Origin of the sequence: Pseudomonas sp. ADAK13, assembly GCF_012935715.1 — a bacterium.
GTDB lineage: Bacteria > Pseudomonadota > Gammaproteobacteria > Pseudomonadales > Pseudomonadaceae > Aquipseudomonas.
Genome location: NZ_CP052860.1, coordinates 7007998 through 7064389 on the forward strand (window position 1 = coordinate 7007998; position 56392 = coordinate 7064389).

Genomic DNA, 56392 nt, shown 5'->3' on the forward strand with positions numbered 1-56392 from the left:
GCCCAGCGTTTTCCAGCAGGGTCATGGCTTCGGCGAAACGCTGTTCGTCGACCACCACTTTCAACTGGCCGTTGTCCTGCACCTTGCGCGTCGCGGGAATACCGTCGCGCAGCAACACGGCGACCATGGCGTTGGCGTCGCGCTCGCTGAGGTTGGTGTAGAGGTCCATGTCGCAGGCCTGCAAGAGGCTGGCGAGCAGGCCGATCAGCAGCAGGCGCAGGGCACGATTCGGGCTTGGCATGGCGTTATTGACCCTTGAGCAGCGTGTTGGCGGAACCGGAAATCTGCGTCGCACCGCGCACCACCATCTGGGTTTCGATGGAGTAGTCGAACATCTTGCCCAGTGAATGGACGATCTGGTCGACCTGCTGCTCGGCAACTTTCTTGCCCGGTTCTGCAGTGGAAGAGGCACCCGAGGTGCGGATGTCCGCAGCGGCCACTTGGGGTGGCGCCGACGGGTTATTGGTGAGCAAATCGGCGCGCTCGGAAAAGGTCCGGGAGCGGTCGATAAAACTGTTCAGGCGCTCCATCAGGCCCGAGCCGATCTGATGGGGGCTCGCGCCTTCGGGCATGCCCTTGGCCGTATTGGCCATGTGCTCGAACAGATTCTGCGAGGCCCCGGCGGGCCCCGCGCCGGCGGACGGCGGCAAGGCCGTGGCGCTGGCTGCGAGACTGATGGTCATGGGTGCGCCCTACTCTTCGTCGTCATCGGACATGGCGTCATTCAGCATTTCCTGCGCCTTGGGCATGATGATGAATTGACCGCCGATGGTGACCGCCTGGGTGATCAGGGCATCGGTGAACTCGGCGTCGGTCATCTCCGGTTTGTCGGCGCTCTTGGCGTTATCCACCGCGGCGTTGAACTTGGCTTCAGGGCTGGCGCCACCGGGGGCGAGGTTGCTGTCTACGGCGGTTACGGACATGGTCATGCTCCTTTGCTGGGGTTGGGGTGAATCAAGGGGTTTCGGTGCTCACCTGGGCGCCGCGAAATACCCGCACGCCGTGCTCACGTGCCACAACGGGCGCGGCGGCCTTGGGTTGCAGGTGATCCACATGCTGCTGGACCAGCGCCAGGTAAGGCGGCGGCCCGGAGACGAAGACTTCATCGCCCTCGGGGCCGTTGCGCATCGACAACTGCTGGCCGAAGACGTCGAGGTTGTTCAAATAAGCCTGCAACTGGTCCAGGTTCAGGGCGCTGGCCTTGAACAGCTTGGTGGTGATTTCGTCGCTGGCATTGAGGTACAGCAGGTTGCCGTCGAAGTACCAGGTCAGGCCGTTGGTGCTGCACAGCGTCTGCAGGAACTCCCCGGCGGTGGCGGCGCGCACGGTGCTTCGGGCCTTGCCGCGAACCTTGTCGGAGAGCACCAGCGGGATGTCGAGGTTGTGGCCGAACTCTTCGAGGGCGGCGCGCACGTCCTGGTCCACCAGCACGTAGGCGTAGGGTTTGGCGAACCATTCGGGCTCTTCGTCGGCGTGAGCGATCGAGGCGCCAAACAGCACCGACAGACATAGGAGCGCCATGGAAAATATGCTTACATGGCGTCCGCCTTCGCCCAACGAGTTGTGACGATGACCAAACACTTTTTGCTTGCCGGCAGCCTGCTGCTGGCCGCCTGTTCCAGCACCGCGCCGAGCGATTCCGACCGCTCGGTAAAGCTGGCCAACGACCTGAACAAACGTGGCGACTACGCCAGCGCGGCGGCGCTGTATGAACGTGCGGCCCAGCAACCGGGTGCCGACATCGACCTGTGGCTCAAACTCGGCCAGGCGCGGCTCGACGGCAACGATGCGGCCGGTGCCGAGCGCGCCTTCCAGCAGGCCCTCGGCCTTCAGGCCCACAACGCCGACGCCTTGTTGGGGTTGGGCACCGCGCAACTGCGACTGGGCAAAACCCAGCGCGCCGTGACGGCCCTGGGACAAGCCGCCGAGGCCAGCCACTCGCCGGTCGCCTACACCCGGCTGGGCATTGCCCACGTGCTGAACGGCCAGGCGGTGACGGCACAAACCGCATTCGCCAAAAGCCTGAGCCTGCAACCCGACGACCTCGACAGCCGCTGCAACCTGGCCCTGGCCTACGCACTGGGCGGCCAGGCGCAACAGGCGTTGGACACCATCGCCCCCGTCACCCAATCGCCCCGCGCGTTGCCACGGCATCAGCGCAATGAGTTGTTGGTGCTGGTGTTGGCGGGTTACGAACAACGAGTGGCCCGCTTGCCGCTGGACGACATTCCGGCCGCTGAGCGAGTACGGCTGGTTGCCGAAGCCAACCGCATCAAAGCCATCAGCGACCCGGTTGCACAGGCGCGGGAGTTGGGGCTGGTGGATACGCACTGACGCGTAATCTCGCTGTTGCTGTTGCCCTGCTTTTGATCTATCAGGCCCCGTCAACCACGATGGCCGCAAGCAGGCACGGTGTAGCGGGTAAACCGGCAAGGATGCCGGTTTAGCCGCGACGGGCCAGGGACGGGCCGTCGCGGCGGCCCGCGGAATCGGGTCTGATTGCGGGCATGCCGAGCCTGGGCGAGGCACCGAGTGGTGGGGCAAAGACCTTTTGGTTACTTTTGGGGCGTTTGCCAAAAGTGACCCGCTGTAAGAGCGGAACCCTAAGTGGCCGTTACCGCAGGAATGGATATGTACTCGGTCTGCTTCAAGAAACTCACCGACCGTTAGGCCGCCTTCGCGAGCAAGCCCGCTCCCACATTTGAATTGCGGTGTGACAGATAGATCTGCTGGGGCTGGAATACCGCTATCGCTGGCAAGCCAGCTCCTACATTTGGATGGTGGTGTGACAGATAGATCTGCTGGGGCTGGAATACCGCTATCGCTGGCAAGCCAGCTCCTACATTTGGATGGTGGTGTGACAGATAGATCTGCTGGGGCTGGAATACCGCTATCGCTGGCAAGCCAGCTCCTACATTTGGATGGTGGTGTGACAGATAGATCTGCTGGGGCTGGAATACCGCTATCGCTGGCAAGCCAGCTCCTACAGGGGGAATGTGCACGGGGAGTCATTGCTCACCTCCCGGTGCGCCAGCCTTGGCCTCTTGCTGAGCCTGCCGCCGCTGCAACTGCTCCCGGTCAAACCCCTCGATATACACCTGCGCCGCCCGCCCGACCGGCGCCGCCATCGCAGGCCCGGTGGCCCGCCCCTGATTCAAATCCTGGCGCTGCTCCACCATCTGCATCAGATTCAGATTGTTGGCACAGCCCAACGGCAAGGTCGCCTTGAAATCCTCATCCAGCCCGATCTCATCCTTGGCCGGCGGCTGCTGGCACTGGCTCGGCAACCCGTCCGCCTGATACTGCGGCGAGTAATACACCGGCGCCAGATGCGTCTTGCAGCCCATCACCAGCAGGGGCAAACACATCAACAAACGCGAAACTTTCATGCCATGCCCCCTCATCAATTCATGTAGAAACCAAACGCCCCACCGCTGCGCGGCCCCGTTGCCGCAGCGGTCGCGGGCTGTGCGTCGAGCGGCGTGGCCAGGGTGCGGCTGCGCACCGGCTCCACCAGGTACGGCGTGATCAAAATCACCAACTCGGTTTCGTTGCGCTGAAAACGCTTGGAGCGAAACAGGTTGCCCAGGATCGGCAAGTCGCCCAGCAACGGCAGCTTCTCGATGTCCTGGCTGCTCTCGCGCTGGAACAAGCCGGCAATCGCAAAGGTCTGCCCGCTGCCCACTTCCACCCGCGTATCGGCGCGGCGCACGCTGAACGACGGCACATGGAAATTGCCGAAATCCACCGTGCCGCCACTCACCACACTGCTGACCTCCGGGCGCACTTGCAGGGCGATCCGGCCGTTGGGCAGCAGCGTCGGGTTGAACAGCAGCGACACGCCGAAGGACTTGTATTCGATGCCCACCAGGTCCCGATTCACCGGCACCGGAATCGCCACTTCACCCCCCGCCAGAAAGCTCGCGGTTTGCCCGGTCATGGCGGTGATATTCGGCTCGGCCAGAATTTGCAGGATCCCGTTGGCCTGCAACGCGTCGAGCATGCCGTCGATATTGGTGTTGCCCGAGCCGCTGCCCGCTGCCGCCAGGCCACCAGCCGTGGCTGCTGCCAGCGGCCCGCCGGTAATCAGGCCGAAGGAGAAGGTGCCGTTGCTGAACATGGCGTTCCAGTTCACGCCGTAGTGCAGCAGTTCCGAGCGGGACACTTCAGCGAACCTGACGCGCAAATTGACCTGGGCCGCACCGGCATATTCCGTGGTGTTGACCGCACTCTGGAAACCCTGGCCCTGGGGGTTGAGCAACGCGTTCAAGTCCGTCGCTTCGCCCACGCTGCGCACCGTGCCCTTGGCGATCAGGCGGTTGCCGGCACCGCTGATCTGCGCGCCATTGCCGGGGTGCAATTCCTGCATCGGCGCGGTCACCGCCTGGGTCGCGCTGCTGACGGCCAGCGTCAGGCTGGCGAGCTGTTTGCCGTCGCCGCCGAGGGCGATCAGGCTGGTATTGCCCGGGGCCTTGCCGAAGATATAAATCACCCCCGGCGACACCACTTGCAGGTCGGCAATCCCCGGTTCGGCCACCAGCACCGACTCCACGGGCGCCACAAAATGCAGGATCCGGCCTTCACCGGAAGCCAGGCTGATAGAGCCCTGGGCACCGTTGGCGATGTCCTGGGCATTGCAAAAAAACGAGGTCAACGTCAGCAACAACAGACAAAAACGGATCATGAGGCAGACGCCAGGGAAGTGACGGAAGCCGCAGCAGGTGCACGGCGGTTGGAGATATCGGTGAGGCTGATCGTCACCAGCGCTTGCAGGTTGTATTCAGTGGCCAGCTCGCGAAACGACAACACCGCCAGCTCCAGTTCGCCGCGCAGCACCAGGCGACGCAGGCTGCGGCGCAATTCCGGGTGCACCAGCAATACCGCACTGTTGGCCTCGGTGGTTTTGTCGCAGGCCTGGCGCAGTTGGGCGAGCAAGGCGCGGTTGACCTCTTCTGGGATCACTTCGCGGCTGGGTTCCTGGCGACGCAGGGACGCACGCAACTGGTCTTCCAGACCGGGCGCCAATACCAACGCGCCAATTACCCGATTGCGGTCGGCGTACTGGTGGCTGATCTGCCGCGCCAACGCAGCGCGCAGGTGTTCGGCCAGGCGGCCGGCATCGGTTTCCCGGGCGCCCCACTCCACCATGGCTTCGAGCAAGGCCCGTTGATTGCGGATCGACACGCCTTCACCCACCAGCAAGCGCAGGGTTTCGGCCACCCGCTGCAACGGCACCAGGCGCAAGGCTTCCTTGACCAGTTCGCCGTACGTGGCTTCGGTGCGTTCGAGCAGCAGGCGGGTTTCCTGGATCCCCAAAAAGTCTGCAGCGTAGCGGCGCAGGCTGCGTTCCAGCACGCCGCGCAGCACTTCGTCCGGCAGCAGGAAGCCGATGCCGGCGTTGCGCAGCACGTCTTCGTGCTGGCGTTCGATCCAGTGCGCAGCGCGGCCGTTGAGCGGTGAATCGGCGTGCAGCGTGGTGATGTCCAACAGTTGCACGTGCACCGGATCGTCCTGCAACAGCAGGCAGTTGACCGGCATCTCGCCTTCACTCACCGGCACACCTTCCAGGGACACCCGGAAGCTGCCCGGCGTGGCCTTGGCGTCCATGTGCACGCCCGGCACCGGCACGTCGACGCCGAGGTCGCTGCGGATGTCGTGACACAGCGCTTCAATGCGCTGCGTCAGCAACTGGCGTGGCGCGCTGAGGGCCAGGGCGCTGCCGAGGGTCAGCAGCACGCGGGTGTCGGGCGCCACGCCGTAGTCCTGCTCGGCTTGCACTTCGACCACCGGCTCCAGTGTTTCGATCAGGGCTTCAGGCTCTACCTGATGTTCACGGGTATGTCGGCGGTACATCACGAACGCCGCGCCGCCGAATACCAGCGACAACCCGAGGAACACCCAGGTCGGAAAGCCCGGGATCACACTGACGCCGACCATGATCAATGCGGTCAAACCGAGGGCCCGGTAGCTGGCGCCCAGCTGCTTGAGAATCTCGCTGCCGAGGTCGCCCGCCTCGCCGTCGCTGTTGACCCGCGTGACCACGGTACCCGCCGCCACGGAGATCAACAGCGCCGGGATCTGCGCGATCAAACCGTCACCCACGGTCAGCAGCGAATAGGTGTGCACCGCCGCGCCGAAGGCCATGTCGCGCTCGATCATGCCGATCAGCATGCCGCCCAACAGGTTGACCGCGAGGATCACCAACCCGGCAATCGCATCGCCTTTGACGAACTTCATCGCCCCGTCCATCGCGCCGAACATCTGGCTTTCACGCTCCAGGCGCGAACGCCGGCGGCGGGCTTCGGCCTGGTCGATATCGCCGTTGCGCAGGTCGTTGTCGATGCTCATCTGTTTGCCGGGCATCGCATCCAGGGTGAAGCGCGCCGCCACTTCCGCGACCCGCTCGGCACCCTTGGTGATCACCACAAACTGCGCCACGGTGATGATCAGGAACACCACCATGCCCACCACCACCTGGCCGGCGATCACGAAGTCACCGAAGGCCTTGACGATATGCCCGGCGTCGCCGTGCAACAGAATCAAGCGGGTGGTGGTGATGGACAGCGACAGGCGAAACAGGGTGCTGAGCAGAATCAGCGGCGGCAGCGCCGAGAATTCCACCGAGTGGCCGATGTAGAAGGCGACGATCAGGATCAGGATGCTCAGGGCGATGTTCAGGCCGATCAGCATGTCCACCAGGTAGGTGGGCAGCGGGATGATCATCATCACGATCGCCATCAGCATGAACGCGACGATGATCACGTCGGTGCGCTGGGCGGCCATGCGCGCGATGCCGTTCAGGCGATTGAGCAGGTTCATGGCGCCACTCTCCGTGCAGCCAGGTAGCGTTTGAAGCACTGGCGCGCTTCGTCCTTGCGTTCGCCGTACCACAGCGCGCGGGCGCGCAGCAGCAACAGGCTGGCGGACTCGCCTTCCAGCGCCACCAGGCGGTCCAGGGCCGACAGTGCGCGGGTGGCGTCACCGCTGTCGGTGAACGCCAGCACCAGCGAGCGCAGCAGCAGGCCGTCGTTGGGCGCCACGCTCACGGCAATCAGCAGCATCACCAGGGCGCGCTGGGACTGGCCGTTGCGCCGGTACAGCTCGCCGATGCCCTTGAGCAATTGCACCGCGTCGTCGTTATCCCGGGGCATCAGGCCTGGACCTCCGAGCGCTGTTGTTCGAGGGTGCGGCGCATCTCGATTTCCTCGCTGATCAAGTCGTGGGCCAGTGCCTTGATTTCCGGCTCGGCGTCGAGGTTCGGCAACAGGTGCTGCATCACGTGTTCCAGCAGCTCCAGGGAACGGGCGCTGCCAAACAGCAGCGAGTCGACACCGGCAGCGCTGGTGAGCTCTTCCAGGTCGCTGCGCAGGGAGCGCCGGGACTGGACCTTGCGGGTTTTCAGCACCGCTTCAAAAGCAGTGGCCTGGCGCGAGTTGACCGGGCGAATCGCCTCGACCGGCGCGCTGCGCACCTCACTGGGAATCAACGGACGGGGTTCGACTTTCATCCCGGGGCCTTAGCTGAAAAAAGCAGCGTCATAGGGTGAAGGTGAAGCGTTCTTCGCCACGGGCGAGGATCACCTGATTGTTCTCGATGCGTTCCAGCACCCAGTTGTCTGCCAGGGCCGCGCCGGGGTACAGGCGCTTGCCGCTGTCGTTGATCACATAGGGATTGGCGCCGAACCACACCGCTTGAAAGCGCACCCGTGGCCGGGCTGCATCCGCGCGCACCGCGACCCGCGGGTTGAGCACGATCTGCTGGCCGTAACGCTGGTCGAACGCTTGTTGCAGGGCGACCCACTGGGGCTTTTGCGCCCGCTCGAAGGAGCCGGTGGCGTTGAGTTGGTCGTCGATGTCGTTGACCTTGACGGCGTCCAGGTGGGCGGCCTGCAATTGCCCTTCGAACCAGGCCTTGGCTTCGGCGCGAGAAGGCTTGGCCGCAGCTTTTTCGGCGACCGGCCTTGCGGTTTGCGCTTGAGGCGGATAGTTGCGAAAAGCCAGGGCGCCGGCGCACACAAACAGCAAGGCCGTGGCGATGATCCAGGGCGTGAAGGTACGCGTCATCGCAGGCGGTTTTTCAGCGCTGCCCGGCAGCGCCAGGCTCACACCCGCCGTGCCGATGCGCAGTTGCAGCGGCAGCCGCGCGCGATGGCCGCTGCCTTGGGGAATGCGGGTATCACCGGCAGTGCCAGTGATCAGTACCTCGCCGCCGAGGGCTTCAACGGCCACCTGGGCACCGTCAAAACGCAGGCGCAGGTGCAACTCGGCGATCCCGGGATCGCTGAGCTGAAGGTCGGCGGCCAGTGCGGCGCCAAGGGTGTAGACCGGCTGGTCGAGCATCAGGGAACTGCCCTGGTGCAAACCGTGGGTCACAAGCAGGGTCGGCGCGCCGTTCACGGCGGGCAGGCCCAGGGAAATCAAGGCTGTCATGGTTGGGTTTGCCCCCTTGAGAATCACAGGCCGCAACGGCACCTGTGCCGATCAACAACGGTGCAACGGGGTGAAGCAGGACGAGGCAGGTATGCGGGCAGCGCCGGCGCTGCCCGCATGGCGAATCAGTTCTGCGGACGCTGTTTGGTGGCGTCGAGCTCTGCTTTTTTCGCGGTGCTGATCTCGGTGATCTTGGCCGACTTCTCAATGGCCATGTTGAAAGTTGCTTCCATCTTCGCGATAGCGTCGTCGGCGCCGCCTGCACTTACTGGTGGAGTAGTAGCCATGTTCAATCTCCTTGCATCGATAGGGAAGTTAAGCGGTATGCAAACCGAACCGAACTCCCCGCGTCAGACAGTGAGTTAGCAATGCAGCCGTCGGTTTGCATGGGAACCATACTACTCACGAATAAAACGCCTTCGCTGTGAAAGCTTGTGAAACGTTGACGGCACGCGCTGTGAAAAATCCGGCTCAACGTGCCGTTGAGCAAATCTCATCGCCACGCCGGCGTGGAACTTTTATTGAAAAACCGATACACGCCAAAACCCAATGATTACGGGGCTTTCGCCATCTAAAATGAATATTCTTGAACACTTCGATGCCGCCAGATTCCACGCAAAACCGTTGATCGCCCATTATTATTCGGAAAATAAGCCGACAACTTCACACTTTTAACTAATAGCCATTTGCCCAACTTCGCAGATATTGCCATTTGTAACAAAACCGACTTGATCATCGCGTTTGATAGCTCGGCGCGGGCCTGCTCAATAACACTTCGCAACTTTCGCCCGCCCAAGTTAGTGCACTTGCACTAAATATCGACTTATATAAAACAACTTCCAGGTGATCTATGACTGCGATCCCGAATGGCCTTGATCCTGCCGATAACAAGGGCCCGGATGGCTCCCGGAGCACGTTTGAAAAAGCCCTGTTCACCGCTGTCGACAAGCCGGTATTCGACCCCTCGAAAATCCGTGGTCCGTCCATCCCGCTGCCTTATCAGAACGTCCAGGCACCGGTGAACAACAGCATCACCTACACCCCGCTGGGCAGCGACAAGCCGGTGACCCTCAAGCAGATCGACAACCCCAGGCTGTTTGAGCAATTGGTCAACCAGTACAACACCCAGCAAAGCGATGCGACCCTTGAAAAGAACCTGGCCGACAGCAAAAGCGCCGGCTACAAGGAAGCCGACGCCAGCACCGTGGCGCCGGGGCTGGACAACTACAAGGCGATTGGCAGCACCACCGAATTGGGTCCGGGGCTGATCCGCTACGAGACCAGCGCCGGCGACAAAATCGTGGTCAGCCAGAAGGAGACGCCTGCGCTGTTTGCCCAGGTCAGCGGCGACTCGGCCAAGCTGTTCGCGATCAACGCCAGCCAGGCCGATGGCTACCGCCTGGCCGGCCCCACCGAAACCATGGACCCGGCGGCGAACATCGGCCCGCCCGAAGAGGTCGGGCCAGGCTTGATTCGCTACACCACCGCCTCCGGCGACAAGGTGATCGTGTCCCAGGACATCACCCCGGCGCTGTACGACCAGGTGGCCAAACTGTATGCCGGCAGCACCGGTGCAGCCGGCGCCTCGGACACCTCCTGGATCGACACCTCGTCGTTCGGCGTGTCGGGCGCCAAGGACTGGGACACCATCACCGGCAACACCAGCGGCACGCCGACCAAGGAAGAACTGGACCTGAACCGCCCCAAGGCGGCTGCCCAATTGCTCTCGCAAAACTGGGACGCCTGGGGCCTGCACGGCGCGCCGATCGACTTCGCCAACCCGCCCACCACCCTGCCGCCGGAAGCCCAGGCCGTGCTCAAGTACGTGGCCAGCAGCCCGAGCCTGATGGCCGCGCTGGACACCGGCGGGCGCGGCAAGGCCGACAACGTCATTACCCATTCGGATGTCGACCACTTCATCGACAACGCCGGCAAGGACCTCGGCGCCGCGTCGAAATCCTATGGCAGTTTCCTCGGCAGCCACCCGGGCGACCTGGCCAAGGCCAACGCCAAGTCGGCGGCGATCCTGATGGCCAACGAGAGCCTGGCCGCCGGCGCCGGTTCGGCGATGCGCCCCGGTGACGCCAACCAGCGCAGCAATGACGGCATGCTGCGCAGCGACAACCTCGCAGCGTTGGGCAGCGATTCGGCCCTGAGCACCGAGCTGACCGGCGCGGCGGCGATGTGGTCGAAACCCGGGATGTTCCACGCCCTGGAAACAGGCGGCGACAACCCGGCCACCGGCAAGTCGGACGGCATCGGCACTCGCGACAACATCGGCGCCTGGCTGGAAAAACAGGCGCCGAAAACCGACAGCGACACCCTGACCTTCCTCGACGGCGCCGCCACCCGTGACGCCGTGGCCGGTGTCGACACCTCGGGCCTGACCGCCGACATCCTGGCCAACCCGCAGAACTACAGCGGCGAACAAAAAGCCGCGGTGCTGGTGCAATTGACCGATGCACAAACCCGCCTGCTGGTGAGCGATTACGTGCCCCACGCCGGCCTGATGGACAAGTACACCTCGCCCAACTACGGCCTCAACCCCAACGAAGACAAGATCAAGGCACAGCTGCAAAGCGGCATCGAAACCCTCTCGGCCGACCCGGATGTGCAAGGCTTCCTGCAAAACAATCGCGGCCCGGCCCTGGCCGACATCGTCGACAGCAACCCGACGATGAAAGTCGCGATGCAGAACTACTACACCAACGATATCGAGACCGGCAAAAACCTCACCGACAACCTGAATGCCAAGGACCAGAACGGCAAGCAGATCGACATGGGCATGGGCCTGCAAAACGCCGCCAACGATACGACCATCGCCAACCTGGCGCTGGGGGGCAACGGCCATGTGGACCTGACCGGCATCGCGGACAAGGCCGGGCAAAGCGACAACATCCAGCAGTACTACAAGAACGAATTGGTGACCGGCAAAGCCTTCACCGACGCGGTGGCCGGCGGCATGGACCCGACCGTGGCGGCCAGCAGCTTCGCCGCCAGCACCGCCTCGGCCCAGGCCTTCCTTGGCGACAAAGCCTCGGCGGATGACGCGGCCACCTTGCAGGTGAACTTCAACGAAGCCCTCGGCGATGCGCTGCTTGGTGGCGCGACCACCGACACCCTGAACATCACCCTGGGGGACGGCAAGGGCAACTTCGACGAAGCCAAGGTGACCGCCGCGATCAACGACGCCCAGCAGAAAGACCCCGAGATGTTCGTCACCTCCGACGGCGGCAAGATCGACCCGGCGCAGGTGGTGTCGATGCTGCGTTCGGTGTGGGACATCGGGCGCCAGGGCGACAAAATTGCCGACGCGCTGCCCAAGGCCATCGAAGGCATGAAGTTCGGCGACGTCAGCCCGGCGTTCAAGCAAGGCCTGTTGCACATCGGCAGTGCGGTGCTGATGAGCGGCGTGCTGATGGCGCGTTCGGCCAGCGGCAGCAACACGCCGGTGGCGGACGCCAACCGGGTGTCCGCCGGGCTGCAATTTGCCGGGCTGTTAATGGAAGGCGGCACCAAGTACGCCAAGGAAGCAGGCTACGGCATCACCTGGGTCAACCGTCCGGACGGCGGCACCATTGGGGATTTCCCCGGCAAGGTGCCGGTGGGCAAGGGTCCGCTCAGCCCGCAGCAAATCGCCAACCTCGGCGCGGCCGGCAAGATCATCGGCTCGGCGGGCGGGATCATCGGCGGCGTGATCGGGGTGATTGGCGGTGTCGACTCGTTGAAAAAAGGGGATTACCTGACCGGCAGTTTCTCCGTCGCCACCGGCGTGCTCGGCACGGGTGCGGCGGTGGCCGGCCTGGTGGAAGCCGGCGCCGGGTTATACGGCGCCACGGAAATCGGTGCGGTGGCCGGGACCATCAGCGGCATCCTCGGCGGCGCCACGGCTATTCTCGGCGGCATCGGCAGCGCCTTCCTGCCCTTCGCCCTGGCCGACGCCCATGGCAAGGCGCAGGACGCGTTCTACGGCCAGCTGGCGCCAGTGCTCAAGCAATACGGCTTGACCGGCGGCCCGACAGAACCCGGTGACTATCCGGAAGACCCGATCCCGGCGATCAACACCTGACCCTCCCTTGCAGCCCTGCGCGAAAGGGAGCCGCGCGGGGCTGTGTCTTGAACACGCACAAAGGTTAATCACATGACGTATTCACAACGCAGCCACCTTGAAGACAGCGCTTTTGAAATTCACTTTGGTCCTTATCGACTGCTGCCCAGACGTCATCTGCTGCTGAAAAACGGTGAACCGGTAAGCCTGGGCAACCGCGCCCTGACCTTGCTGATCGCCCTCGCCTCGCGGCCTGGAGAACTGCTGGAAAAAACCCAGTTGCTGGACATCGCCTGGCCACGGCTGGTGGTGGAGGAATGCAACCTGCGGGCGCAGATCAAGGCGATCCGCCGGGCGTTGGGGGACGATGACTCGGTCTATATCGCGACGGCGACGGGCCAGGGTTATCGGTTTGTCGCACCGACGTGGGTGGAGCGCGAGGCGCTGAAAAAACCGGTGGTGCTGGGGGTTTATAGCTGTCGCCGCTGTGTGGGCGGTGAGGTGAAGCCGGTGCACAGCGTGCGGCAGGAAAGGCTTAACAGCTGAGCCGTGATGATTATTCCGTTGGAAAAATATGTTTTTTCCAGCGGAATTATTTGGCCGGGCTGGTCGTTGTGTTTCCCGAGACTGCTCACTTTTATCAACTTTTCGGGAAACTTCTCATGAATCGCATTCATTGGCTCAGCCTGGCCAGCCTCCTCGTCATTGGCACCGCTCAGGCGGCGACCCTGCAAGTTCCGGTCAACCTTGTCAGTGCCGATGGCGCGCCGCAGCCTGTTGGTACGGTGACCATCAGTGAGTCGGCGTACGGGCTGATTTTCACCCCTGACTTGAAGTCCCTGCCGATGGGGGTGCATGGGTTTCATATCCATGAGAACGGCAGCTGTGAGGCGGGTGTGAAGGATGGCGTGAAGGTGGCGGCGCTGGCCGCCGGTGGGCATTTTGACCCGCAGAAAACGGGCAAGCATTTGGGGCCGTATGCCGAGGGGCATCTGGGGGATTTGCCGGCGCTGTATGTGAATATGGACGGGACTTCGACTAACCCGGTGTGGGCGCCGCGGTTGAAGACCATTGCGCAGATCAAGGGCCGGGCGTTGATGATTCATGCCGGGGGGGATAACCACTCCGACATGCCCAAGCCTTTGGGTGGTGGGGGTGAGCGATTGGTGTGTGGGGTGATCTGAGTTGGCGGGGGGCATATCCGTTATTTTGGTTGTGGCTGATATGGGTTCCGCTCTTACAGCGGGTCACTTTTGAAAGGAGCCCAAAAGTAACCAAAAGGCTCTTGCCCCACCACTCGGCACCTCGCTCAGGCTCGGTGTGCCCTCTCTCCGGTACTACTCCGCGGGCCGCCGCGACGGGGCGTCCCTGCCCCGTCGCGGCTAAACCGGCGTCCTGCCGGTTTACCCGCTCCGTACTACCTGCGTTCGGCCAGCGTGGTTTAACGGGGCGCCTAAGATCAAGATCAAAAGCAGATCAACAGCACAGCGGCCTACAGGCCGGCTTGAGTGGTGTGAAGCAAAGGCAAGATCAAAATCTAAAGCGGGCACGATCCCCTGTAGGAGCTGGCTTGCCGGCGATGGCATCGCTTAGGTGTACCTGAAAAACCGAGGTGTCTGCATCGCAGGCAAGCCAGCTCCCACAGAAAAGCAGAGCCGCAGCAGTTTCAGATTTGGTTTTCGCTTTGGCTTTTGCTGTGGCTTCTACCACTCAAGCCGGCCTGTAGGCCGCTGTGCTCTTGCTCTTGCTTTTGATCTTGATCTGGCTCTGACTGCCCCAATAAGCCCGAGGCCGAACGTAGGTATTGAGGAGCGGGTAAACCGGCAGGACGCCGGTTTAGCCGCGCTGGGCCAAGGATGGCCCATCGCGGCGGCCCGCGGAGCAATGCCGGAGTGAGGGAACACCGAGCCTAGGCGAGGTGCCGACAGGCGGGGCAGAGCCCTTTGCTTACTTTGGGGCTCTTCCAAAGTGAGTCGCTGTAAGAGCGAAACCATAAGCCGCCGTTACCTAAATAACGGATATGTACTCACCCTGAAAAAACCAAACTCAAATCCAACCGCCCTTCAAGCACCGGCGGACACCAGTAGTACCCCCCAGTCAACGGCGTGCTGATGCGATACAACCCATCAACAATCCCATCCTCCAGCCCACTCATCCGCCGCAACTGCGCTTCAAACGCATCAAACGAATGCCCAAACGCCAGGAACATCAACCCCGCCTGCCCATTCTCGGCCCAAGGCATCGACCGACGCACCACAAACGCCTCAGGGGTAAAACTCTCCTGAGCCGTACGCTTGGTGTGCGCCGACTCCGGCGCATCCTCCAGCTCCTCGTTATCACCATGGCGGCGACCGATGATGTGATCCCGCTCCAGGGCCGGCAAGGCCGCAAACCCATCCAGGTCATGCTGCCACTGCTGGATCGCCGCAAAGCTCGCCCCACCCTCCGCCACCGCCGCCTCAACCGCCGCATCGTCATGGGGATTCTCAGTGCCATCTTCATAATCGGTCAGGTCAAACCCGGTCTTGTAGCGAAAACCCTCGGTCATCTGAACCAAGGCAAACCCCGGCGCCAGGGCCTTCTCAAACGCGCGGCTGCGCAACAGCAACTCACCGCGATCCACACCATGCAGCCAGACCCACAACGCCTGCTGGGTCGACGGATTCTCCGCCCCCGGCCCGCTCACGTGAGGGAACGCCCGCAACCCGTCAACCCGGGCGCCAAGGGCATTGACCAGCGGCTCACCGAAACCGACCACTGCATTCGCGTCTGCCAACTGCACCAGCGCATCCAGTGCGGCAGGTACAGCCTCCAGGGACTCAATGGCAAAAAACAGATGGCGTGCCTGCAACGGCACCGGTGCGGCAAGAATGCCCGGCTGGTACTGACTCATGTGAACTCCTTCAAGAAAGCCGCGCAGTTTAACCGGCCAGTGCCGGGTTGTGCTCAAGGTTTTCCAGGGTTCGCGGGTCGAGGTTCAGTTGCGCCTTGAGTTGCGCCCAGCCTTTGGGCGTGACCAGCACCGCGCGGGAGTTTTTCGAGCGGCGCAGCCAGTCGGCCTCGCACAGAGCATTCAGCAGGTGTACGCCCAACGGCCCGGCCAGGTGATGAGTGCGCTCGGTCCAGTCCAGGCACTGTTGCGCCGCCACTGGTGAGCCTGGGCAGCCTGGTCGCCGGCCGACTGGTCAGGGTTTGGGGCAGTGAACGCCTGATCGGTGTGGCGCTGTTCGGCGGCCTGTTGGCGGGCCATATCTGGACGTAATGCGTCTAGCCCTTGCCACACGGGCGGTTGATGGGTGAATCTCTAGTCACGTTTTGCAACCACTCCAGGGGTAGCGACATGACCACCGACAACCTGCTCGCCCAGCTGTTTCCCACTGCCGCCGAGATTCCCGAGCAATTCCGCCTCGCAGCGCCCATTGAACAACGTGATTACCTGGTAGGCGGCCAGTTGCATGTGTGGCACGGCCCCTTGGCCGAGGTACGCAGCCCGGTGCAATTGCGCGGCGCCGACGGTGACACGCCGGTGATCATCGGCAGCACCCCGCTGCTGGACGCCGACACGGCCCTGACGGCCCTCGACGCCGCCGTGGCCGCTTACGACCGTGGCCAGGGCGCCTGGCCGACCATGCGCGTAGTGGATCGCATCCAGCACGTCGAGGCCTTTTTGCGGCGCATGCGTGAACAGCGCGACGCGGTGGTGAAGCTGTTGATGTGGGAGATCGGCAAGAACCTCAAGGACTCGCAGAAAGAATTCGACCGCACCTGCGACTACATCACCGACACCATCAACGCCCTCAAGGAACTCGATCGCCGCTCCAGCCGCTTCGAGCTGGAACAGGACACCCTCGGGCAAATCCGCCGCGTACCGCTGGGCGTGGCGCTGTGCATGGGCCCTTACAACTACCCGCTGAACGAGACCTTCACCACGCTGATCCCGGCGCTGATCATGGGCAACACCGTGGTATTCAAGCCGGCCAAGCTCGGCGTATTGCTGATTCGCCCGTTGCTGGAGGCATTTCGCGACAGCTTCCCCGCCGGCGTGATCAACGTGATCTACGGCAGCGGCCGCGAGACCGTCAGCGCGCTGATGGCCAGCGGCAAGATCGATATCTTTGCGTTTATCGGCACCAACAAGGCCGCCAGCGATTTGAAGAAGCTGCACCCAAAACCGCACCGTCTACGTGCGGCGCTGGGCCTGGACGCGAAGAACCCCGGGATCGTGCTGCCACAGGTCGACCTGGACAATGCGGTCAGCGAAGCGGTGACCGGCTCCCTGTCGTTCAACGGCCAGCGTTGTACCGCACTGAAGATCCTGTTTGTGCACGAGGATGTGGTCGACAGTTTTATCGAGAAATTCAACCACAAGCTGGCCACCCTCAAGCCCGGCATGCCGTGGGAAGACGGTGTGTCTCTGACGCCGCTGCCCGAGCAAGGCAAGGTCGACTACCTCGCCGGCCTGGTGACCGACGCGCTGGCTCACGGCGCCAAGGTGGTGAACGAGAATGGCGGCGCCAGCCGTGGCTCGTTCTTCTACCCGGCGGTGCTGTACCCGGTGAACCCGCAGATGCGCGTGTACCACGAGGAGCAATTCGGTCCGGTGGTACCGATCGTGCCTTACCGCGACCTGGAGACGGTGATCGATTACGTGCTGGAATCGGACTTCGGCCAACAACTGAGCATCTTCGGCACCAGCCCGGGTGAAGTCGGACGGCTGGTGGACGCGTTCGCCAACCAGGTGGGCCGGATCAATATCAACGCCCAGTGCCAGCGCGGGCCGGACAGCTTCCCGTTCAACGGGCGCAAGAACTCGGCCGAGGGCACGCTGTCGGTACATGACGCGTTGCGGGTGTTTTCGATCCGTACCCTGGTGGCGACCAAGTTCCAGGCGAGCAACAAGGAACTGGTGAGCGACATTTTGCAGGAGCGTACGTCGAGCTTTTTGACCACTGACTATATTTTCTAAACCCTGAAATAGGTCGCCGAACGCCTGTGGGAGCTGGCTTGCCTGCGATGACGGACTCACCTCCAACAGTGATGTTGGCTATGACACCGCTATCGCAGGCAAGCCAGCTCCCACCCTGAGTCGACGGCGCCTGTTCGACCGAGGCCACCTTGAGACCGTTTTCATTGCACTTGCCCCTGTTCGCCCGCCGCTTGCTGCGTCCGCTATTGGACCCGTACCGGCGCTACCGTCATGCCAAGTTGATCCACGCGGTACGCGTTTCCATTGGGTTGCTCGCCACCATTCTGCTCACCACCGGCATCAACCTGCCCCACGGTGAGTGGGCCTCGGTGACGATGCTGATCGTGATCGGCGGTTTGCAGCACCACGGCAATATCGGCAAGAAAGCCGTCGAACGCGCCTACGGTACGTTGATCGGGGCCAGCGTCGGCTTGCTGCTGGTAGTGCAGGAGACGTACCTAGGCCAGCCGCTGTTGACCTATTTGCTGATGTCGGTGGTGTGCGGGTTCTTTTCCTATCACGCCATCGGCAAGGGCGGGTACATCGCACTGCTGTCGGCGATCACCGTGTTTATCGTCGCCGGCCATGGTGACAACCCGCTGTCGGATGGGTTGTGGCGCACGGTGGACATCCTGATCGGCATCGTCCTGGCCCTGGCGTTTTCCTTCGCCCTGCCGCTGTATGCGGTGTATTCCTGGCGCTACAACCTGGCCAGTGCCTTGCGCGATTGCGCGGCGATTTACAGCCGGATCATCAGCGGCCAGTCGGTGACCGATGATGAACACCTCAAGCTGCTCAATCGGCTTAACGCCGCCATGCTGCAACTGCGTTCGCTGATGCCGTCGGTGTCCAAGGAAGTGCGGATTTCCATGACCGAGCTGGACATCATCCAGCGGCACCTGCGCATGTGCATCAGCACCCTGGAGATCCTCGGCAACACCCGGCCCGACCCACGGGACAAGGAGGCTCTGGCACGGATGCAGGTGGCGTTGAAGAGCGAGCATCGACAGATACGGGTGCAGTTGATCGGCATGGCGCGAGCCTTGAAGTCAGGGGTGACCGAACGGTTGGAGCGGCCGAGCAATACGACGCCCCACGAGCAGACCTTTGAAGTGCCGGTGGTCAACGCGCTGGACGGTTACCGTTTGTTGACCCTGCAACTGGCCGCCAACATTGATGACATGCGCCAGCGCCTGGCCAAGACTGCCAGCCACTGGAAAATCTGATCAGCCCCGGTGCAGCGCCTGTACCAACAGCTGCTGCAAGGCCTTTAGCCGGGGCTCGGGGCTGTCCTCGGCGAAGCGCAATACATTGGCCACTTCGGGCAGCGGCATCTGCTGCTCGAAGGGGCGATATACCTCCACCCGTTTGTCGAGGTGGTCGCTGCTGAGCAGGCCAACGCCCAGCCCGGCAGCGATGGCCGAGACCACACCCTCCACCGAACCGCACTCCACCGTCACCTGCCAGGGAATGCCCAAGGCACTCAGGCGTTCCTGGGCCAGTTGCCGGTAAAAACAGCCCGGCCCGAATGTGATCAGCCGCACGCAATCATCCGGTGCGTGTTGCCAGCCGGGCTGGGTGCACCAGTGCACGTTCTCGCTCCACAACAACTGGTCACGCGCTTCGACGCGGTGGGTGAAATCCTGGTGCAGCGCCAGGTCCAGCTCACGGTCCACCAGGGCCTGGCGCAGTACGTGACTCTGTTCCACCACGATCCGCACATCCAGCTGGCGATGCTGTCGGGAGAACTGGCCCAGCAGGTTCGACAGCTCGGCCATCGGCACCTGCTCGGTGGCGCCCAGGCGGATGGTGCCGTGCAGTTGCACCGGGTTGAAATGCGCCAGTGCGGCGTCGTGGGCCTCAAGGATGCGCCGTGCGTGGATCAGCAATTGCGCGCCATCGTCGCTGGCCACCAGGCGCTGGCCGTCGCGCTGGATCAACGGTCGCTCCAGCTGTTTCTCCAGGCGCTTGATCTTCCAGCTGACCGCCGACTGGCTGAGGTTAAGGCGCTCGGCCGCCCGGGTGACACTCCCGGTTTCCACTACGGTTTGCAGGGCCCGCAGCACATCGATGGGCAGTCGCTGGTTCATGATCGAGACCTATGACAAAAACTGGATTAGCAGAGAGTAAGTTGTCATTGGTGTCATGGCCAGGGGCGCTTTAGGGTGAAGCCTTCATCACCGCGAGGATTTGCCATGACTGCCCTGCTGAACGAAGTCGCCTTGATCAACGGTTGGCGCATTGCCACAGGCCGGCATGGCGATGGGCTGCCGGTGCTGTTGCTGCACGGCACACCCGCCCACTCCATCATCTGGCGTAATGTGGTGCCGCGCCTGACGGCCGCCGGAATGCAGGTGCACCTGTTTGACCTGTTGGGTTTTGGCGCTTCGGAGCGCCCGCACCACGCGGACACTTCCGTCGCGGCGCAAAGCCAGCTGATCGGTGAATTACTCGACCACTGGGAGCTTGAGGGCGTGCACCTGGTCGGCCATGACATTGGTGGCGTCATCGCGTTGCTGTTTGCCCTGGAGCATCCACAACGGGTGCGTTCGTTGACGATCGCCGACGCGCCCAGCTATGACTCGTGGCCATCGCCCACCTGGCGCGGGATTCACCAGCGGTTCAGCGACCATGCGCGCATGGCACCTGACGAACACCGGGCACTGATGATCCGCCAACTGGCCATGGCCGTGTACGACAAACGCGTGATGCAAGGTGAGTTGCTGGAGGCGTACTTGGCGCCGATCAGCGGCGTGGTCGGCCAGCCGGCGTTCTACCAGCATCAGGTGGCGCATTATGATTCACGGTACACCGCCGATTTTGCCGAGCGCCTGCCGGGCATGGCGTTGCCAGTGCAAATTCTGTGGGGCGCCGAAGATGAATGGCAGCCGCTGGAGTATGCGCACCGCCTGCAAAGCGACATTCCTGGGGCGGTGCTGCAGGTGCTGGATAACGCGGGACATTTTCTGATGGAGGACACGCCGGCACGGGTGAGCGAGTACCTTGTGGAGTTTATCGGCCGGGCTGAGCGTCTACGCTGATGGCCATTTGACGGGATCATACAAGTCAATAACTTCACACTTTCTCTTACATATTTTTCACGTTTTATTCACATCCGGCCCCGTAGTGTGAAGCCTCATCCGTTACAAATGCTGCACTTAAAAACCCGCCGCCCCAGCGGGTTTTTTTTGCCTGGGATTTGAGTTTTTACAAGGTTGTTTGATCGGCCGGGTCGAGGCTAACCGGCTCGTTACGAGTCGGCCTTGCAGGGTTCAGCGAGCCACCTTGTTGACAGGCGACGCCGCTTGCTCACGGATGGCACGCTGAGTATCCAGCACCCGCGCCAGGGCCGTTTCGGCTTCCGGGCTTTGCTGTGGCACGCGAATCGCCGCGGACACCAGGGTAATCAGCTTGGCCATCACCTCGGCATCTGTCGCCGGCCGTCCCAGGCTCATGGAGTTCATCAGCAAGCGCAGCTCGGTGCCGGCCATCACCCCGGAAATCGCCTTGAGGGCAAATTGCAGGCGCACCCCCAATTCGTTGCGCGGCAGGTCTGGCAGGGCCAGGGCGAACGCTTCGAAGAAACGCTGGAACACCGGCTGGTAATGCACCTTGAGGTATTCCTGGATAAACGGTGAGGTGTCGCTGTAGACCCGCCCCAGGAAACGGATGAATGAACGCCCTTCCCCACTCGCCGGGTCGCTGCGCTCCAGGCCCATGGCCGGGGCGAACAGCACGCCGAGCAAGGTGTCGCAGTCCAGCGGGCCGTCGGATTCGGCTTCGCACCGCGCGAGCAGTTCCAGGCGCTGCTCGTTGAGCGGCTCCAAGCGCTGCATCAGCAGGGTTTTCATCAGGGAATCCTTGTCCCCGAAGTGATAATTCACCGCAGCGAGATTGACCTGTGCCCTCTCGGTTATCTGCCGCAACAAAACGGCGTCATAGCCGTATTTGATGAAAAGAGCCTCTGTCGCATCCAGCAATCGGGTCTTGGTAACGTTTGGAGCGCTGAGTTTCTTCGCGACCATAGGGATTGGGGTTCCACTGCGGAAATATTGTTTTAAAAATTAATTTGATTTTTTATACCGGGGCCGCTGCCCGAAAGCAAGTAGTGACACTGCGCCATACTATTCAAAGCCAGCAGCGACGGGCTCGTTGAGGGTAGCTGATGGATTTTTCCGGCGCCTGAAACGCCCCTTTAAAGAATCGTTTCAAAGGGTAAAACCGCTCTATATCCATGGCTGGCGGAACGGCTGGATCGCGGTTAGTATTCAAACAATATTTTAAAAACAAGAAATAAAACCAGTCCGTGACGTGTGCCAGGCAGCTCCTGAACTTGTTACAAGGATTTTCAGGGAAAGCACGGTACTGTCGAGACTGCAGGCGTAGTCATGATGACAGATACCCCCGCGCACCCAGGCTTTATCTCCCTGCAAGGCATCGGCAAAAGCTATCAGCTGGCCGGTCAACACCTGTCGATTCTCAATGATGTATGCCTGGCCATCGAAACCGGTGACAGCTGCGGCATTCTCGGCGCGTCCGGTTCCGGCAAAAGTACCCTGCTCAATATTCTCGGCCTGCTCGACCTGCCCGACTGCGGCCACTACCGGTTTGCCGGCCATGACGTCTTCAGCGCCAGCCCCGATCAGCTGGCGGCGATCCGCAATCAACAAATCGGTTTCGTTTTTCAAAGCTTCAACCTGCTGCCGCGCCTCAGTGCCCTGGACAACGTCGCCCTGCCTCTGAGCTACCGTGGTGTGTCGCGGCATGCCTCGGTGGAACAGGCCCTGCGCATGCTCGACCAGGTGGGCCTGGCCGAGCGCGCCCACCATCGCCCGGCCGACCTGTCGGGCGGCCAGCGCCAACGGGTCGCCATCGCCCGCGCCCTGGTGGGCAACCCCTCGGTGATCCTCGCCGACGAGCCCACCGGCAACCTCGACAGCAGCACCGCCCAGGAGATCATGGACCTGCTGCTGGCGCTCAATCGCGAGCAGCAGGTGACGCTGATTATCGTCACCCACGACCCGCACATTGCCGAGCGCCTGAACCGCAAGATCCTGGTGCGCAATGGTGTGGTGCAAGAGGCCGGGCGCCTATGAGCCTGCGGGTCGAACAAAGCCTGAGCCAATTGCTGCACGAGGCGTTTGTCAGCCTGCGCACCCTGGGCAAGCGCTCGATCCTGGCCCTTTTAGGCATCGTCATCGGCAGCTCTTCGGTGGTGGCGCTGATCAATATCGGGCACAACGCCGCCGAAGACGCGGCGATGATATTCAAGGACATGGGCACCGACACCCTGGTGGCGCAGTTCCCGCCCAAGGGCACCAGCATTGCCCCCATGCCTGCCAGCCTGGACCTGGAAGCGGTGCGCCGCAGCGTGCCCGGCATCGCCCATATTGGCGCGATTTCGATGTTCAGCGGTCCGGTGGTGTTCCATGGCCGCACCTTCAATGCGAGCTTCGTCGGCAGTACGCCAGACCTCAAGGACGCCATGCGCCTGTCGGTGCGCGACGGGCGTTTCCTGTCGAACTTCGACGGGGGCGAAACCTACGCGGTCGTCGGCGAACAGGTGGTCCAGGCCTTGAGTGCCCCCGGCGACCCGCTGCAACTGGGCGACCGGGTGCGCATCAACGACTACCTCTATCTGGTGGTGGGCATTCTTCACAACCAGCCCCGGGCAATGCTGATCCCCGTACAGGCCAACGAATCGCTGTTCGTGCCCGCCCCGGGCATGCGCCGGATCTACTTCAGCCCGCAAATCGGCAATGTGATTATCCGCGCCACTCCCGGCCAGGACATGGACCGTGTCGCCCGGGACGCCGCCGCGGCGCTGCAAAACCAGATCACCGACCACGATGTCGACATTCAGGTGCCCCAGCAAATGATCGATGGCATGACCCGGCAGAGCCGCACCTTCGCTTACCTGCTGCTGGCCCTGGGTGCGATTTCCCTGGTGGGCGGCGGCGTCGGCGTGATGAACGTGATGCTGATGAACGTCTCGGAGCGACGCCGGGAAATCGGGATTCGCATGGCCCTCGGTGCGCGCCAGCGGGACATTCGCAACCTGTTCCTGCTGGAGGCCGTCACCCTGACCGCTGTCGGTGCCTTATGCGGCGCGGTGCTGGGCATGACCGCCGCCTATCTGTATGCCTGGCTGTCCGGCTGGCAGTTTTCCCTGGCGGTCGCCGCACTGCCCCTCGGGGTGGGCAGCACGTTGCTGGTAGGGCTGTTTTTCGGGATCTATCCGGCAGTGTCGGCCTCACGGCTGCAGCCGGTGGAGGCCCTGCGCGATGAATAAACGGCTGCTGTTATCGCTGGCCCTGGTGAGCCTGCACAGCATGGCCGCCGATGTGGTGATTCGCCCCTCGGCGCCCAGCACCACTCGCAGTGGTTATGAACGCAGCGTGTCGCTGAATGCCCAGTCCACCACCCTGACCCTGGGTGACGCGGTGTACCTGGGCCTGCGCAACAACCCGGCGATTCGCAGCGCGTACCTGCAACGGGTGGCGCAGAAATTCGACCTGCGGGTGGCCGAAGACACCTTCAACCCCAAGCTGACCCTGAACAGCTATTACCGCGCGACCAAAGGCACCGACGACAGCGCCCGCAACGCCAACCTGGCGCCCAACGCCACCTTGCTCGGCGAGTACGGCACGCGGCTGAGCATGAACTGGACCCAGCAACTGAACAACGCCGACCGCGCCGGACGCTTCCGCAGCGACGGCCTCGACCTGTCGGTGATCCAGCCCCTGATGCGCGGTGCCGGCTGGGACGCCACCACCGCCCCGCTGCGCCTGTCACGCCTGTCGGAACAGGCCAACCGCCTGAACCTCAAGGCCAATGTGGCGCAGACCATCAGCAACATCATCACCACCTACCGCGAATTGCTGCGGGCCCAGGAACAGTTGAGCATCGTGCAGGATGCGCTCAAGCGCTCCGACACCTTGCTGGAAGTGAACAAGGCGCTGATCAGTGCCGGGCGCATGGCCGAATTCGAGATTGTGCAGACTGAAGCCGATATCGCCACCCAGCAACTGGGGGTGGAAGAAGCCCAGAACCAACTGGACACCAGCCGCCTGGCCCTGCTGCGCCTGCTGGCCCTCGACCTGTCGACGCCGATCCGCGCGACCGAGGCCCTTGAAGCCAAGCGCATGGACATCGACAAGCACCAGGCTTTCGTCCTGGCGCAGAACCAGCAACCGGGATACCTCGCCACCCTGCTCGGCAGCCAGCAGGCCGACCTCAACCTGGTGATCGCCAAGGACTCCGGGCGCTGGCAGGTGGACCTGGTGGCCGGCGCGAACCAGATCCGGGCCGCCACCAACGACGATAACGGCTACAACAGCAACCGGCGCTGGGACAGCTACGCCGGCGTGCAGGTGCAGATTCCCATCGGCGATATCAGCACCCGCCAGGCCGAGGTGCATGCGCGGGTCGACGTGGAAAACCAGGAAATCATCATTGCCGACGCCCGCCAGCAACTGGAGCGCGACGTCAACGATGTGGTACGCGACCTGGGCACCCGTTGGCGTCAGTATGAAATCTCGCAGCGGGCGGTGGAGCTGTCCAGGCGCAAAATCGAAATCGAACGGGAAAAACTCAGCGCCGGGCGCTCCACCAACTTCCAGGTATTGAGTTTCGAAAACGACCTGCGCAACGCCGAGAACTCACGGCTCAATGCGTTGATTGCCTATTTGAACGCCCAGACTCAGTTCGACCTGACCCTGGGCATGACGCTGGAAAGTTGGGAAATCGCCCTCAATGACTACTAATAAAAAGCGCCTGCTGGGTGCCGTGTTGATTGTGCTGGTGGCCGGTGTCGGCATCACGCTGCTCAGCCGCCAAAGCCCGGCCGCGAACCCGCCCGGCAATGCCGAGCAATGGCTGGCGGTGAAAGTCGACCCACTGGTGCACCAGATCGGCCTGGTGGGCAAGATCGAACCCGATACCACCATCACCCTCACGGCGCCCTTCGACGGCAATGTGCAGGCCAACCTGGTGGAACAGGGCCAGCGGGTCGAGGCCGGCCAGGTGCTGCTGCGCATGGACCCGGCCACCCTCGAAGTGCAACTGCGCGACGCCCTCTCCGCGCAGCTCAAGGCCCGGCGCACCGTTCAGGAAATGCAGGACTGGGACAGCGGCCAACAAGTCGGCCGTGCCCGCCGCAGCCTGCGCACCGCCGAAATGACCGCCAGCAACACCCAGCGCAAACTCACCGAAAGTGAAAACCTGTTCAAGCGCGGCATCATTCCGCGCAACGAACTCGACGACCTGAAACAGCAGACCGCCCAGCAACAACTCGACCTGGTGGCCGCCCGCGGCGAACTGCAACAGGCGATCGAACAAGGCAAAGGCGAATACCGGCAGATCGCCGATATGGAGCTGACCAATGCCACGGTGAAATATGACGCCCTGCACACCCTGCTCGATGGCAAGGAGGTCAAGGCACCGTTCTCCGGCATCGTGGTGCCGGCGCCGGGCAGTAACTCGTCAGGCCCGGGCGGTGGCAACAACAATGCGCCGGTCCAGGCCGGGAGCAAGGTCAGCCAGGGCCAGGTGCTGTTTGGGCTGGCGAATATCGAGAAGCTGAAAATCGTCACCAAGGTGTCGGAGCTGGACATCAACCAGTTGCACCAAGGGCAGGCGGTGGAGGTGCTGGGTGACGGGTTTGACGGCGAGCGGCTGACGGGTTCGGTCAGTGTGGTCAGTGGCTTGGCGATTGCCAGCGACAGCCAGGGCAGCGCGCAGTTTCCGGTCACCCTGTCGATCCCCAAGCTGACCCCGCAACAGCTGCAACGGGTGCGGCTGGGGATGAGTGCGCGGTTGACCATTGTGACCTACAACAATGACCAGGCGATTGTGGTACCGGCCCAGGCGATCAGTCGCGGGGACGGGGTAATGACGGTGGAATATCGGGCAGCGATGGATAAACCGGTGGAGCGGGTCACGGTAACGACCGGGCAGTCGACGGCGCAGGGGGTTGAAGTGTTCGGGTTGAAACCGGGGTTTGTGAAGGTCGGGCCATGAACCCCGACCGGTAGGAGCTGGCTTGCCTGCGATAGCAATCTGTCAGTTGATAAGGATGGACCTGACCCACCCCTACCACAGGCAAGCCAGCTCCCACATTAGATTTAGAGGTGCGCCAACCTGGCGGCCAACGCCTTGGCCTGAATCGCCACGTCCGTGACCGCGGTACTTTCCCACCACATCCCGCGCAGCGGCGGGCCCATCGCAAACAGCCGCTGGCTGACCTGCCCGTGGGCATCCAGCACCGCCCCCGAGACATCCGCCGCAATCCCCAGCGCCAACGGCCCGGGTTGAATCAACCCACGCTTGAGCAACTGCCGGGGCAACGGCCGGGCCACGCGCCGCCAGTCGTATTCAATCCCGCTGGAGTTGATCAGCGCCGCCCCTGAGACCTGCACCACGTTCTGTTCACCACGACGACGCAGGCGAATCGTGACATCACCGTCTGAAGGCACCAGCCCCTTGTACGATGCCGCCTGAATCCGCAACCGCCCTTCCCCGTGCAACCGCGCCACCAACTCGGCACTCAAGGGCGGCGAGCGGTGGTGATGGCTTTCCCACCAGGGCCGAACATGACGTACGAACTGGCGCTTCTCGCCCTCGCTGGCCTGGCTCCACAAACGCCCGATGTGGGCACGCACGGTGTCCAGCGGGGCTTGCCAGTCAATCCCCTGGTCCAGCGCAAGCCGGCATTGGCGCCGCACTTCCCGCAGCAATTGCCGGGGGCTGCGCAGGCTGTGGTCTTCGCCCAGGAAGTCAACCCAGGCCGGCGGCTGCCGGCGCACATGGGGCAACAGGCCGTGACGCGAAAAAATCTCGATGGGCCCACGGTGACCGGCCTGTTCCAGGGACACCACGGCGTCCACCATGGTCAGCCCGGAACCGATGATCAACACGGTGGATTGCGGGTCCAGTTGGGTCATGGCCTGCACGTCCCACGGGTCGACTGCGGCCGCGTTCAAGCCGCTGGATTCGGTCTGGGGCGTGCGTGCCGCCGGGAACATGCCGGTGGCCAATACCGCAACGGCACCGCGCAGTTGCTGGCCGTCACTCAAGGTCAGCAACGTGGCGTGTTCGTCCACCTCAAGGTCTGTCACCTCGGCGCGGACATGCTCGACGGTCGACGCCGACCGCGCCTTGGCTTCTGCCAGCCGTTGTTGCGCGTACAAGCCAAAAATCCCGCGGGGTGGAAACAGTTCGCTGATGGGCACGTGTTGCTGGTCTGACTCCGGCCAGCCGCCGTCGGCGATGTAGGCGGTGAGCCACTGGGTCAGGTCATCGGCGTTGTCCGGGTCGACGCTCATGCGTGCGGCGTTGCCGTTCAAGGTGTGGCCCAACTCCACCGCGCTGTAGGCCTCGCCGCGCCCCAGTTCCTGGCGCGGTTCGATCACCAGGATCTGCCGCTTGCCCGGCAGGCGCAGCAACTGCACCGCGAGCATCGTCCCGCTCAGGCCGCCGCCGACAATCAGCACATCAGCGTTGCGAATGGCGCTCGTCGCCTGTCCGCGTTCGGTTTCACTCATGAAATTGCGCCCTTACTGTCTGCCTGAATGGTTGTGGTAAAAATCGCCCCGTGCAGTATCCAGCACATCGACCCGGGGCGCCTAGCTTGGCCCGCATAGCTCAGCCCGTGTAGCTCAGCCCGACTGCGGGAACCCCAGGCTCTGACCGCTGTTCAGCCATTGCGCCAGCACCGCCGCCAGGCCGCCTTGCCCGTGGGTGCTCTCCTCGCTCCACAATTCGGTCTTGCCGGAAGGCTGCCACCAGCGGCAGAGCCGTTGTGACGTGTCCACGGGGTCGACCCGTTGCACAACGCCCACCGGCTGCAACCCCTGGATATAAGCGTGGGTAGGCCGAATGCGCCACAGCTGTTGCTGCAAGGCGGCGGGTTCCAGGTCGTCAGCCAAGGTCAGGATTTGCCCACCGATGAGCTGGGCAGCCAGGGCCAGCAGCAACAAATGAGGCTCGAAAGCCCCGCTGAGGGCCAGCCGCGAATCTTCGGTAAAGCCCTGCTGACGCAAACCATCCGCCTGGCGCTCGACATCGCGCAGTGCATCAATCCAGCGCCAGGCGTACCACTGGCCGTCACGCTTGTGGCGCAGGGCACTGTGCAACGGCGTCACCTGCGCCCAGTGGTGCAACTGCAGCAACGCCTTGGGCAACACCGTGACCCGTTCAGCGGGCCATTCCAACTCCAGCGGAAGCTCAAGTTCATGCACGCTCATAGGTAATGCTCCTATTGGTGAAACAAGCATGCGGTGGTCCGCTGGCCGAAGTCGTTGACTTGATGAAGATCACCTGTGGGAGCTGGCAAGCCAGCTCCCACATTGATGTGGTTTCTCCCGTCAGATCGCTGTGGCTTTAAGGTCGCGATAGCTGGCACCCGGGTGGTTGTCCGGCAAACGTGCGCCTTCGCCGAACAATTTCTCCCTCAGCGTGCCCTGGGCATATTCAGTCTTGTACACGCCGCGCTTCTGCAGCTCCGGCACCAGCCAGTCGACCGCGTCGATAAAGGTCTCGTGGGTCAGCGCATAGGCGAGATTGAAGCCATCCACATCGGTCTCTTCCACCCACTCCTGCAACAGGTCGGCCACGGTTTCCGGGCCGCCAACGAACAACGGGCCGAAGCCGCCGATGCCGACCCAGTCCGCCAGTTCATTGGGGGTCCAGACCTTGTTCGGGTCTGCCGTGGAGAACGCTTCCACCGCCGATTGAATGGCGTTGGTGTGCACATGCTTGAGGGGTTCATCGGGCTTGAACTGACTGAAGTCGATACCGGTCCAGCCGGAGATCAGGGCCATCGCGCCTTCGTAGCTGACGTAGGATTTGTACTCCTCGAACTTGGCCTTGGCCTTGGCGTCGGTTTCGCCAACGATCACCGTCTGCAAGTTGAAGATCAGGATTTTCTTCGGATCACGGCCGGCTTCTGCCGCACGCCGGCGGATATCGGCGACGGTTTTCTTCAGCAGCACTTTCGAAGGCGCGGCCACGAAAACGCACTCGGCCTGCTCGGCGGCGAACTGTTTGCCCCGGCTGGAGGCACCCGCCTGGTACAGCACGGGCGTGCGTTGTGGCGAAGGCTCGCAGAGGTGAATGCCGGGTACCTGGAAGTGTTTGCCGACGTGGCGGATCTCGTGGATCTTGCTCGGGTCACTGAAAATCCGTCGCTCGCGGTCGCGCAGAACCGCGCCCTCCTCCCAACTGCCTTCCCAGAGTTTGTAGCAAACCTCCAGGTATTCCTCGGCGTAGTCGTAGCGCGCATCGTGTTCGGTCTGCGCTTTCTGGCCGAGGTTCTTCGCGCCGCTTTCCAGGTACGAGGTGACGATGTTCCAGCCCACGCGGCCCTTGGTCAGGTGGTCGAGGGTGGAAAGGCGCCGGGCGAACGGATACGGGTGTTCAAAGGACAGCGAAGCCGTCAGGCCAAAACCCAAATGCTCGGTGACCAGTGCCATGGGCGCGATCAGCGACAACGGGTCGTTGACCGGCACCTGGGCCGCCTGGCGAATCGCCGCGTCGCCGTTGCCGTTATAGACGTCGTAGATGCCCAGCACGTCGGCGATGAACAGGCCGTCGAACTTGCCGCGCTCAAGGATTTTCGCCAGGTCGGTCCAGTATTCCAGGTCCTTGTACTGCCACGAGCGGTCTCGCGGGTGAGCCCACAAACCGGGGGATTGGTGGCCAACGCAGTTCATGTCGAAGGCATTCAAGCGGATTTCACGGGACATCAAAGCACTCCGTTGAGGTGGTAGTTGCCGACAATCTGGTATTTCCAGCGCAACGGGTCATCGAGGGTCGGTGGCAATGCGGTGCGTTGGCCGGTGAGTTCGAATTCGGCATTGCTCGCGGCGATGAGGGCTTCGGCAGCCGCGATCTGCGCTTCGGTAAGGGCCACCGGGCTCGGGTGGGTTTCGGCACGCTCAAACAGAGCGGCCGCGACGTCCACGCGAATCTGCAGATCACCGAAACGGCTGATCACGTAGGGGTCATCACTTTTCTCGACAAAACGCCGGGTGCTTTCCAGCAGTTGGCGCGCCTGATTCAGTGCGGTCATGGACAAAGCTCCTCAGTTCCAGGCATGGCGTGCAGGCTTGACGCCGTTGAGCACAAAGTTGCCGATCAGGTGGTATTTCCAGCGGGCCGGGTCGTGCAGGGTGTGGGTGCGCGCATTGCGCCAGAAGCGGTCGAGGTTGTGCTTGCCGGACACCGAGCGGGTACCGGCCAACTCGAAGAGTTTGCTGCTGGCAAGCAGCGCGGTTTCCGTCGACAGCACTTTGGCTTGGGCGACGACCAGGGAGGCGTTGGCCACCGTGTCTTCATTGGGGTTGGCCAGGGCCTGGTCGACGGCAACGCCTGCCTTGGCGAGGATCGCTTCGGTGCCGTGGACCCGCCATTCCAGATCGCCGATGGCGGCGATGGTGAACGGGTCTTGCCAGCCGTGATCCTGCTGGCTGTCGATCCAGGGCCGGGCCTGGCGTGCAAAGATCTTGGCTTGTTCCAGGGCACCAAGGGCGATGCCGGTGTCGACGGCCGCCTGGATGATTTGCGAAATCGGGCCGTTGGCAGTGGGCTGGTCGAAGGCCTGGTGGGCAGGGATCACCGCACTCAACGGCACCTTCACGCCGTCGAGGGTCACGCCGCCGCTGGCGGTGGTGCGTTGGCCGAAGCCGTCCCAGCTGTCGATCACTTGCAGGCCGGGAGCATCCCGTTCGACAAAGGCGATGAACGCCTGGTCATTTTCGTTAACCCCCACCGCCGGCACGATATGGGCGAACAGCGCGCCAGTGCAGTAGAACTTCTCGCCGTTGATGTACGCGCTGTCGCCGTCGAAGCGCACCTGGGTGTCAAACGTGCCGGCGTTTTTGCTCTTGGCTTCGGAGAAGGCGTTGCCAAAACGGTAGCCCTGCAAGACCTTGGCGAAGTAATGCTGCTTTTGTTCCTCGCTGGCGGTTTGCAGGAGGATGTCCACCACACCCAGGTGGTTCTGCGGGATTTGCCCCAGGGACGGGTCGGCGGCAGAGATCAGCTTGATCACCTCGGCCACCGTCACATAGGAAACCCCGGCGCCGCCGTAGGCCTTGGGAATGGTGATGCCCCACAGGCCGCTGGCGGAGAATTCGTCCAGCTCGGCCACCGGCAGGCGCCGCTCGCGATCGCGTACGCCCGCTTCCACGGCAAAACGCTTGGCCAGCTCGGTGGCAACGGCGATGGCCTCGGCGTCCGAGCGGATGATGTGGGCAGGGTGTTGGGGTTGGGCTGACATGGGCCGACTCCAGGCTCCAGAGAGATACTGGAGTAATTGCAGGAGTCGTGCCTGAATCCAATGACCAACAAAATCAGCGGGTTGCCGGCAATTCAGCGGTATAGCGGGCGGTTCAAAACAGCAAAGTGTCCAACCACTGTTGCGCTGCCAACAGTTAGATCACCACGTTGCGTACAAAGCGCACCGCCACCTCGCCGTCATTGCGATAGGCGTGAAGCTGGCGGCTGGCGAACATCAGGAACTCACCGGTGGCGACGTGTTTTTCCTCGCCATCCAGCACCAGCGTCAGCACACCTTCGAACACAAACAACTGCACGCTCCAGCCCTCGGGGTCCGGTTCGGGCATATACCGATCACCCGGCTCCAGGCGCATCTCCCACAGTTCAACCTCGCGGCGAGCGGTGGCCTTGGCCAGCAGCACGGCCTTGCTGCCGAGGATTTCACCGGCCCAGGCCAGTTCGTTGATGCGGCTGTGATCGGGAGCATCCGGGGCCTGGATCAGGTCGCTGAAGGCTACGTCCAGGGCTTCGGCCACCCGGTCGAGGGTCGACAGGCTGACATTTTTCTCCCCCGCCTCGATCGCCACCAGCATGCGCCGGCTGACGCCGGACTTTTCGGACAAGGCCGTCTGGCTCAACTCAGCCGCATGGCGCAGGCGCCGGACGTTCTGGCTGACGTGTTGCAGGACCGAAGCCCGTTGCGGATTTTCTTTGTGCACTATATTGCTCACAGGGTGGAGTTGCGCAGTATACTGCCCAGCTTGCGGCGCATTGTGCGGTCCGCGCCCCTCCTGTGCAAGACCGAGCCGCCATGACCACCTCCTCGTTGTTTTCCCGTTTCAGCAAAGCCGAATGTGTATTGGTGGTGATCACCATGATTTGGGGTGGCACCTTTTTGCTGGTGCAGCACGCCATGGCCGTGAGCGGCCCGATGTTTTTTGTCGGCCTGCGGTTTGCGGCGGCGGCGCTTATCGTCGGGGCGTTCTCCCTGCGCAGCCTGCGGGGCCTGACCCTGTTTGAGTTGAAGGCCGGGTGCTTTATCGGCGTGGCGATCATGTTCGGCTACGGGTTGCAGACCATTGGCTTGCAGACGATCCTGAGCAGCCAGTCGGCGTTTATTACCGCGTTGTATGTGCCGTTTGTGCCGCTGCTGCAATGGCTGGTGCTGGGACGGCGGCCGGGGTTGATGCCCACCATCGGCATCATGCTGGCGTTTACCGGGTTGATGCTGTTGACCGGCCCGGCGGGCGCCTCGCTGAATTTCAGTCCCGGGGAAATCGCCACGTTGATCGGTGCAGTGGCGATTGCCGCCGAGATCATCATGATCAGCGCCTTTGCCGGGCAGGTGGATGTGCGCCGGGTGACGGTGGTGCAACTGGCCACGGCGTCGGTGCTGTCGTTCCTGATGGTGGTGCCGATGGGCGAGGCGCTGCCGGGGTTTTCCTGGTTGCTGCTGTTCAGCGCGGTGGGCCTGGGGCTGACCAGCGCGGTGATTCAGGTGGCAATGAACTGGGCGCAGAAAAGCGTCTCGCCGACGCGGGCTACCCTGATTTATGCCGGTGAGCCGGTGTGGGCCGGTGTGGTCGGGCGGATTGCCGGCGAGCGCTTCCCGCCGATTGCCATGGTGGGGGCGGCGTTGATTGTGGCGGCGGTGATTGTCAGTGAGATGAAGACGCGGGGGCAGAAGGCTGTCGAGTTGGCAGAAGAGATGGAACAGGAGCGTCAGGGTTAAGGTCTGTGCTTGGGACATCTGAAACAATGCCAAACAGCCTTTTTCAGCCTACCTTGTAGGATCCTGCCACATCTTGCCGTTTGGTGATCAAGATTCCGGCACGTATGATGCATCCCAAACTCCCGCAGATTAGAAGCCTATGTCCCTGATAGTTCTACTGCTTCTGCCTTTTATCGGCAGCTGTCTGGCGGCCTTGCTGCCGCACAACGCACGTAACACAGAGTCCCTGTTGGCCGGCCTTGTGGCCCTGGTCGGGACGGTTCAAGTCGCCCTGCTCTACCCCCAGATCGCCCACGGTGGCGTGATTCGCGAAGAATTCATGTGGTTGCCCAGCCTCGGGCTGAACTTCGTGCTGCGCATGGACGGTTTTGCCTGGTTGTTCTCGATGCTGGTGCTGGGCATCGGGACCCTGGTGTCGCTGTACGCCCGTTATTACATGTCGCCGGAAGACCCGGTGCCGCGCTTCTTCGCGTTTTTCCTGGCGTTCATGGGCGCCATGCTCGGCCTGGTGATCTCCGGCAACCTGATCCAGATCGTATTTTTCTGGGAACTCACCAGCCTGTTCTCGTTCCTGTTGATCGGCTATTGGCACCACCGCGCCGATGCCCGGCGTGGCGCCTATATGGCGCTGATGGTCACCGGCGCAGGCGGTTTGTGCCTGCTGGCGGGGGTGATGCTGCTCGGGCATATCGTCGGCAGCTACGACCTGGACCAGGTCCTGGCTGCCGGTGACCAGATCCGTGCCCACTCGCTCTACCCCATCATGCTCGCGCTGGTACTGATCGGCGCCCTGAGCAAAAGCGCGCAGTTCCCCTTCCACTTCTGGCTGCCCCACGCCATGGCTGCACCGACACCGGTGTCGGCCTACCTGCACTCGGCGACGATGGTGAAGGCCGGCGTGTTCCTGCTGGCCCGCCTGTGGCCGTCGCTGTCCGGCAGCGAAGAGTGGTTCTGGATTGTCGGCGGTGCCGGCGCCATTACCCTGCTGCTCGGCGCTTATTGCGCCATGTTCCAGAACGATCTCAAGGGCCTGCTGGCCTACTCCACCATCAGCCACCTCGGGCTGATCACCCTGCTGCTGGGCCTCAACAGCCCGCTGGCCGCCGTCGCCGCGGTGTTTCATATCCTCAACCACGCCACCTTCAAGGCGTCGCTGTTCATGGCGGCGGGGATCATCGACCACGAAAGCGGCACCCGTGACATCCGCAAGCTCAGCGGCCTGTTCAAGCTGATTCCGTTTACCGCCACCCTGGCGATGGTCGCCAGTGCGTCCATGGCCGGCGTGCCGCTGCTCAACGGTTTCCTGTCCAAGGAAATGTTCTTCGCCGAAACCGTGTTCATCTCGGCCACCGCCTGGGTGGAAATCGCCCTGCCGGTGATCGCCACCATCGCCGGTACCTTCAGCGTGGCCTATGCCCTGCGCTTTACCGTGGATGTGTTCTTCGGTCCCAAGGCCACCAACCTGCCCCACACCCCGCACGAGCCGCCACGCTGGATGCGCGCACCGGTGGAGTTGCTGGTGTTTACCTGCCTGCTGGTGGGGATTTTCCCGGCCCAGGTGGTCGGTTCGATCCTCGCCGCGGCCGCCCTGCCGGTGGTCGGCGGCGAGCTGCCGGAATACAGCCTCGCCATCTGGCACGGCTGGAACGCCCCGATGATCATGAGCCTGGTGGCCATGTCCGGCGGCGTGGTGCTCTACCTGCTGCTGCGCAAGCAACTCAAGCTGGGCCGTTTCAAATACCCGCCGATCATCAGCTACTTCAACGGCAAGCGCGGCTTCGAGCGCTGCCTGGTGGTGATGATGCGCGGGGTGCGCAAGATCGAAAAACGCATCAGCACCAAGCGCCTGCAAACCCAACTGTTCCTGCTGGTGCTGGCAGCGGTGATCGCCGGGTTGATCCCGATGCTGCACAGCGGCATCAGTTGGGGCGACCGGCCGAAGATCCCGGGCTCCATCGTGTTCGTCACGCTGTGGTTGCTGGCAATCGCCTGTGCCCTGGGCGCCGCGTGGCAAGCCAAGTACCACCGGCTGGCAGCCCTGACCATGGTCAGCGTGTGCGGCCTGATGACCTGCGTAACCTTCGTCTGGTTCTCCGCGCCGGACCTGGCGCTGACCCAACTGGTGGTCGAAGTGGTCACCACCGTGCTGATCCTGCTGGGCCTGCGCTGGCTGCCACGGCGGATCGAAGAAGTCTCGCCACTCCCCAGTTCGCTGCGCAAGGCACGCATCCGCCGCCTGCGGGACTTCCTTTTGTCCACCGTTGTGGGGGGCGGCATGGCGCTGCTCTCCTACGCGATGCTGACCCGCCAGACGCCCAACGATATCTCCTCGTTCTACCTCAGCCGAGCCTTGCCCGAAGGCGGTGGCAGCAATGTGGTGAACGTGATGCTGGTGGACTTCCGGGGCTTCGACACCCTGGGTGAAATCACCGTGCTCGGCGCCGTGGCGCTGACCGTCTACGCCCTGCTGCGCCGCTTCCGCCCTTCCAAAGAGAGCATGGAATTGCCTGCGCAACAGCGCCAACTGGCACCCGACGTGGCCACCGACCTGGTCAACCCGCGCCAGGCCAGCGACACCGCCCTGGGCTTCATGATGGTCCCGGCCGTGCTGGTGCGCCTGCTGCTGCCGATTGCCCTGGTCGTCTCGTTCTACCTGTTCATGCGCGGCCACAACCAACCGGGCGGCGGTTTTGTCGCCGGGCTGGTGATGTCGGTGGCGTTCATCCTGCAATACATGGTCGCCGGCACCCAGTGGGTCGAGGCGCAAATGAGCCTGCGGCCGATGCGCTGGATGGGCTTTGGCTTGCTGTCCGCAACGCTGACCGGGCTGGGCGCCCTGCTCGCCGGCTACCCGTTCCTGACCACCCACACCTGGCACTTCAGCCTGCCGGTGCTGGGGGATATCCACGTCGCCAGCGCGCTGTTCTTCGACGTCGGCGTGTACGCCATGGTGGTCGGCTCGACCCTGCTGATGCTCACCGCCCTGGGCCACCAATCGGTGCGCGCCCATAAACCCAGCAACCAGGCCAAAGCCGTTGCCAGCCAAGGAGGAGCCGCCTGATGGAAGAAGTCATCGCAATTGCCATTGGGGTGCTGGCGGCCTCCGGCGTCTGGCTGATCCTGCGACCACGGACGTTCCAGGTGGTGATGGGCCTGTGCCTGCTCTCCTACGGGGTCAACCTGTTCATCTTCAGCATGGGCAGCCTGTTTATCGGCAAGGAGCCGATCATCAAGGACGGCGTGCCGCAAGACTTGCTCAACTACACCGACCCGCTGCCCCAGGCCCTGGTGCTGACGGCGATCGTGATCAGCTTCGCCATGACCGCGCTGTTCCTGGTGGTGCTGCTGGCGTCCCGGGGCCTGACCGGCACTGACCATGTGGACGGCCGGGAGCCCAAGGAATGACCTGGATGAATCAACTGATCATCGCGCCGATCCTGCTGCCATTGCTGACCGCCGCGCTGATGCTGATGCTCGGCGAGAAACACCGTCCGCTCAAGGCGCGGATCAACCTGTTCTCCAGCATGGTGGGCCTGGGCATCGCCGTGCTGTTGCTGTACTGGACCCAGAAAGGCGGTCCCGGCTCCATCGGCGTGTACCTGCCGGGCAACTGGCAAGTGCCGTTCGGCATCGTGCTGGTGGTGGACCAACTGTCGGCCATGATGCTGGTGCTCACCGGGATCATCGGCGTCAGCGCCCTGCTGTTCGCCATGGCCCGCTGGGACCGCGCCGGCACCAGCTTCCATGCGCTGTTCCAGATTCAGTTGATGGGCCTGTATGGCGCCTTCCTCACGGCTGACCTGTTCAACCTGTTCGTGTTTTTCGAGGTGCTGCTGGCGGCGTCCTACGGCCTGATGCTCCACGGTTCCGGCCGGGCGCGGGTGTCGTCGGGGCTGCATTACATCGCGATCAACCTGCTGGCCTCGACCTTGTTCCTGATTGGCGCGGCGCTAATCTACGGCGTCACCGGCACCCTGAACTTTGCCGACCTGGCGCTGAAAATCCCCCTGGTGCCGGAAGCCGATCGTGGCTTGCTGCACGCCGGTGCGGCGATCCTCGCCGTTGCGTTCCTGGCCAAGGCCGGCATGTGGCCGCTGAACTTCTGGCTCGCGCCCGCCTACTCCTCGGCCAGTGCGCCGGTGGCGGCGATGTTCGCGATCATGACCAAGGTTGGCGTGTACACCGTGCTGCGCCTGTGGACGCTGCTGTTTTCCGGCCAGGCCGGTGCCTCGGCTCTGTTCGGTGGCGACTGGCTGATCTACGGCGGCATGGCCACCATCGTCTGCGCGGCGCTGGCGATGATCGCCGCGCAACGCCTGGAACGCATGGCCAGCCTGAGCATTCTGGTGTCCGCCGGGATCCTGCTGTCGGCGGTGGGTTTTGCCCAGCCAAGCCTGACCGCCGGGGCGCTGTTTTATCTGGTCAGCTCCACCCTGGCCTTGAGCGCACTGTTCCTGCTGGCCGAATTGATCGAGCGTTCACGCTCGGCCAACGACGTGCCGCTGGACGATGAAATCGAAGCCCTGCCCAAGGCCATGGAATCCCTGCATCCACCGCCCGGCACCAACCTCGACGACGAACAAAAAGCTGTGGTCGGCCAGGTGATTCCCTGGACCGTCGCCTTTCTCGGCCTGAGTTTCATTGCCTGCGCCCTGCTGATCATCGGCATGCCGCCGCTGTCCGGGTTTATCGGCAAGCTCAGTCTGCTCAGCGCCTTGATCAACCCGATGGGCCTGGGCAATGCCATCGACGAGCCCGTCCGCCCGGCAGCGTGGGGTTTGGTGGCGCTGTTGATCTTCTCCGGTCTGGCCTCGCTGATCGCCTTCGCCCGCCTCGGCATCCAGCGCTTCTGGACCCCGGAAGAGCGTCCGTCGCCACTGCTGCGCCGCTTCGAATGCGTGCCGATCTTCTTCCTGCTGGGCCTGAGCATCGCCCTGACGTTCAAGGCCGAGCCGCTGATGCGCTACACCCAGGCCGCCGCCGAAAGCCTGAACAACCCGGAACACTACGTGATGGCGGTCATGGCAACACGCCCGGTGCCGAGCCCTGAAGCCAAGGCCGCCGTCGTGGAGGTGCAGCCATGAAACGCCTGTTCCCTGCCCCCTGGCTGTCATTGGCGCTGTGGTTGTTGTGGCTGGTGCTGAACCTGTCCGTGAGCCCCGGCAACCTGCTGCTGGGGGCGATCCTCGGCGTTGCCGCGCCACTGATGATGGCGCCGCTGCGCCCGCTGCCGATCCGCATCCGCCGTCCGGGCGTGATGATCCGCCTGTTTTTCCTGGTGGGCCGCGACGTAATCGTCTCCAACTTCGCCGTAGCGTGGGGCATCCTGGTCTGCGGCTCGCGGCCACCGCGTTCGCGCTTTATCAAAGTCCCCCTGGACCTGCGAGACGCCAACGGCCTGGCCGTACTGTCGATGATCACCAGCGTGACGCCCGGCACCGTGTGGTCGGAACTGGCCCTGGACCGCAGCATCCTGCTGATCCACGTGTTCGACCTGGATGACGAAGCGCAGTTTATCGAGCACTTCAAACACGCCTACGAACGGCCCCTGATGGAGATCTTCGAATGAGCGCCCTGCTCTCCAATGCGATCCTGTTCAGCCTGTTCCTGTTTTCCCTGGCCATGGTGCTGACCCTGGTTCGCCTGTTCAAAGGCCCCTCGGCCCAGGACCGGGTTCTGGCGCTGGATTACCTGTACATCCTGGCCATGCTGATGATGCTGGTGCTGGGCATCCGGTATGCCAGTGACACGTATTTTGAAGCGGCGCTGCTGATCGCGCTGTTTGGTTTTGTGGGGTCGTTTGCCCTGGCGAAATTCCTGCTGCGTGGTGAGGTGATCGAATGATCAATGTCGATGTGTTGCCGCTGTGGGTTGAAGTGATCGTCGCGGTTTTGCTGGTGACGAGCAGCGTGTTTGCGCTGATCGGAGCGATCGGGTTGTTGCGGATGAAGGACTTCTTCCAGCGCATGCATCCGCCGGCACTGGCCTCGACGCTGGGCGCCTGGTGTGTGGCGCTGGCGTCGATTGTCTACTTTTCAGCGCTCAAATCCGGGCCGGTGCTGCACGGTTGGTTGATTCCGATTCTGCTGTCGATCACGGTGCCGGTGACTACGCTGCTGCTGGCACGGACTGCGTTGTTCCGCAAGCGTATGGCCGGGGATGATGTGCCGGCTGAAGTCAGCAGCCGCCGGACTGACAGCGGCAGTTGATCCCGCCAGGAGCTTCAGTGGTGAAATTCGTTCTCCAATAGAATCCATAAAATAGAACCTCAATCGCTAATCCCGGTATCGGGATCACTTTATGAGGTTCTTTCCATGGCATTCACTCCCCTTGTCCAGGCCCGTCTCGATGCCTGGGTTGCATCAGCCGCTGACTTCGGGCCCTTTCTCACCGGCCAGACAACCACCCTCACCCTCGATGAGCAGCGCAAGGCTTACGAGCAGGTGCTGTGCGCTCATCCGATTCCCGCCGGTGTGCGCTTTCAAGAGGTCGACATGGGCGGCGTGCCGGGCATGGTGGTGGTGCCTGACGGGCTTGAGGGTGATCGGGTGTTGCTGTACATCCACGGCGGTGGTTATGTCGGCGGCAGCCCACGGGGTTACCTGAGCCTTGCCGGCCACTTCGCCAAACTGTTGGGCGCAAAGGTCTACCTGCCCGATTACCGCCTGGCGCCCGAGCATCCGTTTCCACTGCCCCTCGATGACACATTGCAGGCCTATCGCTGGTTGCTCGACCAGGGTAACGACCCCAAATCCATCGTGTTCTCGGGGGACTCGGCCGGCGGTGCGATGGTCGTGTCGGTGATGGTCAAGGCCCGCAACGCAGGCCTGCCGTTGCCCGCCGGCGGCGCCGCGCTGTCGCCGTGGGCCAACCTGGAACACACCGGCGCCTCCCTCGACAGCCGTGACGGCCTCGACCCGCAAGCCTCCCGCGCGGGGCTGACACTGCTCGCCAAGGCGTTTCTCAATGGCGCGCTGCCGAATAACCCCGACGCATCGCCGGTCTTTGCCGACGTACGGGGATTGCCGCCGATCCTGGTACAGATCGGCGAGAACGAAGTGATGCTCAGCGATGCCATGCGCCTGGCCACCCACCTGGGGGAAAACCGGGTGCGCGTGTCGCTGGAGGTGTGGCCCGGCATGTTTCATGTCTGGCATCTGTTTGCGGGGATTTTGCCCGAGGGCATGCAGGCGCTGGAGAATGCCGCCCTGTTTCTCGAGCAGGCAATGGGAGTTAAAGATTAATTAATCCAAAAAGAGCTTGGCGCGTCTCTTCGAGCCTGATACTTTTTAATGGATTATTTAATCCACTAAAATCAGGCTCTCCTTCATGACTATCCCTACTCCTCGCTTCAGCAGCAAAGTCGCCCTGGTTACCGGCGGCTCCCGCGGTATTGGCGAAGCCATCGTCCGTCGACTGGCTGCCGAAGGTGCAGCGGTTGCGTTCACCTATTCCTCCTCCGCAGACAAGGCGTTGGCACTGGTAGGCCAGGTCGAAAGCGAGGGCGGCAAAGCGCTGGCGATTCAGGCCGACAGCGCGGACGCCGTCGCGATCGAGCGGGCGGTGTCCGCTACCGTTGAACGTTTCGGCACGCTGAATATTCTGGTCAACAACGCTGGCATCTTGCAGCTGGGCAGTGTCGACGAGTTCAGCCTGGAGGACTTCGACAGGATGTTTGCGGTCAACGTCCGCGCCACCTTTGCCGCCGCCAAGGCAAGTTCGCCAGTGATGCAGGCCGGTGACCGGATCATCACCGTCGGCAGCGTGGTCGCCCAGCGTTCGGGCTTCCCGGGCTCCAGTGTCTACAGCATGACGAAGTCGGCGATCGCCGGTATGATCCGCGGCCTGGCGATTGATTTCGCCCCGCGCGGCATCACGGTCAACAACGTGCAACCGGGCCCGACCGGCACCGACATGAACCCGGCAGACGGGCCGCATGCGGGCATGATCAAAAGCTTGATCCCCTTGGGCCGTGTAGGCACCGCCGACGAAATTGCCGGCATGGTTGCCTACCTGGCGTCCGAAGAAGCGGCCTTTGTCACCGGCGCAAGCCTGACCATCGACGGTGGCTACCTGGCCTGATCCATCACCTGCAACCGAGGTACCCCATGGCAAGACCCAGAGCATTCGACCGCGACCAGGTGCTGCGCGAGGCCATTCGGGTTTTCTGCGACAAGGGTTTTGCCGCGGCCTCAACGGAAGAGCTGATGCAGGCCATGGGGTTGAGCCGCCAGAGCATGTACAACACCTTCGGCGACAAGCGCCAGCTGTACTTGCTGGCGATGGCCGAGTATCAGCGCACCGGTGTCGACGACCTGATCGAGCGCCTCAACCAGGGCCCGACGCCACTGCAGGCCCTGCATGACACCCTGCAATCCTTCGCCACCCGCGCCCTGCGCGAAGGCACGGCGGGGTGCATGGGCGTCAACGCCATCTGCGAGTTCGGCCAGGCCGATGATGAAATAAATCAACTCACCGCCCACAGCGCCGAACGCTTGCGCAACGCATTTGAACAAACACTGGAACAGGCGCAGGAACAGCGCGAACTGGCCGCAGACACCGACCTGTCGGGCGCGTGTGATTTTCTGATGGCCACCCTCAGCGGTATGAAAATCGCCAGCAAGGGCGGCGCATCGACTGAGCAACTGGAACGCATCGCGGAGTTCGCGCTCCGCGCTCTCAGCGCGAAAGCGTGATCAGCCCACTACAGGATCGGCGCGCCAAATCGGCCCAGTCGTGGCATCCAGTGGTCCAGGATCTGCGCTGACGCCAGGATATGGTGGGCATGCCCGATCAACAGCCGACGCGGCACAAACCCGATAAAGCGGGAGTCATCGCTGTTGTCACGGTTGTCACCCAACATGAAATAACTGTCGGCCGGCACCACCACCGGGCCGAAATTGCGCAGCGCCCGTACTGTCGGCATGAACTGCACCGTGCGCTGGCTGCTGTTCGCACGCTCCGTCACCTTGATCCCCGGGACCGTTTGACCAGGCGCGATGGGCTCGCTGATGTCCTGCCCGTTACTGTAGGTGGCCGGCGTACCGTTGACCCATAGCACTTCATCTTTCATTTCCAGGGTATCGCCGGGAATGCCGACGATGCGCTTGATCAAGCGCATGCCATCCTTGGGTGAGGAGAACGTCACCACATCGCCCCGCCGGGGGTTATCCAGCCTGGCCAGGGAAATATCGGTGAGGGGCAGCTTGAGGTCGTACGCCACGCGATTGACCAGTACTACATCGCCCTCAAGCAACGTGGGGCGCATGGAACCGGACGGGATCGGGTTCCAGTCGGCCAGGGACGTACGGAAAACGCCGAAGCACAGCCAGAAAATGATTGCGTAACGGTAGCGGATTAACCAACGGCGCATACATCCTCGCATCACAAAAAAGGGCATCGGCACAGGCCGGGCAGCCCGTCGTTATTTTTGGCAATGGTCGCTTATTACACCGGAAGATTAAATTAACATTAGCGCTGCCAGCCAATGGCAGCCGTTGTTTTCAAGCCCACAGAAAAGGAGTGTCACCCCCCATGGATATCAAATGCTCGGTCTTTATTGCAGCCAGCGTCGACGGTTTTATTGCCCGGCCAGACGGTGATATTGAGTGGCTTCATCGGCCAGAGTACGAAGGCGCCGAACTGAACGGCGTGACCTATGAAGCCTTCATCGCCACGGTGGATGCGCTGGTGATGGGACGCAAGACCCTGGAAAAAGTGTTGTCCTTTCCTGAGTGGCCCTATGAGGGCACGCCGGTCATCGCGCTCTCTCATCAAACGGTTGAGCTACCTGCGGCGTTGAAGGGCAAGGTTGAGGTGGTGAGCCAGGATCTGACCCGCCTCGTGGCCAAGTTAGCCGAGCGCGGGATGAAACACCTGTATATCGACGGAGGCCAGACGATTCAGGCGTTTCTTGAGGCGGGTTTGATCGACGAGATGATCATCACGCGTATTCCGGTTGTACTGGGTCAGGGAATTCCCTTGTTCAGCCAGGTGGGTGGCGAGCATGGTCTTCGGCATATCGCCACGTTTGCGTCGGGGAACGGGTTTGTTCAAAGCCGGTATGAGGTCAGTGGCAAGCGCTGATGCTCGCGGGCCAACACCCGGGAAAGATCTATGTACGCACACAAAAAAACGCCCCGAACCAGTCGGGGCGTTTTTCATTCAGCAATCACCGATCAAGCCTGATCAGCCAACCGCCACGTCGTCCCGCCCTTCCCGTCTTCCAACACCACGCCCATCGCGGTCAGTTGGTCACGGATACGGTCAGACTCCGCCCAGTCCTTGTTGGCCCGGGCAGTCAAACGTGCCTGGATCAGCGCATCCACTTCAGCCGCATCCACACGCCCTTCAGCGCCCGCTTGCAGGAAGTCATCGGCTTCCATCTGCAACACGCCCAGCACGCTCGCCAGCTCTTTCAAACGTGCCGCAAGCCCCGCCGCCGCGTCGAGATCGCTCTCGCGCAGGCGGTTGATCTCGCGCACCATCTCAAACAGCACTGCACAGGCTTCCGGTGTGCCGAAGTCGTCGTTCATTACTTCGGTAAACCGTGCCACAAACGCTTCTCCGCCCGCAGGTGCCACGGCTGGCAGGCCTTTCAACGCGTGGTAGAAACGCTCCAGGGCGCCCTTGGCGTCCTTGAGGTTGTCTTCCGAGTAGTTGATCGCGCTGCGGTAGTGACTCGACACCAACAGGTACCGCACCACTTCCGGGTGGTATTTCTCCAGCACGTCACGAATGGTGAAGAAGTTGTTCAAGGACTTGGACATCTTCTCGCCATTGATGCGGATCATGCCGCAGTGCATCCAGGCATTGGCGTAGGTCTTGCCGGTGGCCGCTTCGCTTTGGGCGATTTCGTTTTCGTGGTGCGGGAACTCAAGGTCGCTGCCGCCGCCATGAATGTCGAAGGTCTCGCCCAGGCAGCAGGTGGACATCACCGAGCATTCGATGTGCCAGCCCGGACGCCCGGCGCCCCACGGCGATTCCCAGCTCGGCTCGCCCGGCTTGGTGCCTTTCCATAGCACGAAGTCGAGTGGGTCTTGCTTGGCTTCGTCGACTTCGATCCGCGCACCGATGCGCAGGTCTTCGATTTTCTTGCGCGACAGCTTGCCGTAGCCCATGAACTTGGCAACGCGGTAGTACACGTCACCATTGCCCGGGGCGTAGGCGTAACCCTTGTCGATCAAGGTCTGGATCATCGCGTGCATGCCAGGAATATGGTCCGTGGCACGCGGCTCCATGTCCGGCTTGAGGATGTTGAGGCGGGCCTCGTCCTCGTGCATCGCAGCGATCATGCGCTCGGTCAGCGCGTCGAACGACTCGCCGTTTTCGTTGGCGCGATTGATGATCTTGTCGTCGATGTCGGTGATGTTGCGCACGTAGGTCAGGTCATAACCACTGAAGCGCAACCAGCGGGTCACCAGGTCGAAGGCAACCATGCTGCGGCCGTGGCCGATGTGGCAGTAGTCGTACACGGTCATGCCGCACACATACATGCGCACCTTGTTGCCATCCAGCGGCTTGAAGACTTCTTTGGTCTTGCTGAGTGTGTTGTAGATCGTTAGCACAACAGTTTCCTTAAAGAATCACTGGCCCCACGAATCACGCAAGGTCACGGTACGGTTGAATACCGGAGCGCCTGGTTTCGAGTCCTTGATATCCGCGCAGAAGTAACCTTCGCGCTCGAACTGGAAACGGTCTTCCGGCTGTGCGTCGCCAAGCGATGGCTCGGCACGACAACCTGTGAGAACTTGCAGCGAGTCAGGGTTGATGTTGTCCAGGAAACTGGCGCTGTCTTCGGCCTTCTCGGGGTTCGGCGAGCGGAACAGACGATCGTACAGGCGCACTTCGCACTCGACGCTGGCCGCAGCCGGCACCCAGTGCACCACACCTTTGACCTTGCGGCCTTCCGGGTTCTTGCCCAGGGTGTCCGGGTCGTAGGAGCAACGCAGTTCGACGATGTTGCCATCGGCGTCCTTGATGGCTTCGTCGGCACGGATCACGTAGCTGCCGCGCAGGCGCACTTCGCCGTTCGGCTCCAGGCGCTTGTAGCCTTTTGGCGGCTCTTCCATGAAGTCATCGCGGTCGATGTAGATTTCACGGGCGAACGGCAGCTTGCGCACGCCGAGTTCTTCTTTCTGCGGATGACGCGGCAGTTCGAGGTTCTCGACCTGGTCTTCCGGATAATTGGTGATCACGACTTTCAACGGACGCAGCACGCACATGGCACGCGGCGCGTTCGCATCAAGGTCCTGGCGGATGCTGAACTCGAGCATGCCGAAATCGACAACGCCGTCGGAACGGTTGGTGCCGACCATGTCGCAGAAGTTGCGGATCGACGCCGGGGTGTAGCCGCGACGGCGGAAGCCCGACAGCGTCGACATCCGTGGGTCGTCCCAGCCAAACACGTGCTTTTCATCGACCAGTTGCTTGAGCTTGCGCTTGCTGGTGATGGTGTAGTTCAGGTTCAGGCGGCTGAACTCGTACTGACGCGGGTGCGCCGGTACCGGCAGGCTGTCGAGGAACCATTCGTACAGCGGACGGTGGCTTTCGAACTCCAGGGTGCAGATGGAGTGGGTGATGCCTTCGATGGCGTCCGACTGGCCGTGGGTAAAGTCGTAGTTCGGGTAGATGCACCACTTGTCACCGGTCTGGTGGTGATGGGCGTGGCGGATGCGGTACATGATCGGGTCGCGCAGGTTCATGTTCGGCGAGGCCATGTCGATCTTGGCACGCAGTACACGGGCGCCGTCCGGGAACTCACCGGCGCGCATGCGGGCGAACCAGTCCAGGTTCTCTTCCACCGAACGGTCGCGGAACGGGCTGTTCTTGCCAGGCTCGGTCAGGGTGCCACGGTATTCCTTGGCCTGTTCCGGGCTCAGGTCGTCGACGTAGGCCTTGCCGGCCTTGATCAGCTCGACAGCCCAGTCGAACAACTGGTCGAAATACTTGGAGGCATAGCGCACTTCGCCGGACCATTCGAAGCCCAGCCACTTGATGTCGCTTTCGATGGCGTCGATGTATTCCTGGTCTTCCTTGGCCGGGTTGGTGTCGTCGAAACGCAGGTGCGTGACGCCACCGAACTCCTGGGCCAGGCCGAAGTTCACACAGATCGACTTGGCGTGGCCGATGTGCAGGTAACCGTTGGGCTCAGGCGGGAAGCGGGTGACGATCTGCGTGTGCTTGCCCGAATCCAGGTCCGCCTGGATGATCGGGCGCAGGAAATTGACCGGGACGGCAGGTCCGGCCTTGGAATTCGAGGTAGGGTCGACAGTGGGCTTGCTCATAGGATCCTTGAACAGACGAAGTACTTGGCCGGGTGAGGCCGACAAACAAAGGGCTTATCATAGCCGATGCTGTCAAGCCCCTGACAGAGCGTGGCCAAAAACTGCTGCATTTATTGCATGGGCGGTAAAAAACCACCTCGAAATTCCCGCAGGTCACGCTAAACTGCGCGCCTTGGTTGCAGTTTTTGCCAAGCAGGTAAGGCGCAAAACGCCCAAACCCACGAATTCCTTGAAAAGAGTAGTGAACATGACTCAAGTCAAACTGACCACCAACCACGGTGACATCGTCATCGAGCTGAACGCCGAGAAAGCGCCGATCACCGTCGCCAACTTCATCGAGTACGTTAAAGCCGGCCACTACGAAAACACTGTTTTCCACCGTGTCATCGGCAACTTCATGGTCCAGGGCGGCGGTTTCGAGCCTGGCATGAAAGAAAAGAAAGACAAGCGTCCAAGCATCCAGAACGAAGCGGACAACGGCCTTTCCAACGACAAGTACACCGTCGCCATGGCCCGTACCATGGAGCCGCATTCGGCCTCCGCGCAGTTCTTCATCAACGTGGCCGACAACGCCTTCCTGAACCACAGCGGCAAGAACGTGCAGGGTTGGGGCTACGCGGTATTCGGTAAAGTCACCGAAGGCCAGGACGTTGTCGACAAGATCAAAGGTGTGCAAACCACCGGCAAGGCAGGTCACCAGGACGTACCGGTAGAAGACGTTATCGTCGAGAAAGCCGAGATCGTTGAGTGATATTGCTGATTTCAGATTTGCATCTGGAAGAGGAGCGCCCGGACATCACCCGGGCGTTTCTGGATTTACTGAACGGCCGCGCCCGTTCCGCCCAGGCGTTGTACATTCTGGGGGACTTCTTTGAAGCCTGGATTGGCGACGATGGGATGACGCCCTTCCAGCGTTCGATTTGCCTGGCTCTGCGCGAGCTGAGCGACAGCGGCACCCAGATTTTCATCATGCATGGCAACCGGGATTTCCTGATCGGCAAGGCGTTCTGCAAAGCGGCAGGCGCCACCTTGCTCAAGGACCCGAGTGTGGTGCAGCTCGCAGGCGAACCCGTGCTGTTGATGCACGGCGACAGCCTGTGTACCCGCGACGTCGGCTATATGAAGCTACGCCGCATCCTGCGTAACCCCATCACCCTGTTCATCCTGCGGCACCTGCCCTTGCGCACGCGGCACAAGCTGGCGCGCAAGCTGCGCAGTGAAAGCAGCGCCCAGGTGCGGATGAAGGCCAACGATATTGTCGATGTGACGCCCGAGGAAGTGCCAAGGGTGATGCAGCAGTTCGGCGTGCGCACCCTGGTGCACGGGCACACCCACCGCCCGGCGATTCACAAGTTGCAGATTGGCGAGCAGGCGGCCAAGCGCATTGTGCTGGGGGATTGGGACAAGCAAGGGTGGGCGTTGCAGGTGGATGAGCAAGGGTTTGCGTTGGCAGCCTTTGACTTCGTCAACCCGCAGTTGGCACTGCCCGGCGCCTGACTCGCAGACACGACACCGATCAAATGTGGGAGCTGGCTTGCCTGCGATAGCATCACCTCGGTGTACCTGATGTACCGAGGTGTCTGCATCGCAGGCAAGCCAGCTCCCACATTGACCGAGCTCGGCCTTTCGATCAGTGGCCCGAAGCCTCCGGCCCCGCCTTCGCCGCAAACGGCGGTTTCGCCAGCCACACAATCACGATCAAGGCCATGAACATCCACCCCAGCAGCGTGAAGTAATCCACGGTGGACATCATGTACGCCTGGCTGGTGAGGATCTGGTCCAGTTGCGCATACGCCTTGTGCCCTGCCCCGCCCAGCGCCTGCAAGGCATCACGGGTAGCCGAGTCGTAGGTGGTCATGTTCTCGCTCATGTAGGCATGGTGCTGGTCCGCCCGGCGAATCCAGATCCAGGTGGTCAACGACGCCGCAAAGCTGCCGCCCAGGGTCCGCAGGAACGTGGCCAGGCCCGCACCGTCGGCGATTTGTGCCGGCGGCAGGTCGGACATCAGGATGCTCAAGGTCGGCATGAAGAACAGTGCCACGCCGATACCCATGAACAACTGCACCAGGGCGATGTGGGTGAAGTCGACTTCATTGGTGAAGCCCGCCCGCATGAAGCAACTCAAGCCAATCGCAAGGAACGCCAGCCCGGCCAGCAGGCGCAGGTCGAACTTGTGCGCGTACTTGCCCACAAATGGCGACATCAGCACCGGCAGAATCCCGATCGGCGCCACCGCCAGGCCCGCCCAGGTGGCGGTGTAGCCCATCTGGGTTTGCAGCCATTGCGGCAGGATCAGGTTGATCCCGAAGAAGCCCGCATACCCGAGCACCAACACAATCGTGCCGATACGGAAGTTGCGGTAGGCGAACAGCCGCAGGTTGACCACCGGGTGCTCGTCGGTCATTTCCCAGATCACGAACACCGCCAGGGCGATGGCCGAGATCACCGCGCCAATGATGATGAAGTTCGACTCGAACCAGTCCAGGTCGTTGCCCTTGTCGAGGATGATCTGCAAGGCACCGACGCCGACGATCAGGCTCAGCAGACCGACGTAGTCCATCGGCTGGTAGCTGGTGACCACCGGGCGTTTCTTCAGTTGGGAACGCACCACCATCACCGCAAAGATGCCGATGGGCACGTTGATAAAGAAGATCCACGGCCAGCTGTAGCTGTCGGTAATCCAGCCGCCGAGGATCGGCCCGGCAATCGGCGCCACCACCGTGACCATCGCCAGCAACGCCAGGGCCATGCCGCGCCTTGCGGGGGGATAGACCGCGATCAGCAGCGTCTGGGTCATCGGGTACAACGGGCCGGCGACCAGGCCTTGCAGCACCCGGAAGCCGATCAGTTCGGGCATCGAGGTGGAAATACCGCAGAGAAACGAGGCCAGCACAAACAGGATGGTGGCCCACAAAAACAGCTTCACCTCGCCGAAGCGACGGCTCAGCCAGCCGGTCAGCGGCAGCGCAATCGCGTTGCTCACGGCAAACGAGGTAATCACCCAGGTGCCCTGCTCCGAACTCACGCCGAGGTTGCCGGAAATCGTCGGCAACGCCACGTTGGCGATGGTGGTATCGAGCACCTGCATGAAGGTCGCCAGGGACAAGCCGATGGTGGCCATCAGCAAGCTGGGCGGCGTGAAGGAGGCGTTAGCGTTACTCATCGCGAATCCTGTGCAACATGATGGGCGCTACGGCCGCCGGGGCCGCAGCTGATGGATTGGCGAATCAGCGCTGGGCAGCCTTGGGAGCGGCAACGCTGTTGTCATGGATCAGTTGGGTGATCATGGCGTCGGCTTCAGCCAACTGGCGGTCGTACACGTTGGTGGTGAACGAGGCCTTTTGCGGCGCCTGCTGGGCCAGTACCGGGCCGCTCTGGTCATGCAGGTCGACGTTGACCACGGTGGACAAGCCCACCCGCAGCGGGTGCTTGGCCAACTCTTCGGCGTTCACATGAATGCGCACCGGCACCCGTTGCACGATCTTGATCCAGTTACCGGTGGCGTTCTGCGCCGGCAGCAAGGCAAACGCGCTGCCGGTACCCGCGCCGAGGCTGTCGACGGTGCCGCTGAATTTCACGTCGCTGCCGTAGATGTCAGACTCGATATCCACCGGCTGGCCGATACGCATATCCCGCAGTTGGGTTTCCTTGAAGTTGGCGTCGATCCACAGTTGATCCAGCGGGATTACCGCCATCAGCGCGGTGCCCGGCTGAACCCGCTGGCCCAGTTGCACGGTACGTTTGGCCACATAGCCGGTGACCGGTGCGATCAGGGTGCTGCGGGCGTTGGTCAGGTAAGCCTGGCGCAACTGGGCGGCGGCGGCCTGCACGTCCGGGTGGGACGAAATCACCGTGTCATCCACCAGGGCGCTGGTGGTCTTGAACTGTTGTTGCACGTTGGCCAAGGCGTTCTGCGCCGAGGTCAGGTCGTCACGGGCGTGGGACAGTTCTTCCTGGGAAATCGCCCCGCCGGCGGCGAGGTTTTTACGGCGGTTGTAGTTGTCCTGAGCCTTTTGCACGTTGGCTTGTTGCGCCAGTACCTGGGCTTTCATGCCATCGACGTTGCTGTACAAGCCCCGCACCTGGCGCACGGTGCGGGCCAGGTTGGCCTGGGCACTTTGCAGGCCCACGGCCGCATCGTTCGGGTCGAAGTTGATCAGTACCTGGCCTTCATGGACAAGGTCGCCATCGTCGGCGCCAATGCTCACCACGGTGCCGGTCACCAGCGGGGTGATTTCCACCACGTTGCCGTTGACGTAGGCGTCGTCGGTGCTTTCGCTGAAGCGGCCATAGAATTCGTACCAACCCCACACGCCCACGGCGCCGAGGATGACGATCAGCGCCAGGACAAACAGCATGACTTTGCGTTTGCGCGGGTTGCTGGTGTTGGGTTGTTCACCCTTGTTTGTTTCAGGAGCGTTGTTGCTGGTTTCGGCAGTGGCCATGACAAGTACCTTGAATTATTCAGTGCGCGTGGCTGGGGTGGTCGAGGCCACGTTATCGGCGTGGAAACCGCCGCCCAGGGCCTGCATCAATTGAATCGAAAGATCGATTTGCTCGGCATTCAGGGTGGCCAACTGACGTTGGGCCTGGAGAAGTTGTTGTTCGATGCTGAGCACGTCCAGGTAATTCCCGATACCTGAGCTGTAACGCTGGACCCCGGTGTCGTAGGACTGCTGGGCAATGTCCGCGGCGTGTTGCTGGGCCTGGATCTGCCGGCCGGTCTCGCGCAATTGCACGAGGGTGTTGCCGATGTCGCCCAAGGCTTGCACCAGGGTTTTGTTGTACTGGGCCACGGCCAGGTCGTAGTCGGCGTCGCGGGCATCGAGGTCGGCGCGCAGGCGGCCGCCGTCGAAGATCGGCAGCGAGATCGTCGGCGCAATGCTGAAGAAGCGGCTGGCCGAACCGAACATCGCATCCCCCAGCAACGACTCGGCCCCGGCACTCGCGCTCAGGTTGAGGTTGGGGTAGAAACGGGTCTTGCTGGCCGCGACGTTCTTGCTCGCCGCCTCCACACGCCAGCGCGCGGCGATCAGGTCCGGGCGACGGCCCACCAACTCGGCAGGCAACACCGACGGCACGGCAACGGCACTCGGCTTGAGCACGTTGGGGCGTACCAGTTCGCTGCCGCGGTCCGGGCCTTTGCCGAGCAACACGGCGAGGGCGATCTTGGCGCTCTGCAGTTGTTTTTCCGCATCGATCAGTTGCGACTGGGAGCTGGCTTCCAGGCTTTCGGTTTGCTGGTACTGGTACTGGCTGTCGATCCCGGAGTTCAGGCGACGCTGGCCCAGGTCGAGCATTTGCCGGGTGCGCTTGAGGTCATCATTGGCCAGGTCACGCACGATATGGGCCTGGCCCAGGTCGCTGTAGGCCTTGGCGACGTTGGCCGCCAGGGTCAGGCGCGCAGCCTGTTGGTCGACTTCGGCAGCGCGGGCCTGGCCCAGTGCCGCCTCCCAGGCAGCGCGCTGGCCACCCCACAGGTCGAAGTTGTAATTGAAGCTGGCACCGATGTTACGCACGGTGGCGTACGCATCGCCCTGGCCCAATGGGTCCTGGTCCTTGGCCAGGCGCGAACGGCTGACACCGGCGCTGGCGTCCAGGGTCGGCATGCGCTCGGCGTCGGCAGCATAGGCGGCGGCTTCGGCCTGATGGGCACGGGCGCTGGCCACTTGCATGTCGGGGCTGTTTTGCAGGGCTTCCTGGATCAGGCCGTCGAGTTGTGGGTCGCCAAGGCTTTTCCACCAGTCGGCGGTGGGCCAGGCGGCGCTCGACAACGTCACACCGCTGAGGGATTTGCCGGTTTGCAGGTTATTGGCTTCGAGGCGTTTGCCTTCTGTGTTCAAGCCGCTGAAATTGGCACAACCGGCCATAGTCATGGCCACCAGCACAAGGCTGAGGCCGGCACGCAAGGAGCGATTGTTCATGCACTACCTACCCGCTGAATGGTGATGGGGTCACCCGCAGCTATCAGAATTTTCTTCAAGATTTTTTCCAGGGTTTGCAATTCACCCGGCTCCAGCGCACCCGCCAATTGGTTCAGGGCCTGGGCGCCGATCTCCGGCAGCATGTCGGCCACGCGCTGGCCTTCCGGGGTCAGCACCAACTGCACCTGGCGCCGGTCCTGCTCGGAACGCTTGCGCGCCAGCAGGTCCTTTTGTTCCAGGCGGTCGAGCATGCGGGTCATGGAGCCGCTGTCCAACGACAGGTTGCGGCACAGCTCGGCGGGGGTGTCGACGCCGTACTGGGCCATGATGATCAACACCTTGAACTGCGCGGCGGTAATGCCGTGGGGTTCCATGTGGGTGTCGATGATCTTGTCTTTGAGCAGCGCAGCACGGCCCAGCAGCAGGCCGAGGTGGCAGTTGTGGAAGTTTTCGGGGGTGAAGTGCTTCATCGTGACCAACCTATTAACTGCCTAAGCAGTGAATGTATGTCACGATGTTACTGCCTAGGCAGCGAATGTCAAACGAATAGTTAGGTTGCTTGCTAATTAGCGGATAAATGGTGGGAGCCGGGCTCCCACCTTTAATGTGTACGGATCAGAAATCCCGCTTGTAGAAAATATCCAGGGAGCTGGCCACACCGCTGGCCACTTCCAGGTACACCTTCTTGCTCAGCAAATAGCGCAAGGCGATGGTGTTGGCCGGTTCGAACACCCCCACGCCATAACGCAGGCTGAGCTTCTCCGAGATTTTGCCGCTGGCCACCACAGCGGTGTTGTTGCCACTGCCCTGGGTGTCGAGTTCGAAATCCTGGATGCCCAGGTTCTTGGCAATATCCGAGGTGACCCCGGCGCTGCCCATCAACCCGAGGCCCAACGCTGCCTGGGCCAGCATGTTGTTGTCTTCACCGGTGGTGCTGAGCGGTCGGCCCAGTACCAGGTAGGACAGCGCCTGTTCCTGGCTCATGGCCGGTTCCGAGAAGATCTGCGTGGTGGGCTGCTCGGCGCTGCCGCTCAGGCGGATACCGGCAGTTACGTCGTCGGTCTGGCGGATGGCTTCGATGTCGAGGTACGGCTGGTCAATCGGCCCGGCGAACAGCAACCGCGCGCGGCGCACCGTAAGGCGCTGGCCGTAGGCACGATAGCGGCCGTCGTTAAGCCAGAGTTCGCCACGGGTGTCCATGTTGTCGCCGATGTGCACGTGGCCTTGCAGGTTGGCGGTGAGGCCGAAGCCGGCGAAACTCAACTTGTCCTTGCCCACCTCCACATCGATGTCCATCGCCATGGCCATCGGCGGCTTGCCCTCTTCGGTCTGGCTGCCGACGATCACCGTGTCATCCGAGACCTTGACCGTCGACGGCGGCAGTTCGCGCACGGTGATCTCGCCCTTGGGGATCTGCACCTTGCCGGAGATCGCCAGCTTGTCGTTTTTCATGCTGATTTTCAGGTCGGGCGCCACTTCCAGGGCAGCGTACGGTTCTACGCTGACCGGCAGTTGCGTGCCTTGCAGCGCGATGTCCACCGCCAGGGCCTGGCCCCAGTCGATCTGGCCCTTGATAGTGCCCTGCCCGGCTTTGCCGCTGCGCCAGCCGCCATTGAGCTGCACGCTTTCGCCGGCAATCAGCGCCTGGATATTCAGGCCTTCGAAGCTGGTGGGCAGTTCCGGACCGGAGATTTCGCCGCCCACCAGGTTGATGCTGCCGTTGACCTGAGGCGCCAGCAGGCCGCCGCCGATGCGCCCGTTACCGTTGAGCTTGCCGTTGAGCTTCTCGACCATCGGCACAAACGGCCGGGCCACGGCGAGGTCGAGGCCGGTCAGAGTGAAGTTACCGGTGATCGGTTTGTTCTTCGGCAGCGGATTGATCTGCGCCTGCAACAGCAACTCGCCAAGCTTGCCACCCCGGAAGTTGAGCTGGGTGTCGATGCGCGTGGGGTTGAGGGTGGTTTCCAGCTTCAGGGTGTCGTAGGGGAAGTCCAGCCACTGGTCCTTGTCCTTGACCCGCAAGGTGCCGCCGCTGGCATCCACCGACACCACGCCTTTGGGGCCGCTGGCCGGCAGGTCGAGTTGCACGTCGGCATTGAGCTTGCCCTGCCAGGCGAAGTCTTTCGGCAAAAACGCCGCCAGGCTGTCGATGGGGAACTGCTTGAGGTGATAACGCAGCTTGGGCTCGGGCATCAGGCGCTGGTCTTCGCCACACAGGCTCGCCGAGCCGGATACCCAGCAGTGGGCAGCAAAGGTCAGCTTGCCATCGGCCAGACGCTCGATTTTAGCCGGGGCTTGCAGCTTCCAGTCCTGGCCACCCGCCTGCACATCGCCGCTGGCCAGGCGCCCGCGCCAGTTGCCTTTGTCGAGGTTGCCGTCCAGGGCCAGGGCCAGCTTGAGCAGCGGGCCGGCCAGGTCGAGCTGGACTTTCTGGTTTTTGATATCGCCCTGGGCGCTGGCGGTGAAGGTGCCGACCTGGGTTTCACCGGCCTGGATGCCACTGCCTTTAAGGTCGATTTTGGCGCGCTGGGCGTTATCGAGGTTTGCGTCCAGGGTCAGGTTTTGCAGGCGATTGTCTTCAAACGCCAGTTGTTGGCCAACCAGGTTGAGCTTGCCTTGAGGCGCGTGCAGGGTACCGGCGACGTCGAGGCGCCCGTTCATCTGCCCGCGCAGTTGCGGCCAGAGTTGGGCGAGGCGCGTCAACTTGATGTCGACCTGCCCGGCCAGCCGCTGTTGCAGGCTACCGCTGCCGTAGATGCGGTTGTCGCCGAGGCGGATGTCCAGCGTACCAAGAGTCCACTGCTCGCCTGCGCCTTCGGCCTTGGCCTGGAGCACGGCGGGTTGGCCGCGCAGGCGGCCCTTGAGGTCGAGGTCGGCGTTGAGCTTAAGCTGCTCGTTCTTCATTTCACCCTTGCTGCGCAGCGGGCCAGCGAGGGTGCCGGGCAGCTCGGCAACCCAGTACGCCGGGTTGATGGCCGACAGGTCGAGTGCCGTGTCCCAGGCAATACCGTCGGCAAATTGCAGGTTCAGGTGGCCCTCGGCCTTGCCCTGGCCGGCGGCGAGTTTCAGCTCGGGGAGGAACACTTGCTTGAGGTCGCCACTGAACGGGCTGGCCAGGCTGAACTTGCCTGCCGGGCCGTCGAGGTCGGCCTTGAAGTTGCCCAGGTAGTTGCCGTCCTTGTAGGAAACTTCGCCATTGAAGGTACGCAAGGCTACTTGAGGTTCGTCAATGACCGGGTACAGGCGATGCCAGGGGAAATCCAGCCAGTCGATTTTCGCGTCGGCGCTGAAGCCTTGCTGCCAGTCCAGATTGGCACTGAGCTTGAGGCTTTGCTGGTCACCGGCATTCAAGTCCAACCCGGCGATCTGCGCGCCCTTGGCGTCGACCTTGCCTTGCAGCAGCAAGTCCACCGGGCCTTTCTCCGCCGGAAGGACGGCTTTGCCCAGCAACTGGTAACCGTTGCTCAGGTCGCCCTTGGCCGTCAGGTCCAACTGATTGAGTTGCAGGGTATCGGGCAAGTCGGCGCTGGGTTTGAAGCCATCGGCGGTGATGTGCAACTGCGCCGGCAGGTTTTCCACCAGGGGTTGCAACTCCCCGCTGAGCTTGGCCGGCAGATAGCCGCTGCTGTCGGCGTCGAGCTTGAGGGATTTGAGCAAATCGCCATCGACCTTGAGCGCCAGCGTCCAGGGCGCACCGCCCGGGGCGTAGGGCAGACTCAGGTTGCCG

At 62.6% G+C, this 56392-nt stretch carries 53 protein-coding genes (2 of these 53 running past the window's edge); 24 read left to right on the forward strand and 29 right to left on the reverse strand.

Annotated features, from left to right (window positions below; translation table 11 throughout):
- The 4 genes in view from sctJ to HKK54_RS32320 are tightly spaced (at most 31 nt apart) and all read right to left on the reverse strand, a layout consistent with a single transcriptional unit that may run on beyond the window.
- Positions 1–241: the beginning of a type III secretion system inner membrane ring lipoprotein SctJ gene (sctJ, locus tag HKK54_RS32305; RefSeq protein WP_169389106.1), read on the reverse strand. 542 nt of this gene lie to the left of the window's left edge; only the first 241 of its 783 coding nucleotides appear in the window; its start codon is at positions 239–241; its stop codon lies beyond the left edge, outside the window.
- A gap of 4 nt (positions 242–245) precedes the next feature.
- On the reverse strand, positions 246–683 hold the full coding sequence (locus HKK54_RS32310; protein WP_169389107.1) for a hypothetical protein: 438 nt from the start codon (positions 681–683) through the stop codon (positions 246–248).
- A 9-nt stretch (positions 684–692) separates the two neighbouring features.
- Complete coding sequence (locus HKK54_RS32315; RefSeq protein ID WP_003208330.1) at positions 693–923, reverse strand: hypothetical protein; 231 nt, start codon at positions 921–923, stop codon at positions 693–695.
- A gap of 31 nt (positions 924–954) precedes the next feature.
- Positions 955–1521 (reverse strand): type III secretion protein, encoded by a 567-nt coding sequence (locus HKK54_RS32320; RefSeq protein ID WP_076014149.1) that lies wholly within the window; start codon positions 1519–1521, stop codon positions 955–957.
- 48 nt (positions 1522–1569) lie between these two features.
- On the opposite strand from HKK54_RS32320, the gene HKK54_RS32325 reads away from it, so the two are divergent.
- Complete coding sequence (locus tag HKK54_RS32325) at positions 1570–2334, forward strand: tetratricopeptide repeat protein (protein ID WP_169389108.1); 765 nt, start codon at positions 1570–1572, stop codon at positions 2332–2334.
- A gap of 674 nt (positions 2335–3008) precedes the next feature.
- Here HKK54_RS32325 and HKK54_RS32330 read toward each other — a convergent pair.
- The 7 genes from HKK54_RS32330 to HKK54_RS32360 form a co-directional block, all read right to left on the reverse strand.
- Complete coding sequence (locus HKK54_RS32330; protein WP_169389109.1) at positions 3009–3389, reverse strand: hypothetical protein; 381 nt, start codon at positions 3387–3389, stop codon at positions 3009–3011.
- Positions 3390–3403: 14 nt separating this feature from the next.
- On the reverse strand, positions 3404–4684 hold the full coding sequence (locus tag HKK54_RS32335; protein ID WP_010167065.1) for a type II and III secretion system protein family protein: 1281 nt from the start codon (positions 4682–4684) through the stop codon (positions 3404–3406).
- A complete protein-coding gene (gene sctV, locus HKK54_RS32340; RefSeq protein WP_169389110.1) occupies positions 4681–6819 on the reverse strand; it encodes a type III secretion system export apparatus subunit SctV in 2139 nt (712 codons plus the stop codon). Before sctV ends, HKK54_RS32335 begins: the two co-directional genes overlap by 4 nt.
- Positions 6816–7151: a tetratricopeptide repeat protein gene (locus tag HKK54_RS32345; RefSeq protein WP_169389111.1), complete on the reverse strand. Its 336-nt coding sequence runs from the start codon at positions 7149–7151 to the stop codon at positions 6816–6818. The genes sctV and HKK54_RS32345 overlap by 4 nt, the downstream gene beginning before the upstream one ends.
- Entirely contained in the window at positions 7151–7507 is a 357-nt protein-coding gene (locus HKK54_RS32350) for a hypothetical protein (protein WP_010167059.1), read from the reverse strand. Before HKK54_RS32350 ends, HKK54_RS32345 begins: the two co-directional genes overlap by 1 nt.
- A 28-nt stretch (positions 7508–7535) precedes the next feature.
- Positions 7536–8429 carry a SctD/MshK family protein gene (locus tag HKK54_RS32355; RefSeq protein ID WP_169389112.1) on the reverse strand — a complete coding sequence of 298 codons (894 nt, stop codon included), beginning with the start codon at positions 8427–8429 and terminating at the stop codon, positions 7536–7538.
- Between the two features lie 125 nt (positions 8430–8554).
- The gene (locus tag HKK54_RS32360; RefSeq protein WP_003207273.1) at positions 8555–8716 is read right to left on the reverse strand and encodes a hypothetical protein; all 162 of its coding nucleotides are present in this window, start codon (positions 8714–8716) and stop codon (positions 8555–8557) included.
- A 563-nt stretch (positions 8717–9279) separates the two neighbouring features.
- On the opposite strand from HKK54_RS32360, the gene HKK54_RS32365 reads away from it, so the two are divergent.
- The 3 genes from HKK54_RS32365 (at position 9280) to sodC (ending at position 13661) form a co-directional block, all read left to right on the forward strand.
- Positions 9280–12498: a type III effector HrpK domain-containing protein gene (locus tag HKK54_RS32365; RefSeq protein WP_169389113.1), complete on the forward strand. Its 3219-nt coding sequence runs from the start codon at positions 9280–9282 to the stop codon at positions 12496–12498.
- Between the two features lie 72 nt (positions 12499–12570).
- Complete coding sequence (locus HKK54_RS32370; RefSeq protein ID WP_169389114.1) at positions 12571–13023, forward strand: winged helix-turn-helix domain-containing protein; 453 nt, start codon at positions 12571–12573, stop codon at positions 13021–13023.
- 116 nt (positions 13024–13139) lie between these two features.
- The gene (gene sodC / locus HKK54_RS32375; RefSeq protein ID WP_169389115.1) at positions 13140–13661 is read left to right on the forward strand and encodes a superoxide dismutase family protein; all 522 of its coding nucleotides are present in this window, start codon (positions 13140–13142) and stop codon (positions 13659–13661) included.
- Between the two features lie 842 nt (positions 13662–14503).
- Here sodC and HKK54_RS32380 read toward each other — a convergent pair.
- Together HKK54_RS32380 and HKK54_RS32385 are read right to left on the reverse strand one after the other, a co-directional pair.
- Positions 14504–15370, reverse strand: a complete 867-nt coding sequence (locus HKK54_RS32380) for a Dyp-type peroxidase (RefSeq protein WP_010167046.1) — start codon at positions 15368–15370, stop codon at positions 14504–14506.
- 28 nt (positions 15371–15398) lie between these two features.
- Positions 15399–15626 (reverse strand): hypothetical protein, encoded by a 228-nt coding sequence (locus HKK54_RS32385; RefSeq protein ID WP_010167044.1) that lies wholly within the window; start codon positions 15624–15626, stop codon positions 15399–15401.
- A gap of 191 nt (positions 15627–15817) precedes the next feature.
- On the opposite strand from HKK54_RS32385, the gene HKK54_RS32390 reads away from it, so the two are divergent.
- A complete protein-coding gene (locus HKK54_RS32390; RefSeq protein WP_169389116.1) occupies positions 15818–17443 on the forward strand; it encodes an NADP-dependent glyceraldehyde-3-phosphate dehydrogenase in 1626 nt (541 codons plus the stop codon).
- 164 nt (positions 17444–17607) lie between these two features.
- A complete protein-coding gene (locus tag HKK54_RS32395) occupies positions 17608–18669 on the forward strand; it encodes an FUSC family protein (protein WP_169389408.1) in 1062 nt (353 codons plus the stop codon).
- Here the strand turns inward: HKK54_RS32395 and HKK54_RS32400 are convergent, their stop codons facing one another.
- Positions 18670–19533, reverse strand: a complete 864-nt coding sequence (locus tag HKK54_RS32400) for a LysR family transcriptional regulator (protein WP_169389117.1) — start codon at positions 19531–19533, stop codon at positions 18670–18672.
- 105 nt (positions 19534–19638) lie between these two features.
- On the opposite strand from HKK54_RS32400, the gene HKK54_RS32405 reads away from it, so the two are divergent.
- A complete protein-coding gene (locus HKK54_RS32405) occupies positions 19639–20484 on the forward strand; it encodes an alpha/beta fold hydrolase (protein ID WP_169389118.1) in 846 nt (281 codons plus the stop codon).
- Positions 20485–20715: 231 nt separating this feature from the next.
- Here HKK54_RS32405 and HKK54_RS32410 read toward each other — a convergent pair whose 3' ends face one another.
- A complete protein-coding gene (locus HKK54_RS32410) occupies positions 20716–21468 on the reverse strand; it encodes a TetR/AcrR family transcriptional regulator (protein ID WP_003211721.1) in 753 nt (250 codons plus the stop codon).
- 363 nt (positions 21469–21831) lie between these two features.
- On the opposite strand from HKK54_RS32410, the gene HKK54_RS32415 reads away from it, so the two are divergent.
- From HKK54_RS32415 to HKK54_RS32430, 4 genes are read left to right on the forward strand one after another with little or no spacing between them, the layout of a single operon-like run.
- Positions 21832–22539 (forward strand): ABC transporter ATP-binding protein, encoded by a 708-nt coding sequence (locus HKK54_RS32415; protein WP_029615767.1) that lies wholly within the window; start codon positions 21832–21834, stop codon positions 22537–22539.
- A complete protein-coding gene (locus HKK54_RS32420; RefSeq protein WP_169389119.1) occupies positions 22536–23735 on the forward strand; it encodes an ABC transporter permease in 1200 nt (399 codons plus the stop codon). Before HKK54_RS32415 ends, HKK54_RS32420 begins: the two co-directional genes overlap by 4 nt.
- A complete protein-coding gene (locus tag HKK54_RS32425) occupies positions 23728–25209 on the forward strand; it encodes a TolC family protein (RefSeq protein WP_010167030.1) in 1482 nt (493 codons plus the stop codon). The genes HKK54_RS32420 and HKK54_RS32425 overlap by 8 nt, the downstream gene beginning before the upstream one ends.
- Positions 25199–26464 carry an efflux RND transporter periplasmic adaptor subunit gene (locus HKK54_RS32430; RefSeq protein ID WP_010167028.1) on the forward strand — a complete coding sequence of 422 codons (1266 nt, stop codon included), beginning with the start codon at positions 25199–25201 and terminating at the stop codon, positions 26462–26464. The genes HKK54_RS32425 and HKK54_RS32430 overlap by 11 nt, the downstream gene beginning before the upstream one ends.
- Before the next feature lie 104 nt (positions 26465–26568).
- Here the strand turns inward: HKK54_RS32430 and HKK54_RS32435 are convergent, their stop codons facing one another.
- The 6 genes from HKK54_RS32435 to HKK54_RS32460 all read right to left on the reverse strand — a co-directional run bounded on the left by HKK54_RS32435 (position 26569) and on the right by HKK54_RS32460 (position 32442).
- On the reverse strand, positions 26569–27987 hold the full coding sequence (locus HKK54_RS32435; RefSeq protein ID WP_169389120.1) for an FAD/NAD(P)-binding protein: 1419 nt from the start codon (positions 27985–27987) through the stop codon (positions 26569–26571).
- Between the two features lie 114 nt (positions 27988–28101).
- A complete protein-coding gene (locus HKK54_RS32440) occupies positions 28102–28689 on the reverse strand; it encodes a hypothetical protein (RefSeq protein WP_169389121.1) in 588 nt (195 codons plus the stop codon).
- Between the two features lie 120 nt (positions 28690–28809).
- Positions 28810–30189: an LLM class flavin-dependent oxidoreductase gene (locus HKK54_RS32445; protein WP_169389122.1), complete on the reverse strand. Its 1380-nt coding sequence runs from the start codon at positions 30187–30189 to the stop codon at positions 28810–28812.
- Positions 30189–30515, reverse strand: coding sequence for an acyl-CoA dehydrogenase (locus HKK54_RS32450; protein WP_169389123.1), 327 nt, complete (start codon positions 30513–30515; stop codon positions 30189–30191). Before HKK54_RS32450 ends, HKK54_RS32445 begins: the two co-directional genes overlap by 1 nt.
- Before the next feature lie 12 nt (positions 30516–30527).
- Complete coding sequence (locus HKK54_RS32455; protein ID WP_169389124.1) at positions 30528–31724, reverse strand: SfnB family sulfur acquisition oxidoreductase; 1197 nt, start codon at positions 31722–31724, stop codon at positions 30528–30530.
- A gap of 154 nt (positions 31725–31878) precedes the next feature.
- A complete protein-coding gene (locus tag HKK54_RS32460; RefSeq protein WP_010167016.1) occupies positions 31879–32442 on the reverse strand; it encodes a helix-turn-helix domain-containing protein in 564 nt (187 codons plus the stop codon).
- Positions 32443–32534: 92 nt separating this feature from the next.
- Here HKK54_RS32460 and HKK54_RS32465 point away from each other — a divergent pair, with 92 nt between their 5' ends.
- The 10 genes from HKK54_RS32465 (at position 32535) to HKK54_RS32510 (ending at position 42151) form a co-directional block, all read left to right on the forward strand.
- On the forward strand, positions 32535–33455 hold the full coding sequence (locus HKK54_RS32465; RefSeq protein WP_010167014.1) for a DMT family transporter: 921 nt from the start codon (positions 32535–32537) through the stop codon (positions 33453–33455).
- 139 nt (positions 33456–33594) lie between these two features.
- Positions 33595–36516: a monovalent cation/H+ antiporter subunit A gene (locus HKK54_RS32470; protein ID WP_010167012.1), complete on the forward strand. Its 2922-nt coding sequence runs from the start codon at positions 33595–33597 to the stop codon at positions 36514–36516.
- A complete protein-coding gene (locus HKK54_RS32475; RefSeq protein ID WP_003192163.1) occupies positions 36516–36860 on the forward strand; it encodes a Na+/H+ antiporter subunit C in 345 nt (114 codons plus the stop codon). Before HKK54_RS32470 ends, HKK54_RS32475 begins: the two co-directional genes overlap by 1 nt.
- Positions 36857–38539: a monovalent cation/H+ antiporter subunit D gene (locus HKK54_RS32480; RefSeq protein ID WP_010167002.1), complete on the forward strand. Its 1683-nt coding sequence runs from the start codon at positions 36857–36859 to the stop codon at positions 38537–38539. Before HKK54_RS32475 ends, HKK54_RS32480 begins: the two co-directional genes overlap by 4 nt.
- Entirely contained in the window at positions 38536–39024 is a 489-nt protein-coding gene (locus tag HKK54_RS32485; RefSeq protein WP_010167000.1) for a Na+/H+ antiporter subunit E, read from the forward strand. Before HKK54_RS32480 ends, HKK54_RS32485 begins: the two co-directional genes overlap by 4 nt.
- Positions 39021–39299 carry a K+/H+ antiporter subunit F gene (locus HKK54_RS32490; RefSeq protein WP_003211751.1) on the forward strand — a complete coding sequence of 93 codons (279 nt, stop codon included), beginning with the start codon at positions 39021–39023 and terminating at the stop codon, positions 39297–39299. Before HKK54_RS32485 ends, HKK54_RS32490 begins: the two co-directional genes overlap by 4 nt.
- Positions 39296–39664, forward strand: coding sequence for a Na+/H+ antiporter subunit G (locus HKK54_RS32495; protein WP_010166994.1), 369 nt, complete (start codon positions 39296–39298; stop codon positions 39662–39664). The genes HKK54_RS32490 and HKK54_RS32495 overlap by 4 nt, the downstream gene beginning before the upstream one ends.
- A 105-nt stretch (positions 39665–39769) precedes the next feature.
- A complete protein-coding gene (locus tag HKK54_RS32500) occupies positions 39770–40699 on the forward strand; it encodes an alpha/beta hydrolase (protein ID WP_169389125.1) in 930 nt (309 codons plus the stop codon).
- Positions 40700–40784: 85 nt separating this feature from the next.
- The gene (locus HKK54_RS32505) at positions 40785–41537 is read left to right on the forward strand and encodes a 3-oxoacyl-ACP reductase family protein (protein WP_169389126.1); all 753 of its coding nucleotides are present in this window, start codon (positions 40785–40787) and stop codon (positions 41535–41537) included.
- 26 nt (positions 41538–41563) lie between these two features.
- Positions 41564–42151 carry a TetR/AcrR family transcriptional regulator gene (locus HKK54_RS32510; RefSeq protein WP_169389127.1) on the forward strand — a complete coding sequence of 196 codons (588 nt, stop codon included), beginning with the start codon at positions 41564–41566 and terminating at the stop codon, positions 42149–42151.
- Between the two features lie 8 nt (positions 42152–42159).
- Here HKK54_RS32510 and lepB read toward each other — a convergent pair whose 3' ends face one another.
- Positions 42160–42828 (reverse strand): signal peptidase I, encoded by a 669-nt coding sequence (gene lepB / locus HKK54_RS32515; protein ID WP_169389128.1) that lies wholly within the window; start codon positions 42826–42828, stop codon positions 42160–42162.
- A gap of 161 nt (positions 42829–42989) precedes the next feature.
- Here lepB and HKK54_RS32520 point away from each other — a divergent pair, with 161 nt between their 5' ends.
- Positions 42990–43541: a dihydrofolate reductase family protein gene (locus HKK54_RS32520; RefSeq protein WP_010166985.1), complete on the forward strand. Its 552-nt coding sequence runs from the start codon at positions 42990–42992 to the stop codon at positions 43539–43541.
- Between the two features lie 92 nt (positions 43542–43633).
- Here HKK54_RS32520 and cysS read toward each other — a convergent pair whose 3' ends face one another.
- Positions 43634–45022 carry a cysteine--tRNA ligase gene (gene cysS, locus HKK54_RS32525; protein WP_010166983.1) on the reverse strand — a complete coding sequence of 463 codons (1389 nt, stop codon included), beginning with the start codon at positions 45020–45022 and terminating at the stop codon, positions 43634–43636.
- An 18-nt stretch (positions 45023–45040) separates the two neighbouring features.
- The gene (locus HKK54_RS32530) at positions 45041–46741 is read right to left on the reverse strand and encodes a glutamine--tRNA ligase/YqeY domain fusion protein (RefSeq protein WP_010166981.1); all 1701 of its coding nucleotides are present in this window, start codon (positions 46739–46741) and stop codon (positions 45041–45043) included.
- 247 nt (positions 46742–46988) lie between these two features.
- Here HKK54_RS32530 and HKK54_RS32535 point away from each other — a divergent pair, with 247 nt between their 5' ends.
- Positions 46989–47492, forward strand: a complete 504-nt coding sequence (locus tag HKK54_RS32535; RefSeq protein WP_010166979.1) for a peptidylprolyl isomerase — start codon at positions 46989–46991, stop codon at positions 47490–47492.
- A complete protein-coding gene (gene lpxH, locus HKK54_RS32540; protein ID WP_010166977.1) occupies positions 47489–48238 on the forward strand; it encodes a UDP-2,3-diacylglucosamine diphosphatase in 750 nt (249 codons plus the stop codon). Before HKK54_RS32535 ends, lpxH begins: the two co-directional genes overlap by 4 nt.
- A 133-nt stretch (positions 48239–48371) precedes the next feature.
- Here lpxH and HKK54_RS32545 read toward each other — a convergent pair whose 3' ends face one another.
- From HKK54_RS32545 to HKK54_RS32565, 5 genes are all read right to left on the reverse strand, one after another.
- Positions 48372–49904 (reverse strand): DHA2 family efflux MFS transporter permease subunit, encoded by a 1533-nt coding sequence (locus HKK54_RS32545; protein WP_010166975.1) that lies wholly within the window; start codon positions 49902–49904, stop codon positions 48372–48374.
- Between the two features lie 64 nt (positions 49905–49968).
- Positions 49969–51186, reverse strand: a complete 1218-nt coding sequence (locus tag HKK54_RS32550; protein WP_010166973.1) for an HlyD family secretion protein — start codon at positions 51184–51186, stop codon at positions 49969–49971.
- 15 nt (positions 51187–51201) lie between these two features.
- Positions 51202–52665 (reverse strand): efflux transporter outer membrane subunit, encoded by a 1464-nt coding sequence (locus HKK54_RS32555; protein WP_010166971.1) that lies wholly within the window; start codon positions 52663–52665, stop codon positions 51202–51204.
- A complete protein-coding gene (locus HKK54_RS32560; protein ID WP_010166969.1) occupies positions 52662–53135 on the reverse strand; it encodes a MarR family winged helix-turn-helix transcriptional regulator in 474 nt (157 codons plus the stop codon). Before HKK54_RS32560 ends, HKK54_RS32555 begins: the two co-directional genes overlap by 4 nt.
- A gap of 145 nt (positions 53136–53280) precedes the next feature.
- On the reverse strand, positions 53281–56392 hold the 3' portion of the coding sequence (locus tag HKK54_RS32565; protein ID WP_178121012.1) for a translocation/assembly module TamB domain-containing protein. 560 nt of this gene lie beyond the right edge of the window; the window shows 3112 of its 3672 coding nt (coding positions 561–3672); its start codon lies beyond the right edge, outside the window; it ends in the stop codon at positions 53281–53283.

Excerpts from the sequence above, each read along its gene's own strand:
- HKK54_RS32310 (WP_169389107.1), bottom strand. The coding sequence starts at position 683 with ATGACCATCAGTCTCGCAGCCAGCGCCACGGCCTTGCCGCCGTCCGCC.
- HKK54_RS32315 (WP_003208330.1), bottom strand. The coding sequence starts at position 923 with ATGTCCGTAACCGCCGTAGACAGCAACCTCGCCCCCGGTGGCGCCAGC.
- HKK54_RS32320 (WP_076014149.1), bottom strand. The coding sequence starts at position 1,521 with ATGGCGCTCCTATGTCTGTCGGTGCTGTTTGGCGCCTCGATCGCTCAC.
- HKK54_RS32325 (WP_169389108.1), top strand. The coding sequence starts at position 1,570 with ATGACCAAACACTTTTTGCTTGCCGGCAGCCTGCTGCTGGCCGCCTGT.
- HKK54_RS32330 (WP_169389109.1), bottom strand. The coding sequence starts at position 3,389 with ATGAAAGTTTCGCGTTTGTTGATGTGTTTGCCCCTGCTGGTGATGGGC.
- HKK54_RS32335 (WP_010167065.1), bottom strand. The coding sequence starts at position 4,684 with ATGATCCGTTTTTGTCTGTTGTTGCTGACGTTGACCTCGTTTTTTTGC.
- sctV (WP_169389110.1), bottom strand. The coding sequence starts at position 6,819 with ATGAACCTGCTCAATCGCCTGAACGGCATCGCGCGCATGGCCGCCCAG.
- HKK54_RS32345 (WP_169389111.1), bottom strand. The coding sequence starts at position 7,151 with ATGCCCCGGGATAACGACGACGCGGTGCAATTGCTCAAGGGCATCGGC.
- HKK54_RS32350 (WP_010167059.1), bottom strand. The coding sequence starts at position 7,507 with ATGAAAGTCGAACCCCGTCCGTTGATTCCCAGTGAGGTGCGCAGCGCG.
- HKK54_RS32355 (WP_169389112.1), bottom strand. The coding sequence starts at position 8,429 with ATGACAGCCTTGATTTCCCTGGGCCTGCCCGCCGTGAACGGCGCGCCG.
- HKK54_RS32360 (WP_003207273.1), bottom strand. The coding sequence starts at position 8,716 with ATGGCTACTACTCCACCAGTAAGTGCAGGCGGCGCCGACGACGCTATC.
- HKK54_RS32365 (WP_169389113.1), top strand. The coding sequence starts at position 9,280 with ATGACTGCGATCCCGAATGGCCTTGATCCTGCCGATAACAAGGGCCCG.
- HKK54_RS32370 (WP_169389114.1), top strand. The coding sequence starts at position 12,571 with ATGACGTATTCACAACGCAGCCACCTTGAAGACAGCGCTTTTGAAATT.
- sodC (WP_169389115.1), top strand. The coding sequence starts at position 13,140 with ATGAATCGCATTCATTGGCTCAGCCTGGCCAGCCTCCTCGTCATTGGC.
- HKK54_RS32380 (WP_010167046.1), bottom strand. The coding sequence starts at position 15,370 with ATGAGTCAGTACCAGCCGGGCATTCTTGCCGCACCGGTGCCGTTGCAG.
- HKK54_RS32390 (WP_169389116.1), top strand. The coding sequence starts at position 15,818 with ATGACCACCGACAACCTGCTCGCCCAGCTGTTTCCCACTGCCGCCGAG.
- HKK54_RS32400 (WP_169389117.1), bottom strand. The coding sequence starts at position 19,533 with ATGAACCAGCGACTGCCCATCGATGTGCTGCGGGCCCTGCAAACCGTA.
- HKK54_RS32405 (WP_169389118.1), top strand. The coding sequence starts at position 19,639 with ATGACTGCCCTGCTGAACGAAGTCGCCTTGATCAACGGTTGGCGCATT.
- HKK54_RS32410 (WP_003211721.1), bottom strand. The coding sequence starts at position 21,468 with ATGGTCGCGAAGAAACTCAGCGCTCCAAACGTTACCAAGACCCGATTG.
- HKK54_RS32415 (WP_029615767.1), top strand. The coding sequence starts at position 21,832 with ATGATGACAGATACCCCCGCGCACCCAGGCTTTATCTCCCTGCAAGGC.
- HKK54_RS32420 (WP_169389119.1), top strand. The coding sequence starts at position 22,536 with ATGAGCCTGCGGGTCGAACAAAGCCTGAGCCAATTGCTGCACGAGGCG.
- HKK54_RS32425 (WP_010167030.1), top strand. The coding sequence starts at position 23,728 with ATGAATAAACGGCTGCTGTTATCGCTGGCCCTGGTGAGCCTGCACAGC.
- HKK54_RS32430 (WP_010167028.1), top strand. The coding sequence starts at position 25,199 with ATGACTACTAATAAAAAGCGCCTGCTGGGTGCCGTGTTGATTGTGCTG.
- HKK54_RS32435 (WP_169389120.1), bottom strand. The coding sequence starts at position 27,987 with ATGAGTGAAACCGAACGCGGACAGGCGACGAGCGCCATTCGCAACGCT.
- HKK54_RS32440 (WP_169389121.1), bottom strand. The coding sequence starts at position 28,689 with ATGAGCGTGCATGAACTTGAGCTTCCGCTGGAGTTGGAATGGCCCGCT.
- HKK54_RS32445 (WP_169389122.1), bottom strand. The coding sequence starts at position 30,189 with ATGTCCCGTGAAATCCGCTTGAATGCCTTCGACATGAACTGCGTTGGC.
- HKK54_RS32450 (WP_169389123.1), bottom strand. The coding sequence starts at position 30,515 with ATGACCGCACTGAATCAGGCGCGCCAACTGCTGGAAAGCACCCGGCGT.
- HKK54_RS32455 (WP_169389124.1), bottom strand. The coding sequence starts at position 31,724 with ATGTCAGCCCAACCCCAACACCCTGCCCACATCATCCGCTCGGACGCC.
- HKK54_RS32465 (WP_010167014.1), top strand. The coding sequence starts at position 32,535 with ATGACCACCTCCTCGTTGTTTTCCCGTTTCAGCAAAGCCGAATGTGTA.
- HKK54_RS32470 (WP_010167012.1), top strand. The coding sequence starts at position 33,595 with ATGTCCCTGATAGTTCTACTGCTTCTGCCTTTTATCGGCAGCTGTCTG.
- HKK54_RS32475 (WP_003192163.1), top strand. The coding sequence starts at position 36,516 with ATGGAAGAAGTCATCGCAATTGCCATTGGGGTGCTGGCGGCCTCCGGC.
- HKK54_RS32480 (WP_010167002.1), top strand. The coding sequence starts at position 36,857 with ATGACCTGGATGAATCAACTGATCATCGCGCCGATCCTGCTGCCATTG.
- HKK54_RS32485 (WP_010167000.1), top strand. The coding sequence starts at position 38,536 with ATGAAACGCCTGTTCCCTGCCCCCTGGCTGTCATTGGCGCTGTGGTTG.
- HKK54_RS32490 (WP_003211751.1), top strand. The coding sequence starts at position 39,021 with ATGAGCGCCCTGCTCTCCAATGCGATCCTGTTCAGCCTGTTCCTGTTT.
- HKK54_RS32495 (WP_010166994.1), top strand. The coding sequence starts at position 39,296 with ATGATCAATGTCGATGTGTTGCCGCTGTGGGTTGAAGTGATCGTCGCG.
- HKK54_RS32500 (WP_169389125.1), top strand. The coding sequence starts at position 39,770 with ATGGCATTCACTCCCCTTGTCCAGGCCCGTCTCGATGCCTGGGTTGCA.
- HKK54_RS32505 (WP_169389126.1), top strand. The coding sequence starts at position 40,785 with ATGACTATCCCTACTCCTCGCTTCAGCAGCAAAGTCGCCCTGGTTACC.
- HKK54_RS32510 (WP_169389127.1), top strand. The coding sequence starts at position 41,564 with ATGGCAAGACCCAGAGCATTCGACCGCGACCAGGTGCTGCGCGAGGCC.
- lepB (WP_169389128.1), bottom strand. The coding sequence starts at position 42,828 with ATGCGCCGTTGGTTAATCCGCTACCGTTACGCAATCATTTTCTGGCTG.
- HKK54_RS32520 (WP_010166985.1), top strand. The coding sequence starts at position 42,990 with ATGGATATCAAATGCTCGGTCTTTATTGCAGCCAGCGTCGACGGTTTT.
- HKK54_RS32530 (WP_010166981.1), bottom strand. The coding sequence starts at position 46,741 with ATGAGCAAGCCCACTGTCGACCCTACCTCGAATTCCAAGGCCGGACCT.
- HKK54_RS32535 (WP_010166979.1), top strand. The coding sequence starts at position 46,989 with ATGACTCAAGTCAAACTGACCACCAACCACGGTGACATCGTCATCGAG.
- HKK54_RS32545 (WP_010166975.1), bottom strand. The coding sequence starts at position 49,904 with ATGAGTAACGCTAACGCCTCCTTCACGCCGCCCAGCTTGCTGATGGCC.
- HKK54_RS32550 (WP_010166973.1), bottom strand. The coding sequence starts at position 51,186 with ATGGCCACTGCCGAAACCAGCAACAACGCTCCTGAAACAAACAAGGGT.
- HKK54_RS32555 (WP_010166971.1), bottom strand. The coding sequence starts at position 52,665 with ATGAACAATCGCTCCTTGCGTGCCGGCCTCAGCCTTGTGCTGGTGGCC.
- HKK54_RS32560 (WP_010166969.1), bottom strand. The coding sequence starts at position 53,135 with ATGAAGCACTTCACCCCCGAAAACTTCCACAACTGCCACCTCGGCCTG.